The sequence below is a fragment of the Streptosporangium sp. NBC_01755 genome, assembly GCF_035917995.1.
Classification (GTDB): Bacteria; Actinomycetota; Actinomycetes; order Streptosporangiales; family Streptosporangiaceae; genus Streptosporangium.
In genome coordinates this window covers 3199360-3254866 of record NZ_CP109131.1, presented here as the reverse complement: position 1 = coordinate 3254866, position 55507 = coordinate 3199360, and the positions used below count along the sequence as shown (strand labels likewise).

General features: G+C 68.9%; 57 protein-coding genes and 2 pseudogenes (1 of these 59 cut by a window edge). 35 read left to right on the top strand and 24 right to left on the bottom strand.

The features are described 5' to 3' along the window. The first annotated feature begins 250 nt into the window (after positions 1-250). Complete coding sequence (locus OG884_RS14945; protein ID WP_326645951.1) at positions 251-904, top strand: amino-acid N-acetyltransferase; 654 nt, start codon at positions 251-253, stop codon at positions 902-904. A gap of 249 nt (positions 905-1153) precedes the next feature. Here the strand turns inward: OG884_RS14945 and OG884_RS14940 are convergent, their stop codons facing one another. Next, positions 1154-1654, bottom strand: a complete 501-nt coding sequence (locus OG884_RS14940) for a hypothetical protein (protein ID WP_326647136.1) — start codon at positions 1652-1654, stop codon at positions 1154-1156. A 63-nt stretch (positions 1655-1717) separates the two neighbouring features. On the opposite strand from OG884_RS14940, the pseudogene OG884_RS14935 reads away from it, so the two are divergent. From OG884_RS14935 to OG884_RS14920, 4 genes and pseudogenes are all read left to right on the top strand, one after another. Further along, positions 1718-2200, top strand: a pseudogene (locus OG884_RS14935) (RDD family protein); the annotation flags it as partial. 1296 nt (positions 2201-3496) lie between these two features. Next, positions 3497-3829 carry a histone-like nucleoid-structuring protein Lsr2 gene (locus OG884_RS14930; protein ID WP_326645950.1) on the top strand — a complete coding sequence of 111 codons (333 nt, stop codon included), beginning with the start codon at positions 3497-3499 and terminating at the stop codon, positions 3827-3829. Between the two features lie 279 nt (positions 3830-4108). Then, a complete protein-coding gene (locus tag OG884_RS14925) occupies positions 4109-6616 on the top strand; it encodes an ATP-dependent Clp protease ATP-binding subunit (RefSeq protein WP_326645949.1) in 2508 nt (835 codons plus the stop codon). A 504-nt stretch (positions 6617-7120) separates the two neighbouring features. Continuing rightward, positions 7121-8071: a TIM barrel protein gene (locus tag OG884_RS14920; protein WP_326645948.1), complete on the top strand. Its 951-nt coding sequence runs from the start codon at positions 7121-7123 to the stop codon at positions 8069-8071. A 196-nt stretch (positions 8072-8267) separates the two neighbouring features. On the opposite strand, the gene OG884_RS14915 is transcribed toward OG884_RS14920, so the two are convergent. After that, on the bottom strand, positions 8268-9356 hold the full coding sequence (locus OG884_RS14915; protein WP_326645947.1) for an alanine racemase: 1089 nt from the start codon (positions 9354-9356) through the stop codon (positions 8268-8270). Between the two features lie 32 nt (positions 9357-9388). Continuing rightward, a complete protein-coding gene (locus OG884_RS14910; protein WP_326645946.1) occupies positions 9389-10135 on the bottom strand; it encodes a GntR family transcriptional regulator in 747 nt (248 codons plus the stop codon). A 279-nt stretch (positions 10136-10414) separates the two neighbouring features. Between OG884_RS14910 and OG884_RS14905 the strand changes: the two genes are divergently transcribed. Further along, positions 10415-11470, top strand: a complete 1056-nt coding sequence (locus OG884_RS14905) for a hypothetical protein (protein WP_326645945.1) — start codon at positions 10415-10417, stop codon at positions 11468-11470. Positions 11471-11817: 347 nt separating this feature from the next. Continuing rightward, positions 11818-12147: a hypothetical protein gene (locus tag OG884_RS14900; RefSeq protein ID WP_326645944.1), complete on the top strand. Its 330-nt coding sequence runs from the start codon at positions 11818-11820 to the stop codon at positions 12145-12147. An 87-nt stretch (positions 12148-12234) separates the two neighbouring features. On the opposite strand, the gene OG884_RS14895 is transcribed toward OG884_RS14900, so the two are convergent. Then, the gene (locus OG884_RS14895) at positions 12235-13332 is read right to left on the bottom strand and encodes an IS630 family transposase (protein WP_326645943.1); all 1098 of its coding nucleotides are present in this window, start codon (positions 13330-13332) and stop codon (positions 12235-12237) included. 134 nt (positions 13333-13466) lie between these two features. Here OG884_RS14895 and OG884_RS14890 point away from each other — a divergent pair, with 134 nt between their 5' ends. After that, positions 13467-13697 (top strand): hypothetical protein, encoded by a 231-nt coding sequence (locus OG884_RS14890; protein ID WP_326645942.1) that lies wholly within the window; start codon positions 13467-13469, stop codon positions 13695-13697. A gap of 229 nt (positions 13698-13926) precedes the next feature. Here OG884_RS14890 and OG884_RS14885 read toward each other — a convergent pair whose 3' ends face one another. Further along, entirely contained in the window at positions 13927-14802 is an 876-nt protein-coding gene (locus OG884_RS14885) for an A/G-specific adenine glycosylase (protein ID WP_326645941.1), read from the bottom strand. 154 nt (positions 14803-14956) lie between these two features. On the opposite strand from OG884_RS14885, the gene OG884_RS14880 reads away from it, so the two are divergent. Continuing rightward, on the top strand, positions 14957-15640 hold the full coding sequence (locus tag OG884_RS14880) for a hypothetical protein (protein ID WP_326645940.1): 684 nt from the start codon (positions 14957-14959) through the stop codon (positions 15638-15640). Between the two features lie 21 nt (positions 15641-15661). Here OG884_RS14880 and disA read toward each other — a convergent pair whose 3' ends face one another. The 5 genes from disA to OG884_RS14855 form a co-directional block, all read right to left on the bottom strand. Beyond that, complete coding sequence (disA, locus tag OG884_RS14875) at positions 15662-16738, bottom strand: DNA integrity scanning diadenylate cyclase DisA (RefSeq protein ID WP_326646927.1); 1077 nt, start codon at positions 16736-16738, stop codon at positions 15662-15664. Between the two features lie 134 nt (positions 16739-16872). After that, complete coding sequence (gene radA, locus OG884_RS14870) at positions 16873-18276, bottom strand: DNA repair protein RadA (RefSeq protein ID WP_326645939.1); 1404 nt, start codon at positions 18274-18276, stop codon at positions 16873-16875. Between the two features lie 91 nt (positions 18277-18367). After that, positions 18368-18682 (bottom strand): thioredoxin, encoded by a 315-nt coding sequence (gene trxA / locus OG884_RS14865; protein WP_326645938.1) that lies wholly within the window; start codon positions 18680-18682, stop codon positions 18368-18370. Then, complete coding sequence (locus OG884_RS14860) at positions 18679-19059, bottom strand: MerR family transcriptional regulator (protein WP_326645937.1); 381 nt, start codon at positions 19057-19059, stop codon at positions 18679-18681. Before OG884_RS14860 ends, trxA begins: the two co-directional genes overlap by 4 nt. Positions 19060-19172: 113 nt before the next feature. Next, positions 19173-19871, bottom strand: coding sequence for a class I SAM-dependent methyltransferase (locus tag OG884_RS14855; RefSeq protein ID WP_326645936.1), 699 nt, complete (start codon positions 19869-19871; stop codon positions 19173-19175). 351 nt (positions 19872-20222) lie between these two features. On the opposite strand from OG884_RS14855, the gene OG884_RS14850 reads away from it, so the two are divergent. The 6 genes from OG884_RS14850 to OG884_RS14825 all read left to right on the top strand — a co-directional run bounded on the left by OG884_RS14850 (position 20223) and on the right by OG884_RS14825 (position 26339). Next, on the top strand, positions 20223-21032 hold the full coding sequence (locus OG884_RS14850) for a sugar phosphate isomerase/epimerase family protein (protein ID WP_326645935.1): 810 nt from the start codon (positions 20223-20225) through the stop codon (positions 21030-21032). Between the two features lie 11 nt (positions 21033-21043). Continuing rightward, a complete protein-coding gene (locus tag OG884_RS14845) occupies positions 21044-21673 on the top strand; it encodes a TetR/AcrR family transcriptional regulator (protein ID WP_326645934.1) in 630 nt (209 codons plus the stop codon). 178 nt (positions 21674-21851) lie between these two features. After that, complete coding sequence (locus OG884_RS14840; protein WP_326645933.1) at positions 21852-24002, top strand: heterodisulfide reductase-related iron-sulfur binding cluster; 2151 nt, start codon at positions 21852-21854, stop codon at positions 24000-24002. 169 nt (positions 24003-24171) lie between these two features. Continuing rightward, a complete protein-coding gene (locus OG884_RS14835) occupies positions 24172-24966 on the top strand; it encodes a hypothetical protein (protein WP_326646926.1) in 795 nt (264 codons plus the stop codon). After that, complete coding sequence (locus OG884_RS14830) at positions 24963-26039, top strand: glycosyltransferase (protein ID WP_326645932.1); 1077 nt, start codon at positions 24963-24965, stop codon at positions 26037-26039. The genes OG884_RS14835 and OG884_RS14830 overlap by 4 nt, the downstream gene beginning before the upstream one ends. Before the next feature lie 18 nt (positions 26040-26057). Further along, complete coding sequence (locus tag OG884_RS14825; RefSeq protein WP_030905552.1) at positions 26058-26339, top strand: metal-sensitive transcriptional regulator; 282 nt, start codon at positions 26058-26060, stop codon at positions 26337-26339. 86 nt (positions 26340-26425) lie between these two features. Here the strand turns inward: OG884_RS14825 and OG884_RS14820 are convergent, their stop codons facing one another. The 3 genes from OG884_RS14820 to OG884_RS14810 all read right to left on the bottom strand — a co-directional run bounded on the left by OG884_RS14820 (position 26426) and on the right by OG884_RS14810 (position 28855). Further along, the gene (locus tag OG884_RS14820) at positions 26426-26644 is read right to left on the bottom strand and encodes a hypothetical protein (RefSeq protein ID WP_326645931.1); all 219 of its coding nucleotides are present in this window, start codon (positions 26642-26644) and stop codon (positions 26426-26428) included. A gap of 178 nt (positions 26645-26822) precedes the next feature. Next, a complete protein-coding gene (locus tag OG884_RS14815; RefSeq protein ID WP_326645930.1) occupies positions 26823-28166 on the bottom strand; it encodes a hypothetical protein in 1344 nt (447 codons plus the stop codon). Positions 28167-28312: 146 nt separating this feature from the next. Next, positions 28313-28855, bottom strand: coding sequence for a gamma carbonic anhydrase family protein (locus OG884_RS14810; RefSeq protein WP_326645929.1), 543 nt, complete (start codon positions 28853-28855; stop codon positions 28313-28315). 139 nt (positions 28856-28994) lie between these two features. On the opposite strand from OG884_RS14810, the gene OG884_RS14805 reads away from it, so the two are divergent. After that, entirely contained in the window at positions 28995-30242 is a 1248-nt protein-coding gene (locus OG884_RS14805) for a hypothetical protein (protein WP_326645928.1), read from the top strand. Between the two features lie 251 nt (positions 30243-30493). Here OG884_RS14805 and OG884_RS14800 read toward each other — a convergent pair whose 3' ends face one another. The 4 genes from OG884_RS14800 to OG884_RS14785 form a co-directional block, all read right to left on the bottom strand. Next, on the bottom strand, positions 30494-30724 hold the full coding sequence (locus tag OG884_RS14800; RefSeq protein WP_326645927.1) for a hypothetical protein: 231 nt from the start codon (positions 30722-30724) through the stop codon (positions 30494-30496). Between the two features lie 126 nt (positions 30725-30850). After that, positions 30851-31603, bottom strand: coding sequence for a GntR family transcriptional regulator (locus OG884_RS14795; protein ID WP_326645926.1), 753 nt, complete (start codon positions 31601-31603; stop codon positions 30851-30853). A 151-nt stretch (positions 31604-31754) separates the two neighbouring features. Beyond that, positions 31755-32297, bottom strand: coding sequence for a VanZ family protein (locus tag OG884_RS14790; protein ID WP_326645925.1), 543 nt, complete (start codon positions 32295-32297; stop codon positions 31755-31757). A 249-nt stretch (positions 32298-32546) separates the two neighbouring features. Beyond that, a complete protein-coding gene (locus OG884_RS14785) occupies positions 32547-33305 on the bottom strand; it encodes an IclR family transcriptional regulator (RefSeq protein ID WP_326645924.1) in 759 nt (252 codons plus the stop codon). A gap of 74 nt (positions 33306-33379) precedes the next feature. Between OG884_RS14785 and OG884_RS14780 the strand changes: the two genes are divergently transcribed. Genes OG884_RS14780 through OG884_RS14745 form a run of 8 tightly spaced genes read left to right on the top strand, consistent with a single transcriptional unit; the run spans position 33380 to position 40347 of the window. Further along, a complete protein-coding gene (locus OG884_RS14780) occupies positions 33380-34834 on the top strand; it encodes a 2-hydroxymuconic semialdehyde dehydrogenase (protein WP_326645923.1) in 1455 nt (484 codons plus the stop codon). After that, positions 34827-35624, top strand: a complete 798-nt coding sequence (locus tag OG884_RS14775; protein WP_326645922.1) for a 2-keto-4-pentenoate hydratase — start codon at positions 34827-34829, stop codon at positions 35622-35624. Before OG884_RS14780 ends, OG884_RS14775 begins: the two co-directional genes overlap by 8 nt. Continuing rightward, on the top strand, positions 35621-36565 hold the full coding sequence (locus tag OG884_RS14770) for an acetaldehyde dehydrogenase (acetylating) (RefSeq protein ID WP_326645921.1): 945 nt from the start codon (positions 35621-35623) through the stop codon (positions 36563-36565). Before OG884_RS14775 ends, OG884_RS14770 begins: the two co-directional genes overlap by 4 nt. Beyond that, positions 36562-37575, top strand: coding sequence for a 4-hydroxy-2-oxovalerate aldolase (gene dmpG / locus OG884_RS14765; protein WP_326645920.1), 1014 nt, complete (start codon positions 36562-36564; stop codon positions 37573-37575). The genes OG884_RS14770 and dmpG overlap by 4 nt, the downstream gene beginning before the upstream one ends. Positions 37576-37618: 43 nt before the next feature. After that, entirely contained in the window at positions 37619-38392 is a 774-nt protein-coding gene (locus OG884_RS14760) for a 2-keto-4-pentenoate hydratase (protein ID WP_326645919.1), read from the top strand. 45 nt (positions 38393-38437) lie between these two features. Further along, a complete protein-coding gene (locus OG884_RS14755) occupies positions 38438-38860 on the top strand; it encodes a RidA family protein (RefSeq protein WP_326645918.1) in 423 nt (140 codons plus the stop codon). Beyond that, a complete protein-coding gene (locus OG884_RS14750) occupies positions 38857-39372 on the top strand; it encodes a 3-hydroxyanthranilate 3,4-dioxygenase (protein WP_326645917.1) in 516 nt (171 codons plus the stop codon). Before OG884_RS14755 ends, OG884_RS14750 begins: the two co-directional genes overlap by 4 nt. 3 nt (positions 39373-39375) lie before the next feature. Continuing rightward, complete coding sequence (locus OG884_RS14745; protein WP_326645916.1) at positions 39376-40347, top strand: amidohydrolase family protein; 972 nt, start codon at positions 39376-39378, stop codon at positions 40345-40347. Positions 40348-40486: 139 nt separating this feature from the next. Here the strand turns inward: OG884_RS14745 and OG884_RS14740 are convergent, their stop codons facing one another. Then, complete coding sequence (locus OG884_RS14740; RefSeq protein ID WP_326645915.1) at positions 40487-40675, bottom strand: hypothetical protein; 189 nt, start codon at positions 40673-40675, stop codon at positions 40487-40489. Between OG884_RS14740 and OG884_RS14735 the strand changes: the two genes are divergently transcribed. Further along, positions 40674-41357 (top strand): hypothetical protein, encoded by a 684-nt coding sequence (locus tag OG884_RS14735; protein ID WP_326645914.1) that lies wholly within the window; start codon positions 40674-40676, stop codon positions 41355-41357. The genes OG884_RS14740 and OG884_RS14735 overlap by 2 nt on opposite strands. A gap of 270 nt (positions 41358-41627) precedes the next feature. Here OG884_RS14735 and OG884_RS14730 read toward each other — a convergent pair whose 3' ends face one another. Genes OG884_RS14730 through OG884_RS14720 form a run of 3 tightly spaced genes read right to left on the bottom strand, consistent with a single transcriptional unit; the run spans position 41628 to position 43523 of the window. Further along, positions 41628-41801: a hypothetical protein gene (locus OG884_RS14730; RefSeq protein ID WP_326645913.1), complete on the bottom strand. Its 174-nt coding sequence runs from the start codon at positions 41799-41801 to the stop codon at positions 41628-41630. A gap of 4 nt (positions 41802-41805) precedes the next feature. Beyond that, positions 41806-42255: a DUF3237 domain-containing protein gene (locus tag OG884_RS14725; protein WP_326645912.1), complete on the bottom strand. Its 450-nt coding sequence runs from the start codon at positions 42253-42255 to the stop codon at positions 41806-41808. After that, positions 42252-43523 carry a flavin-dependent oxidoreductase gene (locus OG884_RS14720; RefSeq protein ID WP_326645911.1) on the bottom strand — a complete coding sequence of 424 codons (1272 nt, stop codon included), beginning with the start codon at positions 43521-43523 and terminating at the stop codon, positions 42252-42254. Before OG884_RS14720 ends, OG884_RS14725 begins: the two co-directional genes overlap by 4 nt. Before the next feature lie 72 nt (positions 43524-43595). On the opposite strand from OG884_RS14720, the gene OG884_RS14715 reads away from it, so the two are divergent. Next, positions 43596-44099 (top strand): MarR family winged helix-turn-helix transcriptional regulator, encoded by a 504-nt coding sequence (locus OG884_RS14715; protein ID WP_326645910.1) that lies wholly within the window; start codon positions 43596-43598, stop codon positions 44097-44099. Between the two features lie 355 nt (positions 44100-44454). Here the strand turns inward: OG884_RS14715 and OG884_RS37500 are convergent. Beyond that, positions 44455-44628, bottom strand: a pseudogene (locus OG884_RS37500) (thiamine pyrophosphate-binding protein); the annotation flags it as partial. Positions 44629-44898: 270 nt separating this feature from the next. Here OG884_RS37500 and OG884_RS14705 point away from each other — a divergent pair. The 8 genes from OG884_RS14705 to OG884_RS14670 all read left to right on the top strand — a co-directional run bounded on the left by OG884_RS14705 (position 44899) and on the right by OG884_RS14670 (position 53228). Next, positions 44899-45711: a class I SAM-dependent methyltransferase gene (locus OG884_RS14705; protein WP_326645908.1), complete on the top strand. Its 813-nt coding sequence runs from the start codon at positions 44899-44901 to the stop codon at positions 45709-45711. 363 nt (positions 45712-46074) lie between these two features. Continuing rightward, positions 46075-48429: a sensor histidine kinase gene (locus tag OG884_RS14700; RefSeq protein ID WP_326645907.1), complete on the top strand. Its 2355-nt coding sequence runs from the start codon at positions 46075-46077 to the stop codon at positions 48427-48429. Further along, positions 48422-48847, top strand: a complete 426-nt coding sequence (locus OG884_RS14695) for a roadblock/LC7 domain-containing protein (protein WP_326645906.1) — start codon at positions 48422-48424, stop codon at positions 48845-48847. The genes OG884_RS14700 and OG884_RS14695 overlap by 8 nt, the downstream gene beginning before the upstream one ends. After that, positions 48844-49194, top strand: coding sequence for a DUF742 domain-containing protein (locus OG884_RS14690; RefSeq protein WP_326645905.1), 351 nt, complete (start codon positions 48844-48846; stop codon positions 49192-49194). The genes OG884_RS14695 and OG884_RS14690 overlap by 4 nt, the downstream gene beginning before the upstream one ends. Then, positions 49175-49783 (top strand): GTP-binding protein, encoded by a 609-nt coding sequence (locus OG884_RS14685; RefSeq protein WP_326645904.1) that lies wholly within the window; start codon positions 49175-49177, stop codon positions 49781-49783. The genes OG884_RS14690 and OG884_RS14685 overlap by 20 nt, the downstream gene beginning before the upstream one ends. A gap of 44 nt (positions 49784-49827) precedes the next feature. Then, positions 49828-50430, top strand: a complete 603-nt coding sequence (locus OG884_RS14680) for an acyl-CoA dehydrogenase family protein (protein ID WP_326645903.1) — start codon at positions 49828-49830, stop codon at positions 50428-50430. 86 nt (positions 50431-50516) lie between these two features. Further along, positions 50517-51401 carry an SDR family oxidoreductase gene (locus OG884_RS14675; protein ID WP_326645902.1) on the top strand — a complete coding sequence of 295 codons (885 nt, stop codon included), beginning with the start codon at positions 50517-50519 and terminating at the stop codon, positions 51399-51401. Positions 51402-52640: 1239 nt separating this feature from the next. After that, positions 52641-53228, top strand: a complete 588-nt coding sequence (locus OG884_RS14670) for a DsbA family protein (RefSeq protein WP_326645901.1) — start codon at positions 52641-52643, stop codon at positions 53226-53228. A gap of 233 nt (positions 53229-53461) precedes the next feature. On the opposite strand, the gene OG884_RS14665 is transcribed toward OG884_RS14670, so the two are convergent. Further along, a complete protein-coding gene (locus OG884_RS14665) occupies positions 53462-53698 on the bottom strand; it encodes a ferredoxin (RefSeq protein ID WP_442811686.1) in 237 nt (78 codons plus the stop codon). Further along, positions 53692-54891 (bottom strand): cytochrome P450, encoded by a 1200-nt coding sequence (locus tag OG884_RS14660; RefSeq protein WP_326645900.1) that lies wholly within the window; start codon positions 54889-54891, stop codon positions 53692-53694. The genes OG884_RS14665 and OG884_RS14660 overlap by 7 nt, the downstream gene beginning before the upstream one ends. A 105-nt stretch (positions 54892-54996) precedes the next feature. Between OG884_RS14660 and OG884_RS14655 the strand changes: the two genes are divergently transcribed. After that, a protein-coding gene (locus OG884_RS14655) for a TetR/AcrR family transcriptional regulator (RefSeq protein ID WP_326645899.1) crosses the window boundary here: on the top strand, positions 54997-55507 show its 5' portion. Its footprint extends 113 nt past the window's final position; only the first 511 of its 624 coding nucleotides appear in the window; it begins with the start codon at positions 54997-54999; its stop codon lies off the right edge, out of view.

Here is a 55507-nt window from a genome sequence, read left to right as displayed (position 1 = left end):
CTTAAATGTCACGGAAAGATCACATGCCAATATGATCAACATGGCCATTACGCTGCCTTTGCCTTCCTTGAGGCGGGTGTGTCGCAGGTCTTCCCAGGTCCGGGACCGTGCCAAAGATGAGCTGGGACACATTAGAGGTGTCGCACGCTCAGCGTGGTAAACCGACTACCAAGGGTCATGTGATGACCTCGGGGCGAGTGTTAAGGATGAGCCGTAATTGAAGACTGAAGAGGACGTACGCTGATCGGTCATGGAGCAGCTTGCGGAGCATTCTCCCGGACCGTTCGCGAGTCCCCAGAAGGAAGGGGGGCGACGAGCCGGATCCGAGGGAGAGGAGCGGGGGTCGCCCGCCCCCGGCGCCACCTTGGTGGTCACGGTCCGCCGTGCCCGCACCCCGGACGTCCGCGCCATCAGGCGGCTCGTCGACACCTACGGTGGAGCCGGCCCGCGCCTGCTGGAGAAGGCCACCGTCACCCTGTACGAGGATGTCCAGGAGTTCTGGGTCGCAACCGACGCTGAAGGGTTGATCCTCGGTTGCGGGGCTCTTCACGTTCTCTGGGAGGATCTGGCTGAAATTCGGACCGTTGCCGTCGATCCGACCCTCAGGGGGATGGGAATCGGCCACCGGATCGTCTCTGTGCTCATCCGCACGGCCGCCGAGTTGGGTCTGCGCAGGGTCTTCTGCCTGACCTTCGAGGTCGACTTCTTCGCTCGGCACGGATTCCAGGAGATCCAGGGCACGCCCGTCGCCCCTGAGGTCTACGCCGAACTTCTCGCCTCCTATGACGAGGGCGTCGCGGAGTTCCTCGACCTGGAGCACGTCAAGCCCAACACCTTGGGAAACACCCGAATGCTGCTGCACCTGACACGTGAGCCCGACTCTGATGACTTTAGAGCTGACTGACTGGAAAGATGACTGTTGATTCCTATGTCGATACCTTGTGCAGCAGCAAGCATGTGCGTCTGACATTTGCCACATGCGTAGTCTAAGTGAGGTGACGCGGTGAGCAACGGACAGCCGCCGTATCCGCAGGATGATCCCGAGCGCAGTCGCACACCTTCGGGACAGCCGGATTACGGACAGCACAACCCGGGACGGGCCCCTGGCGAACTCGACCCCGACGTGACGGTCATGGGCTATCGGTCTGAGGTATCACAGCCGAACACCGGTCCCGGGCAGACTCAGCCCGGCTATGGCCAGCAGGACTACGGGCAGCAGCCTGGTTACGGCCAGCAGGGGTACGGGCAGCAGCAGCCGTACGGCCAGCAGGGCGGGTATGGCGGTCAGCAGGGCGGGACGGGCGCGTACGGTCAGCAGCCCGGCTACGGTCAGCAGGCGTCCCAAGAGCAGCAGGGGTACGGGCAGCAGCAGCCCGCGTACGGTCAGCAGGGCGGGACGGGCGCGTACGGTCAGCAGCCCGGCTACGGTCAGCAGCCGGGTTATGGTCAGCAGCAGCCCGCGTACGGACAGCAGGCGTCTCAAGAGCAGCAGGGGTACGGGCAGCAGCAGCCCGCGTACGGTCAGCAGCCGGGCTACGGTCAGCAGCCCGACTACGGTCAGCAGCCGGGCTACGGTCAGCAGCCCGACTACGGTCAGCAGCCGGGATATGGCCAGCAGCAGCCCGCGTACGGACAGCAGCAGTACGGCCAGCAACCGGGTTACGGTCAGCCCTACGGCGGTCCCCCCGGTGCTCCCGCTCCGCTCGCCGAGTGGTGGCAGCGCCTGGTGGCGCGGATCATCGACGGGATCATTCTGGCGATCCCGGCGGTGATCATCAGCACGGTGCTGACCGCCATGCTCGTGACGTCTTCCGGTTTCAACCTCGAGACGGGTGTCATCACGGAGGGGAGCGGCGTCTTCCTCGCGACTCTGCTCATCTCCCTGGTCAGCGCGGCGCTCTACTTCGCCTACGAGTTCTTCATGATCAGTAGGGGTGGGCAGACCGTCGGCAAGATGGTCATGGGCATCAAGATCGTGCCCGTCGGCAGCACGCTGTCTCCGGGCGGCCTCAGCTCCAACGTCGCGATCAAGCGCACCGGTGTGTTCTTCGGCCCGCAGTTCCTGAGCTGGATCCCCTTCGTGGGTTTGATCGCCAACATCTTCAGCCTTGTGAACACGCTGTGGCTGCTGTGGGACAGGCCCCTGTGGCAGGCGCTGCACGACAAGGCGGCCGGGACGGTCGTCGTCAAGATCAAGTAGTTCCGGGTAAATCGGGGCCGGCGGTTGAACCGCCGGCCCCGATTTCGTGCCCGGACCAGAAAAACGAGGGTCGTTAGGGGTGGGTAACCGCCTCGGGCGCGGAAGCCATGGAAGCGCAAAAATCATTTGCCATGCCATGGGCGGTGCGGGGGGACTTATGACCAGGCTCCGGCGGGCTCGGCGGAATATTCGTGTTTGAGGCCGGACAAGGGGCTCAGGAGAGCCCGCAAGCCGCTATGAGACGGCAATGCCGGATCTGCCCCCGTCGAGGGTTCGCACACCAGTCATCGAATGGCCGGACCCGCCCGCCTCCCGCATCCCCGGTGACGGCCCGCGGGTTTCTCTCCTTACCCCTTCCGCCGCGCGTTCAGGACGGCCGCTGAAGGTCTTCTCACGGAGCCGGATCAAGGGGGTGTGATGTTGCCTGGGTTGTCCTGGGGAGCCATCGTCTTTGGTGGTTATACGGCCTACGACTATGTACTCCGTGCCAGAGTGGGTCGTACTCTTGGTAAGAAAGCGTTGAAGATCCGTCTTGTTCTACGGGCTTGCGTCGCATCGGCTGCCGCCTGGGTGATGAAGCGAGCCGCGCTCCATCGGGGTGTTCTGCCGACGGCGGACATTCTCGCGATGAACCCGCCCGCAGCGACCTCCGGTTCCGTGACAAGGCGCCGTTCATCCCGACGGGCAGGCTCCCCTACCAGGAGCTTCGACCCTCCAAGGCCGGTGGCGCGGTGACCGGAGACCGGACGGGCATTGGTATTTCGAAGACAACGATGATCACTTGATCGTCCTGTCGGTTTTTCCCTGCGGCTTTACGACTGCAACCGGTAAGGCGGCTGGAGAGAAGCATTAGGCTGGCGAGTGACGGGCCTGGTCGCCCCTGCTGACGTGTGTTGCCGCCCGGTGGCGCTATGGTCGTCTGTGGGCGGTTCCAGACTGATCGGGTGGGCAGCCGCGTGGCTCGGGAGTCGTCGCCCAATTTCCATGGTCTCCAGAAAGCCACCTACGGTACGGAGCGAGGACGAATGTACGACGTATTGTCCGCGTTGATACCTCCGGCGGTCGTCGGCGGAGCCTTCATCTACGGAGTCGTCAAGCTACTTCGGAGTGAAGCCGCCGGTCGTCGGCCAAAACAGTCCGACCCGGTCGAGTCGCAGAACAGCTGATCCACCGGAGCGCCGACTGAGCTTCTCGGTTGCCTGTGAGAATCGCCGGGCTCCTGGAATTGCCGCTCTTCGATCGCGGGTATATGTTTAGCTTGCGAATGAAACAATACTCCGCGAAAGGATTGTGTAGATGGCCAAGCAGATCCAGGAGATTCTCATCGACGACCTCGATGGGGGCGAGGCCAATGAGACTGTCGCCTTCGCGATTGACGGCACCAGCTATGAGATTGACCTGAGTGACGTTAACGCGAAGAAGCTCCGCGACTCCCTGTCGCCTTTCGTGCAGAGCGCCCGTCGTTCCAGCGCGCTGGCACCCCGCCGCCGTCGTGCGGGCGGAGCGCGGGCGCTCACGCGAGAGAAGAGCGCCGACATCCGGGCATGGGCGAAGTCCCACGGCCTCAATGTCAGTGAGCGCGGTCGAATCGCTTCCTCGGTCGTCGAGCAGTACGAGGCGGCTCACTAGATCGGTCCAGCCGATCAGGTGAATCATGCGGTTATGGCGGTCACGGTGGGGTCCGGTGGCGGCCATGACCGCATGATGCGTTTGACTGGTCGACAAACGTCGTTCGCTTGCGGCGTAGCGGGAACATCCTGCCCCCCGTAAGTAGTTGGATGGAGGGTGAACGCCCTGCTCTCGGGGAACGTCTTCTGCATAGAGCGGTCGCCGGGTCGGGGCTACCATGCGGGATGACAGGGCCCGGATATCCCGGACCTGCCTGACCGCTCTGTGAGGAGCGACGAGATGTTCGAGAGGTTCACCGACCGCGCACGGCGGGTTGTCGTCCTGGCCCAAGAAGAGGCCCGGATGCTCAACCACAACTACATCGGTACGGAGCACATTCTTCTTGGCTTGATCCATGAGGGTGAAGGCGTTGCCGCCAAGGCTCTGGAGAGCCTCGGCATCAGTCTTGAAGGTGTGCGTCAGCAGGTCGAGGAGATCATCGGCCAGGGGCAGTCCGCGCCGTCGGGGCACATTCCGTTCACCCCGCGTGCCAAGAAAGTCCTTGAGCTGTCCCTGCGCGAGGCGCTGCAGCTGGGTCACAACTACATCGGTACCGAGCACATCCTGCTCGGTCTCATCCGTGAGGGTGAGGGGGTGGCCGCTCAGGTGCTGGTGAAGCTGGGCGCCGATCTCAACCGGGTCCGCCAGCAGGTCATCCAGCTGCTCCACGGCTACCAGGGCAAGGAGCCGACCGCCGCCGGCGGTCCGGCCGAGGCCGCTCCGTCGACCTCTCTGGTGCTGGACCAGTTCGGCCGTAACCTGACCCAGGCCGCCCGCGAGGGCAAGCTCGATCCGGTCATCGGCCGGGAGAAGGAGATCGAGCGGGTCATGCAGGTCCTGTCCCGCAGGACCAAGAACAATCCGGTCCTGGTGGGTGAGCCCGGCGTCGGCAAGACCGCCGTCGTGGAGGGCCTGTCGCAGAAGATCGTCAAGGGCGAGGTGCCCGAGACGCTCAAGGACAAGCAGCTCTACACCCTGGACCTGGGGGCCCTGGTGGCGGGTTCGCGCTACCGCGGTGACTTCGAGGAGCGCCTGAAGAAGGTCCTCAAGGAGATCCGCACCCGCGGCGACATCATCCTGTTCATCGACGAGCTGCACACGCTCGTCGGCGCGGGCGCCGCCGAAGGCGCGATCGACGCCGCCAGCATCCTGAAGCCGATGCTGGCCCGAGGCGAGCTGCAGACCATCGGCGCCACCACCCTGGACGAGTACCGCAAGCATCTGGAGAAGGACGCGGCGCTTGAGCGGCGTTTCCAGCCGATCCAGGTGGCCGAGCCCAGCCTCAGCCACACGATCGAGATCCTCAAGGGGCTGCGGGACCGTTACGAGGCACACCACCGCGTCTCCATCACCGATGGCGCCCTGGTGGCCGCCGCGCAGCTGGCCGACCGCTACATCAGCGACCGGTTCCTGCCGGACAAGGCGATCGACCTCATCGACGAGGCAGGCTCGCGCATGCGCATCCGCCGCATGACCGCGCCGCCGGATCTGCGTGAGTACGACGAGAAGATCGCCAACGTGCGGCGCGACAAGGAGTCCGCGATCGACGCGCAGGACTTCGAGAAGGCCGCCGCCCTCCGTGACCAGGAGAAGCAGCTCCAGCTCAAGCGCGAGCGCCGCGAGAAGGAGTGGAAGGCCGGCGACATGGACGTCGTCGCCGAGGTCACCGAGGAGCTCATCGCCGAGGTCCTGGCGACCGCCACCGGTATCCCGGTCTTCAAGCTCACCGAGGAGGAGTCCCAGCGACTGCTCCGGATGGAGGACGAGCTGCACAAGCGGATCATCGGCCAGGACGACGCCATCAAGGGTCTGTCCCGCTCGATCCGCCGCACGCGCGCCGGTCTGAAGGACCCGCGCCGCCCCGGTGGCTCGTTCATCTTCGCCGGTCCGTCCGGTGTCGGTAAGACCGAGCTGTCCAAGGCGCTGGCCGAGTTCCTGTTCGGGGACGAGGACGCGCTGATCATGCTGGACATGTCGGAGTTCATGGAGAAGCACACCGTCTCCAGGCTGTTCGGCTCGCCTCCCGGCTACGTCGGGTACGAGGAGGGCGGTCAGCTGACGGAGAAGGTGCGGCGCAAGCCGTTCTCCGTCGTCCTCTTCGACGAGATCGAGAAGGCCCACCCCGACATCTTCAACTCGCTGCTGCAGATCCTGGAGGACGGTCGTCTGACCGACGCCCAGGGCCGGGTGGTGGACTTCAAGAACACCGTCATCATCATGACGACGAACCTGGGTACCCGGGACATCTCCAAGGGTCAGGGGGTCGGTTTCGCGAAGAACAACGATGCCGAGTCCAACTACGACCGGATGAAGTCCAAGGTGCAGGAGGAGCTCAAGCAGCACTTCCGGCCGGAGTTCCTCAACCGTGTCGATGACATCGTGGTCTTCCACCAGCTCACGCCGAAGGAGATCATCCGCATCGTCGACCTGATGCTGGCCCTGGTGGGCCTGCGCCTGAAGGACCGCGACATGGGGATGGAGCTCACGCAGGAGGCCAAGCAGCTGCTGGCCGACCGTGGCTACGACCCGGTGATGGGCGCCCGACCGCTCCGCCGCACGATCCAGCGCGAGCTGGAGGACACCCTGTCCGAGAAGATCCTGTACGGCGAGCTCCGCCCCGGCCAGATCGTGAAGATCGGGATCGAGGGCGAGGGTGAGAACGCGAAGTTCACCTTCGTCGGTGAGGACGCGCCGGTCGACCGGGTTCCCGACTCGGCCGCCGCCATCGCGGAGCCGATCCAGAACTAGACCCCGTCCCGTGGATCGGTCGGACGGCACCTTGCGAGATGGAGGGAACCGCAGTGTGTCGCGGTGACCGACGACAACACCGCGAGGTGCCGTCCGACCGGCCGCGGTAGGCGGAAGATCCAAGGGCAGGCCACAGGGCCATGGCCTGATCAGACAGAAAGGGCAGACCCCGCCGTGAGGATGTTCACGGCGGGGTCTGCCTATTTGTTACCAAAGAAGGTGTATCGCCACGACAGGTAGTACTACACTTCGTAGAGCGAGTTCGATGAGTCTCACCACAGTGACCCGCGGGTCGTGCTGATCGCGGTGAGATCGGCGTCGAGGTCAGCCTGGCGGCGTACCGAGAAATCAACTTCGTGAGTGACGCGAAGATCGGTGTCCGCGCGGGATGCTTCGGACGGCCGGGTCGAGCTCCCGGCAGGAAGAGCCTCCGGCTCACGACGCTGGAACACCGGCGCGGGGCGATCGGAGAGGCTTACACGAAAGTATGTTTGGGAGGCACGCATGCGTTTACGGCATGAGGACGGGACGCTCGTTCACCTGGCCTACAACGCGGGCGTGCACCCCGCCGAGGACCTTGAGAACCTCATCGCGCACCTGACGAGATACGCGGTGCCGGTGCGCAAGCGCCTCGGAGTGGAGCGCATGGGCGTCGGCCTCTGGCTCTCCCCGAGCGTCGCCGACCATCTCACCGCCGACAGGATAGAGCTGGTGCGCCTGCGCCGCTCTCTTGAGGAGCGCGGCCTGGAGGTCGTCAGCCTCAACGGAACCGGCGGCAGGAACCAGGAATCCCCCGGTCCCGACTGGGCCAAGCCCGAGCGTTACCGCTACACGATGGCACTCGCCAAGATCCTGGCCTTCCTGCTCCCATCGGACGTCCGTTTCGGGAGCATCTCCACCATCCCCATCGGCTGGCGCCGTGACTGGCCGGCCGATCTGCACGCGATAGCCTCGCGCCGTCTGGAGCGCCTCGCCCGCGAGCTGCGCGGGCTGCACAGCGTCACCGGCAAGACGATCAGGGTCGGCTTCGAGCCGTGGCCCGGCTGCGTCCTGGAGACCACCAAACAGGCACTCGACAGGGTCGCCGGCATCGACTCCGAGCACCTGGGTGTCTGCCTGGATGCCTGTTACCTCTCCGGCGGCGCTGAGGAGCCCGGAGTCGCCCTGCGCGGCCTGGCGGACGCCGGAGCCCCCGTCGTCAAGCTCGGCCACGTGCACAACCATGTGGCCGCTGCCCGCCAGGAGTTGCCCAGCACCCGCTCGGTCCTGGAGGACACCCTCACCGCGATGCTCTCCGGCGCGGTGAACGGCACCGCCCACATCGAGGTGGAGACTCACGACCTGGCCGTGCCGCTTCGGGCCAAGGGGCCCGGCGCGCTGGTCAACGTGATCGCCGAGGAACTCGACTGGGCTCGCACCAGCCTCACCGCTCTCGGCCTGCGCCTCGCCGCCTGACTGACCGCCTCCGCCCCGTCGTGTCAATGGTCGAGTGTGTGCCGCCGCTGAGGCTGGATTTACGGAGCTCGGCGCCAGACAGATCTGAGAGGGGCGCCACGATCTCTCTGCGTCACAGCGCTCATCGCCGAGAAATCATCGAAGCCCTCGGCTCCAGCAAGAGCCAAGGGCTTCTGTGCCACCGAGATGGCACACCTCAGATGTACGAGAACTCCGGATGCGGGTGCATCAGGAAGTCGTGGTGGGAGATGTTCCAGGCGTAGGCGCCGGCCATGAGGAACTGCACGATGTCGCCAGTCGCCAAGGCCGCCGGGACTCGGCGGGTGAGGGTGTCCTTGGGAGTGCAGAGCTGGCCAACGATCGTAACCGGCTCGCCCTTCTCGGCAATGACCATCGGCTGGTCGTGGCCCTTGGTCGCGGGCGTGCGGATGTGGTGGGTCCCGCCTGCCACGATGGCGAACAGCTCGCCGTGGACCCGCTTGACGTCCAGCACACGGGTCACGTACCGCCCGCAGTAGACCGACACCGACCGGCCGGGCTCGATCCGCAGCGTCTCGCCGGGACGGCGCAGCCCCGCCAGGCCCTTGCCGTAGCTCTCCCAGTCGAAGACGGCGCCGGGGTCGGCGTAGTCGACGGCCATGCCGCCGCCAAGGTTGATCTCGGTCAGGCCGAGGCCGCGGGTGTAGTCGAGCACGCCCTCGGCGACCTCCAGCATGCGCGGGGCGTCCAGGCCGCTGGCCAAGTGGGCGTGAACGCCGCGCAGGCGTACCGCGTCCTGGCGCTCCAGAAGCGCGAGACATTCGTCGACACCGGCCGGGTCCATGCCGAAGGGGGTCGCGCCGCCGCCCATCGCCAGGGCCACGTCCCCCAGCGAGAGGGCGAGGTTGGCGCGGAGCAGCACGTCGGCCTCCCGCCCGGTGGCGATCAGGCGGCACAGCTCGTTCGGGCTCTCCACGTGCAGCCGTTCGACGCCGCGATCGAGGGCGAGCCGGAGTTCGCCGTCGGTTTTGCCGGGGCCGCCGAACGCGATCCTGGCCGAGGGGAGCACGCCCAGCACGTGCTCCAGCTCGCCGCCGGAGGCGACCTCGACCCCGTCCACGTGCCGGGCCAGCACCCGCAGCAGCTCCGGGTCCGGGTTGGCCTTGGCCGCGTAGTACAGCTCGATCCCCGGCAGCGCGGCCCGCACCGCCGCCGCGTGCGCGTCCAGGGCGGCCAGGTCGTACACGTAAGCGGGCAGCCTTCCATCCGCCGCCAGCTCACGGGCTCTTACGGTGAGAGCGTCCACAAAAATCTCCGATCGATGTGGGATGCCGAGGATCAGGTGAGCGGGAACGTGGATTCGATGATCAGGTAGCTGGTGGGCGTGACGGTCGTGGTCACTTCCACGGTCCGGCCGTCAGCCGTGCGCCCCGTGTGAAGAATGTCGAAGACCGGCCTTTCAGCACTGATCTCCAGCTCCTCCGCCTCTTCGTCGGTGGGCAGACGAACCAAGATCCGCTCGTCTGCCTCTACCTGAGGATGACCGAGGCCGGCGTACAGGGACTTGATACCCCCGACGATCATCGGCTCAGGTTCTTCGAGCGCGGTGCCGACCGCGATGTCAGCAGGCATGTAGGAAATGACGAGGCTGACGGGTATACCGGAGGCAAGCAGGCGACGTGACCGGCGCACCACGGTGATCTCCGAGAGGCCAAAGAGGGCGGAGATGTCGTTCGGAGTGGTCATCCGCGTAACCGAGATCTCATGCTGCGGTTCCAGGCCGATGGCACGGATCTCAGCGTCGAATGCTCCTTTCGCTCCTTCGTGCTCACGCGTGTCGCGCCGATAGCGGGCGCCGGACCGAGACAGGGGCGGAAGCCAAGTCACTCGGGTCCCGTCTCCCTGCCGGGGACGTACCAGGCCTTCAGCGGCCAGGAGCTGCAACGCCTTGTTCACCAGACTACGAGAGACGCCGTAGTTCGAGGCGAGGGCTGTCTCGGACGGCAGAGTCGTACCGGGAGCGTAGGTTCCACTCCGGATCAACTTACGTAGGTCTTCGGCTATGTCCCTGTACGTGAACTTCATGATCCAGCCTTCCTCTCTCGCAGCTACCTCAGCATAAGGGTCAAACGTTTGTCATCTCTTGACGTGGGGTCTCAGTCGCGCCAAGCTAGAGACATTAAACGTTTGTCTTTTAGAGTACCGCCTTGAGCTGTCAGAGAAAAGATCGGGCCTGCTAGGTGCTGAGAACACCGAACAGGCCCTTGATCAGGAAGGCGCTCCTGACCCGTGAACAACCCTAATACCCCGGTTCTCGACCGGACTGCGGCAATCGGCTGTGGCTGCTTCGTCGAGGCTTCGCCGATGCCAATGGGCTGTGCCCTCTGCGGGCACGCCCCCTATGCGCACGGCTGCCCCGGCCAGGGCGCCGACCACGACTACGCCCAGCCGTCCCGGGAGCTGATGGCCATCCGCTTGGAGGCCCGCCGCCTCGGCGTCCTGCTGCCCGCCTCCGAGGCGTTCGCCGACGCCGAGATCATCCCCCTCGTGCCCGCGCAGTGCCGTCCTGAGCAGCCCGCCCCGGCCACGCCGACGCCGCTGCCCAGGGGCACACCCCGGCCCTTCCCTCGCCCAGACATCCGCCCCGCCGTCGTCGCACCGCCGGGGCGCGACGACGGCCGACGCCCCGCCCCATCGAGACCCGGCAGGACCGCGCGGCCCGCCTGGCACTCGCCCGCGACCCGTGCGCCCGCCGCCGAGCCTGCGTCGCGGCCCGCGCTCGCAAGCACGCCTCCGCACCACACCACCGTACTCCAGCAGCTCGCGCACCTCCCCGACGCGAGTGAGCGGCGTCAGCCGCACCAGGTCCTCCGGCCGGGGCGGCCAGCGCCTTCGGCCGGGGCCACCCACCGACCTCCCTGCCTTCTCCCCTGCTCGCCCCGTATCGTCAGGAGGTCGCGGCATGAACGAGACTCCGGAACGGGGCGACGCCCCACCAGTTGGTGCGGCGGCAGTCCCGCAGCTCGGACGATCGCCGCCGCGTTGTCGACCGCCGCCGAGCGGCTGTCCCCCGCCGCGCGGCCGTCCCCCGTGCGGCACGCCGAGGACCTGGCCGCTCTCCTGGCCGACGTCCACGGCATCGTGGCCGACGTCCACGAGTTCACCTCCGGCAACGCCATCGTGTCCGTCCATTACGGGCTGCTGGCCTACACCGACGGCGAAAGCTTCTGGTGGACCAGCCCCGAACTCAACCACGCCGGAGCACCGATCCTCAGCTCCGCGCTCGCCCTGGCCGAAGCCGCCACCCAGCTCGCCGAACACCACGCCATCCTGAGCGCGCGGGAGGCTACCGACGTGGTGCGCGGCGGGCTGCCGCTGCTGGCCGACGTGATCGGTGCCGAGCATGTTGACCCTTGCTGACCTCGACGCGGCCCGAGCCGCCCAGCAGGTCCAACAGCACGCACCCGACTGGTTCGTCATCTGGAGCTTGCGCCACCGCCGCTTCGAGGCATGGAACTGTACCGACCCTCAGGAGTGCCGCATCCTCTACGCGCAAAGCGCCATCGCCCTGTGGAACCTCATGCAACAGACCGAAGTCGACCTGTGGCGGACCTCACCATACGGCGCCACGCCGCCCCCCGGCGCGGCCAGCACGGAGCCGCCACTCCCGGTGACCCCGGGGCTCGTTCCCCACCCCCGCGCCCTGCCCCAGCGCACACCGAGCAAGCCCCGAGGCCACGCCCCTCGTCGTGGAAAAGGAGGCGCCCGTGATCCCGCACCCCGGCACCCTGGCAGGCGACCGGCTGAGCGCGGCCACCTGGCGCCCCGGTACCATCAGCGCCCTCAAGCACCTGCGCACCGAACTGCACACCCACCGCATCTACCCAGAGATCGCCTACGACCAGGGCCGGCCCCGCCTCGTGATCAGTGCCGAGCTGACCGTATGGGCCGACCAGGCGGGCACGGTCTTCTGCTGGGGAGCCTGCTTCCTCGAAGAGCCCGCCGACCAGGCACCGACCGACAACATGCCGCAGGTCGCGCGCCGCATCGCCGGACGACTCGGCAAGCACTACGCCGAACCGATAGATCCGCCCTAAGCCGCGTGACGGTACGGCGAGACCTGATCTCCAGTGCCGTCGCGCCCCCAACTCCCTGCGGCGGTGGTGTGCATCACTAGTGGCCTGTCACGCAACCTTGGACGGGTAACTGGTCCAGCTACGGATGGGTGAGCTGGCGGCGAAGCTGGTCTTGGGTTGAGCGCGAGCGTTGCGCCAGCGGACGTAAGCGCCGATCGCCGCGTTCTGCTCGTCGTGGGTGCGGTGGTCGGTGCCGTTGAGGGCGTAGTAGCGCAAGGCGGCGAATTCGGACTCGATCCAGTTCAACCACGACCCGTAGGTAGGCAGGAACACCAGCTCGACGTCGTGCTCGGCGGCCCAGGCGCGGACCTCGGAATGCTTGTGCGGCGAATAGTTGTCCATGATCACATACAGCTTTTCGCCCGGCCAGCGGGCGCGAAGGGTCTTGAGGAAGGACAGAAACTCCCGCCACCGCTTGCGTCTGCGGATGCGGTAGTAGAGCTGGCCGGTGGCCAGATCCAGCGCGGCGATCATGTGCATGACGCCGAAGTAACGGTTGTAGGTCGCCCGCAGCCGCGCCGGGCCGCCGGCCGGCCGCCAGCGTTTGCCCTTACGGGGCATCAGGTTCAGCGGGCCGAACTCATCGGCGCGGATCACCCGCCCAGCAGTGGGCCGCTGGTCGTATAACGCCAGTACACGCTGCATCTTGGCGATGAACTGTGGGTCGTTGGAGGACTTCCATGTGGTGGTGGTCTGCCAGGTCACCTTGCCCGCGCGCAGGATCCGCGACAGGTGCTGGCGGCTGATCGAGGTGACCACGCCCCGGCCGATGAGGTGCTCGGCCAGTGTGCGCAGGCTCCAGGTGGAGTGGCCGGTGATGCCCCACTCGGCGGGGACTGTCCGGGCGATCAGGCAGATGTGCTCGCGCGCCTGCTCACTGATCGCCGGTGGACGGCCCCCGCTCCATTTTGGGTTCAGCGCATCGAACCCCCGCTCGTTGAAGGCATGGATGACATCGCGTACGTAGTCCTCGCTGACCTGCATCAACGAGGTGATGTCCGGCGCGCTCTGGCCCTGGCCGGACATCATCACCACGATTGCCCGGCGCAGCTTGACCGGGTCCTTGGCGGTCCGGGTGATGCGCTGGAGTTTGCGGCCCTCCTCCATCGACAAGGGCCGGACGAACACATCCGGTCGACGAGCCACGACCACCTCCCAAGAGTTGCAGAGGAGTCAGCCTGCCGGGTTCACCGCCCGAGATCAATTACCGGGTTAACGTTCAGAGACGGGCCACTAGCCGGGGAGCCGCCTGGCAGGACATCGCTGACCTCGTCCCTCATATGATCATGGCGGGCCACTCTCCAGCGTCGGCGGAGAAAACGCTGATCGGCGTCCCGGCCTGGGATCTCGCCCTACCAGAAGTGATCACCAGCTATGCGGCATCGTTCGCCGGGTACTGGACCCGGATGAGTCGGCAGCCCGCGCCGACGGGCGTCCCGAACCTTCGCGGCTACCAACGCCGAGCGGCTGCCGCTGCCATCGCATGGACGATGTACCGCACCGGCTGGTGACCCGGCGACACAGCGTAGGTCCTCCTGCGAGGTTCAGGCCGCAAGCCGAGGCTTGGCGGCGGAACACCCTGATCCTGACCATCACCCTGGACGTAGGCGGGTTGAACTCCCGGCGCAGCTCGGCGCAGAGCGCGTGGTAGGCGTCGAGCTGCACGGCCGGCCACGGCGTATGGCTGTCGTTCCCGGCTCGATTTCGATGCTCGCGCTGTTGCGGGAGAGCGTGGCGCGTTCAGCCTGGGAGGCGGTAGGTGCCGTCGTCGAGGACCTCGGCCAGGCCGTCGGAGATCAGGCCGTCAAGGGCGCGCTCTCGTTGCGGGGCGTCGTCCCAGACCACGTCGAGGGCGTCCTTGGGCACCGGGCCGTGGGCCTGGCGCAGCACCGCGAGGAGGCGGCCGCGGCACTGGCGGTCCGTGCCCGCGTATGTCTGGCCCCTGCGCGCGGGACCGTCGTAGGCGGGCTTGCCCGCCAGGCGCCAGGCGCACAGGTCACTGATCGGGCAGTCGGCGCAGCGGGCGGCACGGGCGGTGCAGACCAGTGCGCCAAGCTCCATGACGGCGACCGCCCAGACGGGGGCGCGGTCGGCGTCGGGGAGCAGCGAGGCGGCGAGCCTGCGCTCGGGGGGCGTGGTGGCCTTCGGCGGATACTCCTCGCCGCTGACGGCCCGCGCCAGGACCCGCCGTACATTGGTGTCGAGAACCGCGTGGCGGCCTCCGAAGGCGAAGCTGGCGACCGCGGCCGCGGTGTACTCGCCGACGCCGGGAAGCGCCAGCAGGGCATCGTGCCCCGAGGGGACCTCGCCATCGTGCCGGTCGGTGATCGTGCGGGCGCAGGCGTGCAGGTTCAGTGCCCGGCGGGGGTAGCCGAGGCGGCCCCAGTGGCGTACGGCCTCACCGGGGGGCTCGGCGGCGAGGGAGGCGGGCGTGGGCCAGCGCTCCATCCACTCGGTCCAGACGCCCAGCACTCTGGCCACCGGTGTCTGCTGCAGCATGATCTCGCTGACCAGGATCGACCAGGGGGAGGCGCCGGGCGCCCGCCAGGGAAGGTTGCGGGCATGGCCGGCATACCAGTCGAGGACGGGTTCGAGTAAGCGGTTCGACTCGGGCACCTTTTGACGATAGTGCGGGATCAGGCCCCCTCGACCCGCCTTCACCCGCCTTCACCCGCCTTCATCCGTCTTCTGCCGATGATCGATGGCCGAAACGTGGACGGGAGCGGCGGGTCTCCCCCTGCGGCTCGCAAGCACTAACCATACTGTCTGTATGGATCCCGACACGTTCCGTAGCGATATCGGAGCTGACATCTACTGGCGGCGCCGGATGGCCGCGCTCGTCGGTGTGCTCGTGGTGGTCGCCGTCGTGGCGTGGGCCTGCTCGTCGACGAGCAGGCCGCAGGACGCCCGGGAGGCCAGGGAGGAAGGCACCTCGGCCGCGCGGAAGGACGCGCCGGACCCGCTGCTGGCCATCCTGCCGACCATGACGGTCATCCCCTCGCCGCCCGCGAGCCCGACCCCGGAGCCGCGGGAGAGCAAGGCGGCCCCCAGGCCCCGGAGACCTGGTGAGCCCTGCGCCTCCCCGCAGCTCGTGCTGAGCATGGAGGGGCAGGGGACGGTCTACCCGCCGGGCATCCGGCCCCGGTTCATCCTCACCCTCGTCAATGTCGGCAAGGTGATGTGCACCACGGACGTGGGGCCGCGCACCATGGAGGTGCGCATCACCTCCGGTGACGACCGTGTGTGGTCGTCCTCCGACTGCGTCAGCGGCGAGACCGAGAACGTCCGCAAGCTCGACCGGGGCATCCCCTACGTCCGGGAACTGGTGTGGGACCGCCGCAGGTCCGGGAACGACTGCTCCGTCGACCGCACCGCCGCGCGTCCCGGCACCTACGTCGCGGTGGTCCACGCCCCCGGCCTGAGGAGCCGCAAGGCCGTCTTCCACCTCCGGTAGGAGGATCGGGGTGGGGGTTTCCTACACGTAGCGTTCGAGGATGGACGACTCGGCCAGCCGGGACAGGCCCTCGCGGATGTGGCGGGCCCTGGCCTCGCCCACCCCGCCCACCTCCTGGAGGTCGCCGATGCTGGCGGCCAGGAGCTTCTGCAGGCTGGCGAACTGGTCGACGAGGCGCTCGACCACGGTGCCCGGCAGGCGCGGGACCTTGGCCAGCAGGCGGTAGCCCCTGGGGCTCACGGGTGTCTCCAGGGCGTCGTTGCCCGAGTGGCCGAGGATCTGGGCGACGACCGAGAGGTCGAGCAGGTCGGTGGAGGAGAGCTGGTCGAGCTCGTGCAGTGCCTCGGCGAACTTGCGCGGGCGGCGGCCCGTCGCGGGCAGGTAGTCGCGCACGATCAGCTCGAGGTCGCTCTCCGTGCCGGCCACCAGCTCGTCCAGCTGCAGCGAGAGCAACCGGCCGTCGGTACCGAGCTCGACCACGTAGCCCGCGATCTCCTCGGAGATGCGCCTGACCATCTCCAGCCGCTGGGCGACCACCGCGATGTCGCGGACCGTCACCAGATCCTCGATCTCCAGCGCCGAGAGCGTGCCGGAGACCTCGTCCAGGCGGAGCTTGTAGCGCTCCAGCGTGGCGAGGGCCTGGTTGGACTTGGACAGGATGACCGCCGACTCCTCCAGCACGTAGCGGATGCCGTCGAGATAGAGGGCGATGATCCGCATGGACTTGCTGAGGGAGATGACCGGAAAGGAGGTTTGAAGGGCCACACGCTGGGCGGTGCGGTGCCGGGTTCCCGACTCGTCGGTGGGCAGGGACGGATCGGGCATCAGGTGCACGGCCGCGCGCACGATCCGCAGGTCGCCGGAGTTGAGGACGATGGCGCCGTCCATCTTGGCCAGCTCGCGCAGCCGTGTCGCGGAGAACTCGACGTCCAGCTCGAACCCGCCGCTGCAGATCTCCTCGACGGTGCTGTCGTATCCCAGCACGATCAGACCGCCCGTGTGCCCTCGCAGGATGCGCTCCAGGCCGTCGCGCAGGGCGGTGCCCGGTGCGACCGCGGCCAGGATGCCCCTGCGGCGTTCATCGAGCCCTTTGTACATTGCTGCCACATGACCCCCGTGGTCTGCGTATAACGCTCAGCCTACCGGCGAAGACCTCGCGCGGCCCGGAATCATCTGATGACCATGGGGCGCCCGAGGGCCGTGGGACGTCGCGCCGCCAGGAGCGTGACGCCTCAGGTGACGTGGGTGAGGGCATCCCAGACGTTCTCCGCCTCGACGACGTCGAAGCCGGGTGCGAAGGGTGCGCCGCGCCCGGCCACCGGAACCAGGGAGTGGTCACCGTTGCGTTTCTTGCCCACCTCGAGGGAGCCCGCGGGGACCAGTGCCCGGGTGAAGCCCAGCCGCGCGGCCTCCGACAGCCGGCGCCGCACGTCGCGCACCGGGCGCAGCTCCCCTGCCAGGCCCACCTCGCCGAGCACCACCAGGCCGGCGGGGAGTGCCTTGTCGCCGGCCGCGCTGGCGACCGCCAGCATCACCGACAGGTCGACCGCGGGATCGCTGAGCTTGATCCCGCCGACGGTCGCGGTGAAGACGTCGCACCCGCCCAGCTTGGCGTTGAGCCGCCGCTCCAGCACGGCCAGCACCATCGTCACCCGGTAGGTGTCGAGCCCCGAGGAGGAGCGGCGCGGCTGCTGGGCCTCGGTCCTGGCGACCAGTGCCTGGACCTCGGCAGGCAGTGGCCGGGTGCCCTCCAGGGTGACCGTGACGCACGTGCCGGGCACCGGGTCGGTGCGGTGCGAGACGAACAGGCCGCTGGCGTCGGCGATACCCTCGATGCCGCTCTCGTGCAGGTCGAAGCAGCCGACCTCGTCGACGGGGCCGTACCGGTTTTTGATCGCGCGGACCAGGCGGAGCCGGGAGTGCCGGTCGCCCTCGAAGTGGAGCACGACGTCGACGAGGTGCTCCAGCGTGCGGGGGCCGGCGATCGAGCCCTCCTTGGTGACGTGGCCGACCAGCACGGTGGCCATGCCTCGCTCCTTGGCCAGCCGCACCAGATTTCCCGCGACCTCCCTGACCTGGGTCACCCCGCCGGGCACGCCGGTCGCCTGGGCCGAGCCGATCGTCTGCACGGAGTCGACGATGAGCAGGTCGGGCCGGACCTTCTCGACGTGCGAGACCAGCGCGCCTAACTCGGTCTCCGCGGCCAGGTAGAGGAGGTCCTGGATGGCGCCGATCCGGTCGGCCCTGATCCGCACCTGGGCGGCCGACTCCTCGCCCGTGATGTAGAGGACGGTCTGCTGCCGGGCGATCTTGGCCGCCGCCTCCAGCAGGAGGGTGGACTTGCCGATGCCGGGCTCACCGGCCAGCAGCACGACGGCTCCGGGCACCAGGCCGCCGCCGAGGACCCGGTCGAGCTCGGGCACCCCGGTGCCACGCGCGTGCGCCACCTCGGCCTTGACCTGGCCGATCGGCACCGCCGGCGCCGACACCGCCCCGGCGGAGGCCACCCGCGCGCCCGCGGGCGCCGTCTCCTCCTCGACCGTTCCCCAGGCCTGGCACTCGCCGCAGCGCCCCACCCACTTGGCCGTCTGCCACCCGCACTCGGCACAGCGGTAGCCACCAGCCTTCTTCGCCATGGCCGCACGTTACCCGGAGGAGCCGACAACTTTCACCCGGTACGGCGGCCGCACCGGGTGAAGGTCGCCGGAAGAGGCGCCAGGCGGCACGTCAGATGTGGCCTTCGAGGTCGGCCAGGAGCAGGCGCTTGGGCTTGGCACCCTTGATCTGCCGCACCACCTCGCCGTTCTTGTAGAGGTTGAGCGTCGGCAGGCCGAGGACGCCGTACCTCGCGGCGATCTCGGGGTGGTCGTCGGCGTTGAGCTTGGCGATCGTGAGGCGGTCGCCGTACTCGGCCTCGATCTCCGCCAGGACCGGCGCGATCATCTTGCACGGTCCGCACCACTCGGCCCAGAAGTCGACCAGGACAGGCTTGTCGCTCCGCAGCACCTGCTCGTCGAAGTTCTCGCCGGTCAGTGTGATCATGGTTTTCCCACTTTCCTCAGTACGCATCCTGGGCAGGCGGTGGTCAGCTGCGCCGCCACCTCCGCCCTCCGGGTGAGCAGCGTGCGGATCTCGTCGTCGATCTCCGCCAGCTTGCGCTGGTAGACGGCCACGGACTCCGGGCACGACCCCCCGGAATCGTGGCCGGCCCGCAGGCAGGCCACGAACGGGCGGGCGTCCTCCAGGGTGAAGCCGACGGCGAGCAGTGACCGGATCTCGGAGACGAGCCGCAGATCGGTCTCCCCGTACTCCCGGTAGCCGTTGGCCGAGCGCCGGGCCGTGATCAGCCCCTGCTGCTCGTAGTAGCGCAGTGCCCGGGTGCTGACACCCGCCCGCCGCGCCAGCTCGCCGATCCGCATCCGGACCTCCTCATGGCCCGACGATAAACCTTGACATCAACGTCAAGGTCAAGCCGGTGTCCCGTTGTTCCCCGCTCGCCCGCGCGGGGCCGGCCGGCATCCGCGGGCGAGGCTCAGAACCGCCTCCAGCGCAGCAGGTTGGGGTAGGCGATCTCCAGGCCTGGGGTCTCGGCGATGGCGAGGTCGGCGACCGCGGGGGTGAACTCGATGCGGAGCACCGCCTCCAGATCGGCGCGGCGCTCGAAGGACATGCGCAGGTCGAGTTTCTCCACCTGCCAGCCCTGGCGGTTCCAGAAGTTCTCGACGGCCCTGGCCGAGTACGCGGGGATGGACTGGCTGAACCAGCGGCCGAAGGCGCCGCGGGTGGTGTCGATGTCGATCACGAAGGCCGCGCCGCCGCGCCGCATCACCCGGGAGAGCTCGGCCAGGCCGGGCTCGCAGCCGGGGCCGAAGAAGTAGGCCCAGCGGGCGACGGCCACGTCCACGGAGGCGTCGGGCACCGGGAGGGCCTGGGCGGTGGCGGCGTGGACCTCGACGTTCCGCAGGGCGTGGCAGCGGCGCCCGGCCAGCCGTACGAGGTCCTCGTGGGGTTCGACGCCGATCACGCGGGCGGCGGTGGCGGCCATGGCCGGCAGGTGATAGCCGGTACCGCAGCCGATGTCGAGGACCGTCGCCCCTGTCCACGACCTGACGGCCGCCATCGCGGCCTCGGCGCGTCCCTCGGGATCCACCGCCCGGTTCTCCAGCTCGTAGGTCTGGGGCGTGTTCCAGATGTTGGGGCTGGGGATGACGCCCCTGGCGAACCTCGGCATGTCCTTACCGTAATGACTCCTCCGCTCCCCGAGGAGAGCGGCTTCCCGTCTCCTCCGGCCGAGGTGGGCGTCGGTCAGGCCCCGGCCGGTTCGAACTCGGCCGGCTTCCGGGGTGGCCCCGGAGGTCCCGTCGGCTTCCGGGGCGGCCCCGGAGGTCCCGTCGGCTTCCGGGGCGGCCCCGGAGGTCCCGTCGCCGAACATGAGGTGTGATCTCGGTCGTGTCGGTGGTGGCGGACAGCACTGCTCGCCGGACCCGCTTAGGCTGGCAAAGGTGAGCGACATGAGCGAGCGGGCCGGTATGCCCAACGGTGTTCGCCAGGGTGTGCTCCGAGCCGGAGACGAGGAAGCGGTATGAGCGTCCGTGTATCCAGCGCGAAGATCGCGCTGTCCACCGCGTCGGTTTATCCCGAACGCACCCCTGACGCCTTCGAGTTGGCCGCACGTCTGGGATACGACGGTGTGGAGATCATGGTGGGCGCAGACCCCGTGAGCCAGGACATCGACGTCCTGGAGCGCCTGTCGGACCATTACCAACTGCCGATCCTGGCCATCCACGCGCCGTGTCTGCTGGTGACGCAGCGGGTGTGGGGCAAGGACCCGTGGGCGAAGCTCCAGCGGGCGCAGCGCGCCGCCGAGCGGGTCGGTGCCAGGACCGTCGTGGTGCACCCACCGTTCCGCTGGCAGCGCGACTACGCGCGCGACTTCGAGCTCGGCCTTGCCAGGATGCGCGAGGAGACCGACGTGGTCTTCGCGGTGGAGAACATGTTCCCGCTGAAGGCCAGGGGCAATGAGGTGGTCCCCTACTCACCCGACTGGAATCCGGTCGACTACGACTTCCCGCAGGTCACGCTGGATCTTTCGCACACGGCCGTGTCCGGGTCCGACGCCATGGAGATGTTCACCAAGCTCGGCGACAGGCTTGCCCACCTGCACCTGGCCGACGGTGTGGGGATGGCGAACAAGGACGAGCACCTGGTTCCCGGGCGGGGTGGTCAGCCGTGCGCGCCGATCCTGGAGCGGATGGCGGGCAACGGCTACTCAGGGCTGGTCGTACTGGAGATCAACACGCGCAAGGCCGTCAGCCGCACCGAGCGGATCGACGATCTCGCCGAGGCGCTGGCCTTCGCCCGGCTGCACCTCGCCGCGTCCACCAACGTATGAGTGAGCCCGTCGTGAGCACGCCGCCCGCGAACCGGTCCTCCCGGGATGAGTCCGGAGCGGTCAGAAGGCGCCCGGGGCGCAGGCCGGGATCGGCCGACACCCGAGGGCAGATTCTCGCGGCGGCGCGCGAGACCTTCGCGGAGAAGGGGTTCGACAGGGCGACCATCCGGGGCATCGCCCGGCAGGCGGGGGTGGATCCGGCGCTGGTCCACCATTACTTCGCCGGCAAGGAGGGGATGTTCGTCGAGGCCATGGAGCTGCCGATCACCCCCGAGAGCGTCGTCTCGGCGGTCCTGGCGGGGCCGCGAGAGGAGGTCGGCGAGCGGCTGGCCCGGTTCATCCTGACCGTCACCTCGGATGCCGGGGCCCGCCAGCCGCTGCTGGCGCTGGTCCGCACCGCGATGACCAACGACCAGATGGTCGTCATGATCCGCGAGTTCATGACGCAGGCGCTGCTGGCCCGGGTCGCGGAGGTGCTGGGAGTCCCGCCGATCCGGATGGAGGCGGCCTTCGCGCAGCTGTTCGGCGTGGTCCTGGTGCGCTACGTGCTCAAGTTGGAGCCGCTGGCCTCGGTGGACGTCGAGGAGCTGGTCGAGCTGCTCGCACCCACGATCCAGCGCTATCTCGACGCGCCCGCCTAACCTCGGCGGTATGTAGAGCATTGTTCTGGGAGCGGTGCCGGCCGTAGGGTGGCCGCGGTCGCCGTGAGCCTTCGGTTTGAAGTTAAGTTACCGCTAAGTAGGATTTATGGAGACCCGTCGTCAGCGTGGATGACCGACAGTCGTACGCTGTCAGCCAACGTCGTCTGTGGGAGGACCCGTGCTCTGGGTAGCGATAATCGGGCTGGTCATGACAGCCGTGGCGCTCGCGCTTGCCGCGCGCCGCGTGTTGTTCTTGTACAAGCTCGCCACCATCGGGCCGGGCGCGCCCGAGCGCGTCGAGTACGCGAAGAACAACCTCGGCGAGGAGATCAAGGCTCAGCTGGTCGAGGTCTTCGGGCAGCGGAAGCTGCTGAAGTGGACCGCGTCGGGCGTCGCGCACTTCTTTGTCATGTGGGCGTTCTTCATCCTGGCGACCGTCTATCTGGAGGCGTACGGCTCGCTGATCCAGGGGGCCGTCACCGGGACCCCCGACTTCCACATCCCCCTCATCGGGACGTGGCCGATCCTGGGTTTCCTGCAGGACTTCATCGCGGTCGCGGCCCTGCTGGGACTCATCGCCTTCGCGACCATCAGGGTCAAGAACGCTCCGAAGAAGCTGGGCCGCAAGTCCCGCTTCTCCGGGTCGCACCTCGGCGGCGCCTGGCTCGTCCTCTTCATGATCTTCAATGTGATCTGGACGATGTTCCTCTTCCGTGGCGCGGCGGCCAACACCGGCAACCTGCCCTACGCCTCGGGGGCGTTCGCCTCCGACGCGACGGCCGCGCTGCTGCGGCCGCTGGGAGAGGCGGCCAACGAGGCGCTGGAGCACGTCGGCCTGCTCCTGCACATCGGCGTCATGCTGGTGTTCCTGGTGATCGTGGTGAACTCCAAGCACCTGCACATCTTCACCGCGCCGATGAACGTGGCCTTCTCCCGACGCCCGGACGGCAACGGCGCGGCCCAGCCGATGCGGATCGACGGCAAGATCGTCGACTTCGAGGACGAGGACCTCGACGGTGACAGGCTCGGCCGGGGCAAGATCGAGGACACCACCTGGAAGGGCTTCCTCGACTTCTACACCTGCACCGAGTGCGGCCGCTGCCAGTCGCAGTGCCCGGCGTGGAACACCGACAAGCCGCTGTCGCCGAAGATGCTGATCCTGGACCAGCGCGACCACGCCTTCAAGATCGCGCCGTACCTGATGGCCACCGAGGAGCAGCGCGCCGACCTGCACGAGGACGTGCTGGCCCTGCTGGAGAAGCCGCTGGTCGGCGAGGACGGTGTCATCCACCCCGACGTGCTGTGGTCCTGCACCAACTGTGGCGCCTGCGTCGAGCAGTGCCCGGTGGACATCGAGCACATCGACCACATCCTCGACATGCGCCGCTACCAGGTGATGGTGGAGTCCAACTTCCCCTCCGAGGCCGGCGTCATGGTCAAGAACCTGGAGAACAAGGGCAACCCGTGGGGGATGTCCGAGATGAAGCGGGCCGACTGGATCGAGGAGCTCGCGAGCCGCGAGGTCGACCCGATCGAGGTCCAGCTCATCGACGAGAAGATGCCCGAGGACACCGAGTACCTGTTCTGGGTCGGCTGCGCCGGCGCGCTGGAGGACCGGGCCAAGAAGACCACCAAGGCGGTCGCGGAGCTGCTGCACGTCGCGGGTGTCAAGTTCGCGGTGCTCGGCCCGATGGAGGCGTGCACCGGTGACCCGGCCCGCCGCCTGGGCATGGAGTTCCTCTTCGACATGCTGGCCAAGCAGAACATCGAGACGCTGAACGAGGCCGGGGTCAAGAAGATCGTCGCGACCTGCCCGCACTGTTTCAACACCCTCGCCAACGAATACCCGCAGCTGGGTGGCACCTACGAGGTGGTGCACCACACCCAGCTGCTGGCCAAGCTCGTGGACGAGGGCAAGCTGGTCCCGGTCACGCCGATCGAGGAGAAGATCACCTACCACGACCCGTGCTTCCTCGGCCGCCACAACAAGGTCTACTCCCAGCCCCGCGACATCATGGCGAAGGTGCCCGGCGTGCGGACCCAGGAGATGCACCGTCACAAGGACCGCGGCTTCTGCTGCGGCGCGGGGGGCGCGCGGATGTGGATGGAGGAGCGGCTCGGAAAGCGGATCAACACCGAGCGCGTGGACGAGGCGCTGACGACGGACCCGGACACCATCTCCACGGCCTGCCCGTTCTGCCTGGTCATGCTCGGTGACTCGATCAACGAGAAGAAGAACACGGGCGAGGCCAGGGAGACGCTGGAGGTCGTCGACGTCTCCCAGCTGCTGATCAAGTCGATCAAGGGCCAGCCCGTCGAGGCTTCCTGACACCCGATGTCTGAACGTCAGGTGCGGCATTTTTTCGCATGCCGTACCTGACGTGCGGTCAAGTTATCGGGAAAAGGAAGTTAGGTCCGAAAACCTTCCTTTCACATAACGGTCAAATCACGGTAACCTCAACGTCGCGTAGCTCATTCAACGGGGAGGGGGCTTGACGATGCCTGTCGTCGTCAGCGATGCCGAGGTTACCCTGGCCGATGTTCTCTCACTTCGGCTGACCGTCGACGAGCCGCTGGCCGACGGCACCGAACTGGTCCTGCGCAACCGGGCCACCGCGGTCGAGAGCCGGGTGCCGCTGGGAGCGCCGGGCGTTCAGATACGCGAGGCGGCACTGGCGGTCTCGCTCGCCCCGCTGGCGCTGGGGCCCGGCCGCTGGGACACCTACCTGCAACAGGGTGCGGCGCGCACGCGGCTGCGCAGCGTCGACCCCGGGTTCTCCCTCGACCACCTGGACGCGTACGCGCTGAGCCGCCGCACGCTGGCCTACCGCGCCTACCGGACCCGTAACGGCTTCCTGGCCTTGAAGATCGACGACGCCCGGCCGACGGCGGAGGTCCGTTCCGTATGGTTTCGGGAGGGCCGCTTCGAGGTCACCGGGCTGCTGGCCTTCACCGGCCTCGACGACGACGAGGCCCGGCACGAGGCGCGGCTCGCCCTGCGCCGCAGCCGGCCCGACGCCGAGCTGACCTCCATTGCAACGGTCCAGGGCGTGCGCTTCCACGCCGCGCTCTCGCTCTGCGACGTGCTCGCCGCGGCTCCCGACCAGACCGGTACCTGGGAACCCTCACTGCGGGTGCGCGGCGTGGACACACCGCTCCGGCTGGGTTCCCGGCTGGATGACGTCGACGGCAAGCGCCGTCGTCTGCACTATCCCGCCGCGCAGATCGACGGGGTACCGATCCGACCCTGCTACACGGCGGACGACGAGCTCAGGATCGAGGTCGGCGGGTGAGGATCTGCCTGCTCGTCCCCTCCGTCTACGGCATGCGCGGTGACACTCGCTCGGTGGTCAACCTCGCGGGAGAGCTGGCAGCACGTCACGATGTCGAGATCCTCAGCGTCCGCCGCCAGCGGGAGAAGCCGTTCTTCCCGGTGGCGTCCGGGGTGAAGCTGTCCTGGGTGGTCGACGCCCAGCCGGGGGTGCGGCACCTGCTCCCGCGGGGCCAGATGCGCACCGAGGTCGCCCTCTGGCGGCGGCTGCGGGGCCTGAAGGCCGACGTGCTCATCAGCACCCGACCCGGCCTGAGCGTCCAGGTGGCCAGGCACGCGCCGCGTGGCGTCGTGCGGGTCGCCCGCGAGTGGGGCCGCCCGCCCGTGCCGGGGCCGATCAGGAAGCTCTATCCGCGCCTGGACGCGGTCGCCGCCGCCACCGAGACGAGCAGGCAGGAGTGGGACCGCCTGCTGGACGGGAACGTCGAGGTCGGCATGATCCCGGACGCGCTGCCCGCCGGGCCGTGGCCGCGCTCGCGGATGGACAACCGCATCGTCGCCGCAGGCGGGCGCCTGGTGCCGGCGAAGGCCCACGACCGGTTGATCCGCGCGTTCGCCGTCGTCGCGGGCAAGCGCCCCGACTGGCGGCTGCGCCTGTACGGCGGGGGTCCCGAGGAGAAGCGCCTGCGAGCCCTCGTCGGCGCCCTCGACCTGCACAACCACGTCTACTTCATGGGCACCACCTCCGACCTGACCGGTGAGTTCGCCAAGGCCTCGATCGTGGCGACCACCTCCAGGACGGAGATGCTCGGGATGACCGTGATCGAGGCGATGGCCAGCGGGGTGCCGGTGATCGCGTTCGACAGCCCGCGGGGAGCGGGCGAGTTCGTGGCCGACGGGCGGAGCGGGGTCCTGGTGGCCGAGGGGGAGGGCGAGATCGAGGCGTACGCGTCCGCGCTGCTCGCGCTCATCGACGACGAGCGGCGTCGGCGGGAGCTCGCGGCGGGGGCGCTGGAGGCCGCGGCGGCCCATGGGGCGGGTTCGGTGGCGGGCCGCTGGGAGAAACTGATCGCGGCTACATCCCGCTGCGCCTGACACGGGTACCGTTGGCACATGCATGGGTATAGCGGTGACAAACAGGCTTATCTGACCCGGTTACGGCGGATCGAGGGGCAGATCAGAGGTCTGCAGCGGATGGTCGAAGAGGACGCCTACTGCATTGACGTGCTGACCCAGGTGTCCGCCGCCACGCGGGCGCTCCAGGCGGTGGCACTCGGCCTGCTTGAGGATCACATCGGTCACTGCGTCGCCGACGCCATCAACATCGGGGGTCCGGAGGCGCAGGAGAAGGTCAAGGAGGCGTCGGCCGCGATCGCCCGTCTCGTCCGTTCGTGACTAGTCACTGACTATTTTTCCGACCACGTCCCGGACCCCGTTACGGGGTCCGGGACCGGGTCTTGAAAACGGTTCTTACCGTGGCTTCAGCAGACAGCCGAAGCACTCAACCCGAGCGCGTTGTCGAGCTCCACCAAGGTGAGGGGCCGTTCGCTGATGGCGACGGCGGACAGCACCTCGGCATAGAGCGCGATCTCGTCCAACGCGACACGGTCGTGGACTCTAGAGTCCAGGTCGTCGTGCCCCACCGCGTCGTCCTTCCTTCCGCAGCCCACACCCACTTCGAGGTTACGGCGGACGGTCATCGGTGCCCATGGCCCATCGGGACCATTCCTCGCCCCGCCCGGCACGCCCTCAAGGAGGATCATTTCCCGATTACGAGATCACAATTCAGCTAATTGTCTGATGCGTAGGGGCCTAGAAGGATATAGGGAGAGTAAGGATGAAATAACTCTATTTGTGGTTTAAGCATACTGGCGTGTGTCAGAAGTGGCGGGGGTAGGTTCCCGATACTCCGGGGACGGGGTCGTCCCGCTCGTGTGTCAGCCGGTGCACGACCGCCGAGGCCGTCGCGAAACCGCGCTCGGGTATCTCGGTCCCGGTGAGACGGCACCACGCGAGCCCGGTGGCGTAGGCGGCGCCGAGCAGGGCCGCGGCCGAGGCCCGGTCAGGCGGGTGGAGCGCGGGAGGCAGCTCTCCCGAACGCGGCCAGCAGCCCCGCAGCGGGTGTGCGGCGTCGGTGAGCACCACGTGGAGGATGTGCCGCAGCTCGGGATCCAGCCACGGGTAGAGGCCGTCGGCCATTCTCGGCGCGCAGGCCGCCAGGTCGGCGGCGAGCAGTGAGGCGGCCACCGCCCGTGGATCGGCACCCATCGGGGCGAGGAACCCCAATGCCTGGACCAGGTCGTAGACCACGTGCTGGAAGTGGTCGCCGGGTGAGGTGTCGGGCAGCGTCATGTGGGGCGGGCAGCGCGAGATCCACGCGTGGCGTACCGCCTCGTCGCCGTGGTGGGCGGTGGCGGGATCCTGGCAGGCCCGGCGGAGCAGCGGTTCGATCATGGCCAGCAGGGCGCCGGCACGCGGCCCGAACCTCGGGTCGCCGCGTACCACGGCGGCGGTGTCGGCCATCAGCGCGACCAGCCGCAGGCCCGCCTCCGGATGCCCCGCCCTGACTCGCTCGCCGTACAGCGCGGCCAGCTCGCCCAGTGAGGTGGGCGGCAGCCAGCGGACCCACTCGTCACCGGGCAGCGGGCGGGCGAGGAACTCCCCGAACATCGACAGCAGCACCTCGTTGCCGTCGAAGGCGGGGGCGTAGGCGCACCACATGAGCGTTCCCCAGATCGCGGCGACCGGGCTGGCCACCTCCCCGGCGAAGAGCCGGGTGAACGGCTCGGTGAGCGGGAAGTCCTCCCTGCGCCTGCCTCGCTGGGCGATGACCAGTTCCCGGATCCGTTCGGTGATCTCGTAGGGCACGTCGGGACCGACGAACCCCTGGACCGACCCACGGTCGACGGCGAAGTCGGGGCCGGTCGGGATCAGATGCGGCAGGACCATCGAGGTGACCTGGATCACCTGCGCCGCGGTGCGGAAACCCCGGTCGGCGGGGGGCGCGGTCAGGTACCAGCGGCCGTCGGCGGGATCCTGGCGGTACCACCGGGCGTGGGCACCGAACAGCCAGTGCCCGCCGTCAGGGGTGGCCAGCGTGCGCTGGGCGATGGCCTGGGCTCGCGCGAGCGGCGGGAGTCCCGTCCACCGATGATCGGCGACCATGGTCCGCACGTCGCGCTCGATGGCGTCGAACCCATCCCACTGCCACATGCCGGTCATCGGTATTCCGGGGCCGGGGCCCCTGGCCTTCGCCACGGGCGGGATGCCCCTGCCTCCCTTCGGTCAAGGTCGTGTCCGGCGCCGCGATCGCCAAGCGGGCCTCGCACGATCGTAAGGCTCTCCCGGCCCCTCCGGCAGGCAGGCGTTCAGGCCGGTGGGAGAGCGACCGCGGCCCGGTGGCGGGCGGCCCTGGCGACGTAGCCGGCCGACGTGCGGGCGAAGGAGTCGCGGTCGTCGTCCGTGAGTTCTCGGACGATCTTCCCGGGGACGCCCGCGACGAGCACACCCGCCGGGATCCGCTTTCCGGGGGCCACCAGGGCGCCGGCCGCGATCAGTGACCCCGCGCCGATCCTGGCGCCGCCCAGCACGATCGCGCCGATGCCGACGAGCGCGCCGGTCTCCACATGGGCCCCGTGCACCATGGCCTTGTGCCCGAGGCTCACCCGGGGCTCCAGCACGGCCGGCTCGCCCGGGTCGGAGTGCAGGCAGCACAGGTCCTGGATGTTGCACTCCTCCGCTACCTCGATGTCCTCGTCGTCACCGCGGAGGACCGAGCCGTACCAGACGTTCGCGGCGCGGCCCAGCCGGACCCTCCCGACGACCACCGCTCCGGGGGCGACGTAGGCGTCCGGATGAATCCGCGGGATCGCGTCGCCGTCGAGGGCGGCGATGTATGGCATGGCGTTCATGGAGACGATGTTAGAGGGGGCGTTCTGTCCGGTATTTCGGCAAGCAGGTGGCGTGTTCAGGTTGCGGAGTCGGGCAGTAAGCAGGACAGTCGTCTCCTGACGTCACCTTTCCCACCACACAACCTCCACGGGCAGTGCCATGACAAACCAGCACGAGAGCTTTCCCGACCTGATGCATGAGGACTCGTTCGAGGTCGTCATGCGCGGTTACAGCCGCCGTCAGGTTCACGACTACATGGACCGCCACCGCCACCAGATCCGCGATCTGGAGGAGCGGCTCGCGCGCGCGATCGACCAGGCCGAGCAGGGCCGGGTCGAGCTGTCCGAGGCACGCAGGAGGCTCTCGGACGCCCCGCAGGACTACGACGAGCTCGGCGAACGGCTCAGCCAGATACTGAAGCTGGGCGAGGAGGAGGCCACCGCCAAGAGGCAGGTCGCCGAGGCCGAGGCCCTCAAGCTCAGCAACGACTCCGCCGCCGAGTCCGAGCGGCTGATCACCTCCGCGCAGGATCGGGCCGAGGCCATCCTGAACGCCGCGCAGCAGGAGGCCGAGCGCAGGGTCGCCGAGGCCACCGCCACCGCCGAGCAGAGGCTCTCCCAAGCCGGCAAGGAGGCGGAGGAGACGGTCAACGCGGCCCGCGCCGAGTCCGAGGAGACCCTGCGCAGCGCCCGTGCCGAGGCCGACCGGATGGTCACCTCGGCGAGGAAGGAGGCGGAGCAGACCGTCGAGAACGCCCGTGCCGAGGCCGACTCCACGCTGAGCGCGGCCCACGCGGAGGCGCGGGCGACGGTCAACGCCGCCAACACCGAGGCGCACTCCACGCTGTCGGCGGCCCAGCAGCGTGCCAACATCCTGGACGAGACCACCGGCCGCCGGGTCGTCTACCTCACCGACACCCACCACGAGGTCATGCGCCGCCTGCACGAGATGGGCGCCGTCCTGGGCGACCTGCTCCACCGCGAGAGCAGTTCGGGACCCCTGATCGACGAGGACTCCGTGCTGCCCCCTGCCCGCGTCCAGCCCGCGCTGGCGGCTCCCGTCCCCGCCGAGGCCGTCGACGACGAGGCCGTCGACGGTGTCTCCAGCGCCCCCGAGGCGACGCGGGAGGCCGCGCCCGACAACGCCGAGGTGACGGCGGGGTACGCCGGATCGGAGGACGCGCGAGACGCCGACCTCGATGCCTCACTCGACCTCGACGCCTCACTCGACCTGGACTCCGTACGGGTGATCGTGGACGACGCCCCCGGTAAGGATGCCGGTGACCGTTCGGGCGAGGAGATCGAGGTGTACGACGACACCGATGTCGACCTCGCCCCGGCCGTGGGAAAGAACGAGGGGAAGTACGCCGCCCCCGACGGTGAGGCCTTGCCGCCCCGGAGAGTGTGAGCGGGGCCGTACGGCCTCGGAGATCGGCGCGTGTGACCGTGGAGTTCCGCGGCTCCGCGGAGATCGTGAGCAGGTCCGAGTGGTTCCGGAGGCCGGCGTGCGTGACCGCGAGATTCGCGGTGTGGTCGGAGCCCGGAGCCGCCCGGAGGTCAAGCGGAAGCCCCCGCCCCCGATAGGGTCGGGGGCTTCCGCGATTGGGGGCCCGGCGCCGGGACCGCATCGGATCCGCTCACCCCGGCACCGGGCGGTCTTCAAGTGTCCGTTCCAGGCTCCGCCTCGCCGGAACGTTCCCGCTGGGCGCGCAGTTGCTCACGCAGCCCCTCGGGGTCGTCCGCGTCGATGGTCATCGCGCAGCCGACATCACGCTGGGCGGAGGTCAGCGGGTGGTGGCGGGTTGCCCACCACCTACCCGCGTCGCTCCGCCAGATCGTCCAGTCGGGAAACTCCCGGGCGATTTCTGCGAGATGTCGGTCGAAAGACATCCGTGCACCTTCCCCGCGCCCAGGCCCGTCTTTGCGACGTTCCACCTCTGACGGTGCGGCACTTCTCTAGAGAAATCAATGATCGTGAAGGACAGGTCAACCTATCGGTTGACGGACGGCCTTGAACTATGAGTCGAAGTCGTACTGAAGTACGTAAGAGGCGGCGTCGAGGACCATCTCGTTGACCTCGACGGCGACGCCGTCGGTGGTGCGGGCGACCCGGGCGATCACGATGACCGGGGTTCCGGCGGGGAGGTCGAGCTGGACGGTCTCATGGGGATGGGGCATACGGGCGCGGATCTCCTCGGTGAAGTGTGCCGGGGCGTGGCCAAGCTCGCCGAGGCGCGCGTAGACGCCCCCCGGACCTGTGTCCTCTCTCGTGATCGGGGTCCCCTCCACCAGTTCGGCGGGGAAGTGGGAGACCGACAGTTGCACCGGCCGCCCGTTCACCGAGTAGCGCCGCCTGCGGACCCACACCTCGGTGCTGTCCAGCACCTGTGCCACGGCGTCCTCGGCCCTCTCCCGGTCGATCTCCACCTCGTCCACGGTGTAGGGGCGGCCCTCGGTATCGGAGTCCCAGATGGCCGCGCCGCGCCCCCACCTGTCACGGGAGAGCCGCCGGGAACCGTGTCGCCTGATCGGGCGGAACTGCCTGACATACACCCCCGAGCCGCGTTTGGGGACGGCCAGCCCTTCGTTGATTAGCACGGAAAGGGCCTGTCTGGCGGTGGCGCGGGCTATGCCGTGCCGTGCCATCAGGGCGTTCTCGCCCGGAAGCCGATCCCCGTCTCGGAGATCGCCGGACAGGATCGCTTCGCGAAGCCCGTCGGCGATGCGCCGATAGATCGGGGGCTCGGGAGGTACCGGGGACTGCTGCACGTTCGATCACCCTCTGTCACCAACCGGGTTTGGCGTCTCCAGAGAACTTGCCCCGTCTTGTCCACGATCGCACAGATATAGGGGTTGGTAACGTGTTTCTTTTGGGAGGTATCGTGCCCGTGTGGCGAGCTTAAGGAGTTTTCCCGGTCCGTTACCGTGGAACGATCCCAGCCGCTATTCGGCCGGCCCACCACCGGCGCGTGACGGCCGCGGCCAGCACGGCACCCGCCGTGTTGACGATCACGTCGTCGACGGAGCTCACCCGCCCCAGGCGCAGGGCGTACTGGAGGACCTCCACGGTGAGTGAGGCGCCCGCCGCCACTGCCGCGATCCGGGCGAGTGAGGTGAGGTGCGCCGAGCGTACGGGGAGCATGGCGCCGAGCGAGGCGAAGACCAGAAGATTCCCTCCGACCTGTACGAACGCCGCCTGTGCCGGCCCCCGGAGGGTCGCCCACAGGTCCACAAGGGGGAGGAGGCTGACGTCGGAGGCGCCCGCCCGAGGAGTGAGGATCATCCAGATCCAGGGAGCGGTCCCGGTCACCGCGACCACGTCGGCCAGGGCGGTGCGGACGGGAAAGGGATGACCCGTACGGGCACGACGGCGGGCCAGCACGCGGACGGCGACGACGGCCACCGGGACCGCGAGGAAAGTCGCTATAACGATATTTCCCCATAGCTGCCATGCCTGGTACATGAGGCAATGATGCCGGTGCTCGAAGCCCGGTCGGCGGCCCTGTGAGGTTACGAGAAGGTGACCTTCAGGCAAGGGGTTTTCGCGGGCGTCGGATCCGAGTGAATCGGCACGATGTGGAAGCCGAGCCGTGGCCCGGATTCGAGGCGGCCGGTCGGCGGGTCAGATGGTTCTGGCCAGGGCGCGGGAGATGCCCAGGTCGGCGGGTCAGATGGTTCTGGCCAGGGCGCGGGAGATGCCCAGGGCGGCGGGTCAGATGGTTCTGGCCAGGGCGCGGGAGATGCCCAGGGCGGCGGCCTTGACGGCGGGAGCCAGCCGGGTGGGCTGGAAGCGGGCCAGCGGGACCGAGATCGACAGTGCGGCCACGGCCACCCCGTCTCCGAACACCGGGGCCGCGATGCAGGCGCCGCCCAGCTGGGCCTCCTCCCGCTCGTAGGCCAGCCCCGCGGCCTGGATCTGGCCGAGTGCCTCCTCCAGGCGTCGGGGATCGATGATCGAGTGCGGGGTCAGCCGGCGGAGCGGGCGGCCGAGAACCTCGTCGATCAGGTCGGGCCCGGAGTAGGCCAGCAGCGCCTTGCCGATTCCGGTGCAGGTCAGCGGGAGGCGCCCGCCGACGCGCGAGGGCAGCGCGAAGGCCGTCTGGCCGCGGATCTTCTCGACGTAGATGACGTCGAGGCCGTCGCGCACGCCCAGGTGGACGGTCTCGTGGGTGGCCTCGTAGAGGTCGTGCATGAAGGGCAGCGCCGCGTGTCTCAGGTCGCGCTCTCCGGGCACGATGCTTCCCAGTTCGAAGAGGCGGCGGCCGAGATAGTAGCCGTCGGGGCGGCGGGTGACCGCGCCGATCGAGGTCAGCTCGGTGAGCAGCCGGAAGGCCGTCGTCTTGGGCAGATGGCAGCGCTCGGCGACGTCGGCCAGGCGCAACGGCCCGCCCGTGGGGCGGAACGCGTCAAGCACCAGCCAGGATTTCTCCAGCACGGACAGCCGGTCGGGGTTCCGTTTCACGGAACACATTCTTGCTTATGAACCACCTGGGGCTCTATACCCGTATGGAGTGACCCAGCGGAGTACATACCCGAGGAGAAGTCTTGTCTGACCAGGTGAACCACTTCATCGGTGGGGTGCCGGTCGCGGAGGGCGCGACGTTCGCCACGTACGACCCGGTGACCGGGCTTGCGGTGCGTGAGGTCCGCGAGGCGGACCGGGGCATCGTCGACAGGGCGGTGGCCGCCGCCCGTTCGGCCCTGCCCGCGTGGGCGGCGCTGCCGGTGGCCGAGCGGGCCGCCTGGATGCGCCGCCTCGCCGACGCGATCGAGGAGCGGTTCGAGGATCTGGTGGCCGCGGAGATCGCCGACACCGGCAAGTCGATCACCCAGACCCGGACCCTGGACATCCCGCGCGGCGCCGCCAACTTCAGGTCGTTCGCTGAGATCGCGGCCCAGCACCCGGAGAACGCGTTCCACCTGACGGGCGTGCTGAGCTACACGGTGCGCAAGCCCCTCGGGGTGGTCGCGGTGATCGTGCCGTGGAACCTGCCGTTCCTGCTGGCGACCTGGAAGCTCGGCCCGGCGCTCGTCGCGGGCAACACGGTGGTGGTCAAGCCCTCGGAGCACACGCCGGGCTCGGTCGCGGTGCTCGCGGAGATCGCCGCCTCGATCGGCCTTCCCCCCGGTGTCCTCAACGTCGTGCACGGCTTCGGCGGCGGCTCCACCGGCCAGTTCCTGGTGGAGCACCCGGGCGTGGACGCGGTCACCTTCACCGGTGAGAGCCGTACCGGTTCGACGATCATGAAGGCGGTGGCGGACCGGGTCAAGCCCGTCTCGTTCGAGCTGGGCGGCAAGAACGCCGGGCTGGTCTTCGCCGACGCGGACCTCGACGCGGCGGTCGAGGGGAGCGTGCGGTCGGTCTTCACCAACGGAGGCCAGGTCTGCCTGTGCACCGAGCGGCTGTACGTGGAACGGCCCGTCTTCGAGGAGTTCACCGCGCGGCTGGCCAGGCGCGCGGGGGAGTTGCGGTTCGGCCGCCCCGCCGACGAGGACACCACGATGATGCCGATGATCTCGGACGAGCACCGGGACAAGGTGCTCTCCTACTACGAGCTGGCCAAGAGCGAGGGCGCGGAGATCCGCGCCGGCGGCGGCGTGCCGCGTTTCGGCGACGACCGCGACGGCGGCTACTACGTCGAGCCGACGGTGCTGACCGGCCTGCCGCGCGACTCCCGGGTGAACCGGGAGGAGATCTTCGGCCCGGTCTGCCACGTCGCCCCGTTCGACACCGAGGCCGAGGCGGTCGGGCTGGCCAACGACAGCGAGTACGGCCTGGCGGCGACGGTCTGGACCTCCAACCTGAGCAGGGCCCACCGGGTCGCGCAGTCGCTGGAGGCCGGGCTGATCTGGGTCAACACCTGGTACCTGCGCGACCTGCGCACCCCCTTCGGAGGAGTGAAGCTGTCCGGCATCGGACGCGAGGGCGGCACGCGCTCGCTGGACTTCTACTCCGAACCCACCACGATCACCATCAAGCTGGAGCCCGGACATGACTGAGTGGAGCGAGGCGGTCGACGCGCACGTGGAGGCGGCCGACCGGTTGCTGGAGGCGGCACGGAGCGGCAAGCCGTGCCGCCCGGTGCGTGAGACGTTGCCCGGTCTGAGCGCCGAGATCGGCTACGCCGTACAGGAGATCAACACCAGGCGGGCGCTGGAGGAGGGGCGGCGGCTGGTCGGCAGGAAGATCGGGCTGACCTCCCCGGCGGTCCAGCGCCAGCTCGGCGTGGACCGGCCGGACTTCGGGATGCTCTTCGCCGACATGGCCTACCTCGACGGCCTGCCCGTCCCGACCGGCCGCTTCCTGCAGCCCAAGGCGGAGGCGGAGGTGGCGCTGGTCCTCGGGAGTGACCTGGAGGGCGGCCCGTTCACCGTCGCCGACGTCATCAGGGCCGTCGACTTCGTGCTGCCCGCGATCGAGATCGTCGACAGCCGCATCGCGGAGTGGGACATCACGCTCGTCGACACGGTCGCCGACAACGCCTCCAGCGGCGCGTTCGTCCTCGGCAACACCCCGATCGGGCTGCGCGGCCTGGACCTGCGCCTGGCCGGGATGACCATGAACAAGAACGGCCTGGAGGTCTCCACGGGCGCGGGTGCGGCCTGCCTCGGGCACCCGCTGAACGCCGCGGTCTGGCTGGCCGACGCGCTCGGCCGCACGGACTTCCCGCTGCGCGCCGGAGATGTCGTGCTCACCGGCGCGCTCGGCCCGATGGTCGGCGTCGAGTCCGGTGACGTGTTCGAAGCACATATCGAGGGCCTCGGCTCGGTCAGGGCGGTGTTCTCATGAAAATAGCGATCATCGGTTCAGGGAACATCGGCACCGACCTGATGTTCAAGGCACTGCTGTCGAAGAAGGTCGAGGTCTTCGCGATGGCGGGCATCGACCCCGACTCCGACGGCCTGGCCCGCGCCCGCCGTCGCGGGGTCGCCACCACCCACGAGGGCGTCGAGGGTCTGGTCGCGCTGCCCGGGTTCGCCGACGTGGACATCGTCCTCGACGCGACCTCGGCCGGCGCGCACCGGCACAACGACAAGGTGCTGCGGGCGCACGGCAAGCGGGTCATCGACCTGACCCCCGCCGCCCTCGGCCCCTACGTGGTGCCCCCGGTCAACCTGGAGGCACACCTCGCCGAGCCGAACCTCAACATGGTCACCTGCGGCGGGCAGGCCACGATCCCGATCGTCGCGGCGGTCGCCTCGCAGGTGCCCGTCCGGTACGCGGAGATCGTCGCCTCGATCGCCTCCAAGTCGGCGGGGCCCGGCACCCGGGCCAACATCGACGAGTTCACCGAGACGACCTCCCGGGCGATCGAGGAGGTCGGCGGGGCGGCCAAGGGCAAGGCGATCATCGTCCTCAACCCGGCCGAGCCGCCGCTGATCATGCGTGACACGGTCTACTGCCTGGTGGACGAGTGTGACGAGGCGGCGGTGGTGGAGGCCGTGCTGGCCATGGTGGAGCGGGTCCGTGACTACGTGCCCGGCTACCGGCTCAAGCAGGACGTGCAGTTCGAGACGGTCCCCGCCGGGGAGCCGCTCCCCGACGGCACCCGCGACGGCGGCGTCAAGGTGACCGTCTTCCTGGAGGTGGAGGGCGCCGCCCACTACCTGCCCGCCTACGCGGGCAACCTCGACATCATGACCTCGGCCGCGCTGCGCACGGCCGAGCGCCTGGCCGAGACCGAGGACCGTACCGACAACGAAGGCGTGCGCGCGGAGGTGAAGGCGTGAAACTGTACGTTCAGGACGTGACGCTGCGGGACGGCATGCATGCCATCCGGCATCGCTACACCGTCGCCCAGGCCGCCGAGATCGCCGCGGCACTCGATGCCGCCGGGGTGGCTGCGATCGAGATCGCGCACGGCGACGGCCTCTCCGGGGGCAGCTTCAACTACGGCATGGGCGCGCACACCGACGACGAGTGGATCGAGGCGGTCGCCGGGGCCGTGAGCCGGGCGAGGTTGACCACCCTGCTGCTGCCCGGCATCGGCACCATCGGCGACCTCAAGCGCGCCCACGCGCTCGGTGTCACCTCGGTCAGGGTCGCCACCCACTGCACCGAGGCCGACATCTCCGCCCAGCACATCGCCACCGCGCGCGAGCTCGGCATGGACGTGTCCGGATTTTTGATGATGTCGCACATGGCGGAGACCGATGAGCTGGCCAGGCAGGCCAAGCTCATGGAGTCGTACGGCGCGCAGTGCGTCTACGTGACCGACTCCGGGGGCCGGTTGACCATGGACGGGGTCAGGGACCGGGTCCGGGCCTACCGCTCGGTGCTCGACGAGGGCACCGAGATCGGCATCCACGCCCACCACAACCTGGGGCTGGGCGTGGCCAACTCGGTGGTCGCGGTGGAGAACGGTACCTACCGGGTGGACGCCTCCCTCGCCGGGATGGGCGCGGGCGCGGGCAATTGCCCGATCGAGGTGTTCGTCGCGGTGGCCGACCTGATGGGCTGGGAACACGGCTGTGATCTGAACGCCCTGATGGACGCGGCGGACAACCTGGTCAGGCCGCTGCAGGACCGGCCGGTCCGGGTGGACAGGGAGACGCTGACGCTCGGCTACGCCGGTGTCTACTCCAGCTTCCTGCGGCATGCCGAGGCGGCCTCGGCACGGTACGGGATCGACACCCGGACCATCCTGACCGAGGTGGGCCGCCGCCGGATGGTGGGCGGCCAGGAGGACATGATCGTGGACATCGCGCTGGACCTGGTGCGCTCGGGGGAGCAGTCATGACAACAAGCACCATATGGGTGCCTGTGAGAAGGATGGTGCCCTAGTGACCGACATCCACAAGCTCGCCGCGGTCCTGGACGAGGCTGCCCGCACCGGTCGTGCGGTGCCCAGGCCCGAGCAGGACTACGATGTGGCCGACGCCTACCGGGTGCAGGAGGAGCTGATCCGGCTCCGTCTTGAGCGGGGGGACCGGCTGGCCGGGGTGAAGCTGGGCTTCACCAGCGAGGGCAAGCGCCGCCAGATGGGCGTGCACGACATCATCTTCGGCCGGGTGCCCGAGTCGTCGGCCATCTCCGACGGTTCGTATGCGGACGTGTCCGGCTATATCCATCCGAGGGTGGAGCCGGAGGTCGTCTACCTCATCGGGCGGCGCATCGCGTCGCCGTCCGACGCGCTCGCGCCGGACGCCATCGCGGCCGTCGCCACCGGCGTCGAGGTCATCGACTCGCGCTACGAGGACTTCCGGTTCTCGCTGCCCGACGTGATCGCCGACAACACCTCGGCCGCCGGATACGCCGTCGGCCGGTGGCAGCCCTACGACCCGTCCCAGTGGAACCTGGGCGTCCTGCTGGAGATCGACGGGCGCGTGGTCCAAGCCGGATCCACCGGTGCCATCCTGGGCGATCCGCGCCGGGCACTCGCCGAAGCCGCCCGCCTGGCAGGGCAGGCAGGGGTGGTCCTGGAGCCGGGGTGGATCCTTCTCGCAGGTGCCGCCACACCCGCGGAACCGCTCGCGCCCGGCGCGCGAGTGCGGGCCGAGATCCAGCATCTGGGGTCGGTGTCGTTCACCGCGGCCGCGTCCGAAGAGAAGTCCTGAAGGGGGGCCGGGGATGTCGTCGGCGCCCATGGGAGAGGAGAGAGCATGAGCGACGGGCTCGTCGTCACCGGGAAGGCCACCCCCAGGGGAAGGTTTCCGCACGTCAAGCGGGCGGGTGACTTCCTGTACGTGTCCGGGACCTCCTCGCGCAGGCCGGACAACACGATCGTCGGCGCCGAGGCCGACGAGTTCGGCACGACCCGGCTCGACATCGTCGAGCAGACCAGGGCCGTGATAGAGAACATCGGCGACATCCTCCGGGCGGCCGGGGCCGACCTGAGCGATCTCGTCCAGATCACCACCTACCTGGTGAACATCAATGACTTCGCCGGATACAACGCGGTCTACGCGGAGTACTTCGACGAGACCGGCCCGACCCGCACCACGGTGGCCGTCCACCAACTGCCCCACCCGCACCTGCTCATCGAGATTCAGGCTGTTGCCCACCGACCGGAGGAGTTTTCGTGATCCCACCCATCGACTTCACCAAGTGGATCGACGAGCACGCCCACCTGCTCAAGCCGCCGGTGGGCAACAAGGTCATCTTTGAGGGCGCCAACGACCTCATCGTGATGGTCGTCGGTGGCCCGAACGCGCGGACCGACTTCCACATCGACCCGTACGAGGAACTCTTCTACCAGGTCCGCGGCAACATGCACGTCAACGTCATGACCCCGGAGGGGCCCGACACCGTGCACATCCGGGAGGGGCAGATGTGGCTGCTCCCGCCAAACCTGCCGCACTCGCCCCAGCGCCCGGAGGAGGGTTCGGTCGGCTTCCTGGTGGAGCGGATCCGGCCGGAGGGCGTGCCGGAGAAGTTCCGCTGGTACTGCCAGGAGTGCAGTGCCGTGGTCCACGAGGTGGAGCTTCAGGTCCGCGACATCGTGACCGACCTGCCGCCGATTTTCCAGGCGTTCTACGACGACGAGAAGGCGCGCACCTGCGGGAACTGCGGCGCCGTCCACCCCGGCAAGGGATAGCCGTTGATCATCGATGTGCACACCCACCATGTCCCCAAGGGCTGGCCGGATCTCGGCTGGCCGGGGGCGCCACGGCTCCGGGTCGACTCCGAGCGGGAGGCCGTGATCCTGCTCGGGGACCGGGAGTTCCGCCGGATCGCCGACGACTGCTGGAACCCCTCGGTCCGCCTGGAGCGGATGGACGCCGACGGGGTGGACGTCCAGGTCGTCTCGCCGACGCCGGTCTTCTTCTCCTACGAGCGCCCGGCGGCGGAGGCCGTACGGGTCGCGAAGATCTTCAACGACCTGGCGCTGGACATCTGCGCCTCCGAGCGGCTGGTGCCGTTCTGCCAGGTGCCGCTCCAGGACCCCGACCTGGCCTGCGCCGAGCTTGACCGGTGCATGGCCTCCGGGCACGCGGGCGTCGAGATCGGCAACCACGTCGGCGACCGTGACCTCGACGACGAGGGGGTCGTCCAGTTCCTCCAGCACTGCGCCGCCGTGGGCGCGCCCGTCTTCGTGCACCCCTGGGACATGGCGGGCGGCCCCCGGCTGGAGCGCTGGATGGCGCAGTGGCTGGTCGGCATGCCCGCCGAGACGCACCTGTCGGTGCTCGCCCTGATCCTGGGCGGTGTCCTCGACCGGGTGCCGGACACGCTGCGCCTGTGCTTCGCGCACGGCGGCGGCTCGTTCGCCTTCTGGCTCGGCCGGTTCGAGAACGCCTGGCACCGCCGGGGTGACCTCGTCGGGGTCTCCGAGTTCCCGCCGTCGCACTACCTCGACCGGTTCAGCGTGGACTCGGTCGTGTTCGACGAGCGGGCGCTGCGGCTGCTGGTCGACACGATGGGAGAGGACCGGGTCATGCTCGGCTCCGACTTCCCCTACCCGCTGGGCGAGTCGCCGGTGGGCTCGCTGATCCGAGGGGCGGGGTTCCTCTCCGAGGACGCCCGCGCCAAGCTGCTCGGCGGCAACGCCACCCGCTTCCTGGGCCGCTGACTCCGGGAACGACACCACCGGTTCCCGGTTCGCTTGAGCATCCGCCTCACCTGGCAGGGACGTCCCATCTGGCAGGGACGTCCCATCTGGGCATCCGTCCCATCTGGTGGAGACGTCTCATCTGGTGGGGTGAGAGGGCTCAGCGGTTGCTCAGCCTGCGTCCCCTGAACATCGGGTGCCTGGTCTCCCAGTATCTCCAGCCCTCCACCCGCGCGGGGATGTTGGCTACGCCGGCTGTGACCTTGCGTACGCGGCAGTTGTAGACCTGGCGCCACGCCGTGAAACTCACCCGGTAGCCGAAGACGCGGTACCACAGGTTTCCGTACATGCCGTCGCTGATTTCCCGCGTGTATTCGTGTCCGGTCTCGACGATGTGCTCGTTTGCGAGCAGCGGGCTCACAAAGTTTCGCAGCTGGCGGATCAGTTTGCCCGTTTCGATTTCGCTGATCTTTTCTCTTTCTATTTCCATCTCGGCGTATACGCGGTATTGCCGGGTGACCGCCGCCGCCATCGTGCCGCCGGGACCGTCGATGAATCGGGTACGGGGAATGAAGAAATTCCTTGGCCTGAAGGAACGGAACCTGAAGAAGGACCTCGGCCTGCACTTCCTGCGTGCCTGTTCCGCGAGCGAAGGGCGGGAGCCGCCGGAATCGGTGGCGGAGGGGGGATCGGTGCTGACCGAGGCGATGGGGGAGGTCGGGTTGGGTGGCGGCTCGTCGAGCGTGGACGAGGTGGTGATCGAAGAGGGCTCGGTGCTGGGCGAGGCGGTGGGCGAGGCAGTGGGCGAGGCGGTGGGCGAGGCAGTGGGCGAGGCGGTGATCGAGGCGGTGATCGAGACGGCGGGCGAGGCCGGGGCGGGTGGCGGGACGTTGGGTACGGACGCGGCGGCGGGCGTGGAAACGGTGATGGTGAGGGCCACGGAGAGGGATCCGGCCAAGGACAATATGGCCATCCCTTTTATTGGCCGATGTCCTTTGTGTCGATCGGGTGGGGCCGTCGGCTTTATTTGAGGCCTGGGGGTGGACATGGAGACCTCACTCCTTTCCACGCGCGATCCACGACCGGTCCGCTGGTTGGAATGTGGCCTCTGTCGTTATATGGAACAACCCAGCGTGACAGTGACGATGCTTACAGCCGGGATTCGCCGCCACGTGGTGCCACGCCGACCCCCACCCCACCGAACAGGGAAAGAGCAAGTGAAAAGACGTCCATGCCGACTGTCCGCCCGCGTGCCGCCCGCTTGTTCGGCGCTCGGTCTGTTCGGTGCTCCGTGCGAGGTCTCAGCGGGGAACGATCGGCATGATGATGAAGGAGTCGGGGAAGACGGCCTGTGTGAGGTCGCCGAGGATGGGCAACAGCGCACCGAACCCGGCCCCCACGTCCTCGCCCGCTGCCATCTGGTGCATCAGCCCGAGCATCGACTGCATTGACTGCATTGACTGCATCGACTGCATCGACTCAGGTCAGGATGTAGGCGTCGTAGCGCACGGCGTCCGAGGTACGGGCCGCCGAGGCCACCGCCAGGGTGCGGTTGAGCCACAGGTAGCGTTCGTCGCCGGTCTCGAAGCGGCAGAACAGCCGGAAGTAGTACTCGCCCGGGTCGACGGGCTCGCCCCGAGACAGACGTTCCAGAACGGAGGGCTGGCCGTGCCGCACCCCGTTGGTGGAGATGAACAGGTGCGCGCCGTCGTGGGTGCGCAGGGTGTAGCGGGTGTCGATGCTGGCCATGCCGTCGGCGTGCAGGACCTGCCAGTCGGCGCCGCCGGGCAGCACGGTCCCGGAAAGGCGCGGCCCCTCGAACGACCCACCGACAACGTTGATCACTCGGCGTCGGCCCCACTGGGAGTCGCCGAGATCGAGGACCGGGTCGAGTTCCACATGAAATGTGGCGAGCGGTTCGAGGTTCACCGGGTCACGTTCCAGGAGGGACGCTCGTTGAGCGACACCGGGTCGAAGCCGGCCGTGCGCTTGTACGACGCGGCGATCTCGGTCCGCTCCGTGAGGGGGAGGACCCGCTCGATGTCGTCGAAGCCGTCCGGGGCACGCTCATGGGCGAGCTTCATCACCACCTCGGGACCCATCTGCCGGTTGGACAGTTGCAGCGCGGTCGTGACCGGGCGGCGGGCCGCCTCGTAGGCGGCGAGGTCGCCGTGCGCGAGGGAGTGGGCGAGCACCCGGGCGTCGATGATCGCCTGGGAGGCGCCGTTGGAACCGATCGGGTACATGGCGTGTGCGGCGTCGCCCAGCAGGATCACGTTGCCCGACGTCCAGTACGGCAGCGGGTCGCGGTCGACCATCGGGTACTCGTACGCGGCCTCGGCACCGGAGATGATCCTGGGCACGTCCAGCCAGTCGAACCGCCAGTCCGCGAAGTGCTCGACGATCCTCTGAGGATCCGCCGGGCGGTTCCAGTCGCCCCGGGCCGGGGCCTCGCCGTCCAGCGGGCGTTCGGCGATCCAGTTGATCAGCGTCCGCTCGCCCGTCTCGATCGGGTAGGCCACGAACTTCCGCGTGCCGTCCCCGGCCATGATCATGGATCGTCCGGTCAGGAACGGCTCGCCGTACGTCGTGCCGCGCCACAGGAGCAGCCCGTTCCAGGGCGGTGGTCCCTCGTCGGGGAACAGGTGCGCCCGGACCGCCGAGTGGATGCCGTCCGCTCCGACCAGCAGGTCGTCCGCCTCGATCCGCAGGTCGTCCGCCTCGATCCGCAGGTCGTCCGCCTCGATCCGCAGGTCGTCCGTCCCGATCCGCAGGCCGTCCGCGCCGGATCCCGGCCGCGGGCCGGTGGAGACGACGCGGCGGCCGGTCTTTACGGCGTGCGCGCCGAGGCGCTCGATCACGGTCTCCAGCAGGAGCATCTGCAGGCGTCCGCGGTGGATCGAGTACTGCGGCCAGTCGTATCCCGCGCCCAGGCCCCTGGGTTCCGACCAGATCGGCGTGCCGTACCGGTTGAAGTAGGCCAGCTCCCCGGTGGCCACCCCGATCTCGGCCAGCCGCTCCGCGAGGCCGAGCTCGGTGAGCTCGCGCACGGCGTGCGGCAGCAGGTTGATGCCCACGCCCAGCGGGCGGATCTCCCCGGCAGCCTCGCACACGACCACGTCCTCGAAGCCGGCGGCGTGCAGGCTGAGCGCCGTCGCCAGCCCGCCGATGCCGCCTCCGGCGATGACCACCCGCACAGGTGCCTCCCATAGATTGTTATGGCCATAACAATATTCACGACGGACCTCTCGTTGCGCAAGACTTGGCCGATGGACAGAGCAGACCTTCGATACGCCGCCTACGCGCGTGAGCGTCTGGCGGCCATGCCGCCCCCGGCGGACGCCGAGGCCTTCGCGCTGGCCTACAACCTGCTCCAGTTGGCCTACCTGCTCGTCACCGACCTGGAGACACGCATCCACCGCCCACGCGGCTGGACCCTGCCCGGCTTCCGCCTGATGTTCAAACTCTGGCTGTTAGGCCCCACCCAGCCCGCCAGGCTCGCGGAGATCTCCGCCACGTCCCGCTCCGCGGTGACCAACGCCGTCAACACCCTTGAGCGGGACGGCCTGGTCGAGCGCCGCCCGCTCCCCGAGGACAGGCGTGCCGTGGTGGTCGGCCTCACCCCGGCGGGCGAGGCGGCGGTCCGCGAGATCTTCGCCGAGCAGACCAGCAGGGAACAGGAGTGGTTCTCCTCGCTGGGGGCCGACGAGCGCAGGGACCTTACGGACCTCCTCGGCCGGGTCCTCGCCGCCCGGCCGGAGGACGCCCCTTGATCAGAGTCGGCGCGCGCGAGTTCGGGGGCCTGCTCCACCGGACTCGGGCACGGGGGCCGGTTCGGATGCCCGAGTCCGCTCGGCCCGCACGGCGGGGGCGCCGGGCTCAGGGACGCGGGATGCTCCGCAGGTTCGCCTTCGCCATGTCGACCATGCGCCCGACCCCGCCGGTGAGCACGATCTTGCTCGCGGCCAGGGCGAATCCCTTCACCTGCTCCGTGGTGATGCGCGGCGGCATGGCCAGTACGTCGGGGTCGGTGACCACGTCCAGCAGGAAGGGGCCGGGGGTCGCGAAGGCGCTTGCCAGGGCATCCCGTACGTCCGAGGGGTCCTCCACCCGTAACGACCCGATACCGGCCGCGGCGGCGAACGCCCCCGCCTCCTCGTTGCGTACGTGGACCCACTCGATGTGGCCGGTCCTCCTGACCGCGTCGACCACCGGGTTCAGGCTGTCGCCCACCACCCCGTAGATCCGTTCCACCCCGGCCTGGCGGAGAACCTCGATGAACTGCTCGGCGACGGTCGCCATGCTGCCCCCTCGTGTATGGCGTCACCGGTGTACCTCACCGCATTTCGCCGCATCATTCCCCGAGGAGGCGGTTGACCGGCCTCCTCGGCGGAGAGAGCACCCTTCAAAGCGGGTGTTCGCTTGTCAAACATAAGTTCTTTTTCCGGACATAGTGTGGCGCGGGGGATACGTTCTTCAAGGGGAAGGGTCCTGTGCGACCGAAAGCCTGTCACTTTCCGTGTCCTGCCGCTTACCATGCGACGGAGGTCACCCACTTTCGGAAGGTTCCACATGACCGGGCAGAACTCCGCGACCGCGTCTGACTACGTGTTCGACAACGACGGGGATCACTCGTCCGACCAGCACCGCTACCTCGCCCGGCTCCTCGACCCGCTGACGTTCGAGCGCCTCGCGCTGACCGGTGTCGGCGCCGGCTGGAACTGCCTGGAGGTCGGGGCCGGCGGAGGCAGTGTGGCGCTCTGGCTGGCCGAGCGGGTGGCGCCCGGCGGGCGCGTGCTGGCGACCGATATCAAACCCGGCCTGATCCCGTCCAGGCCGGGGCTGACCGTGGCTCGCCACGACGTCGTCACCGACCCGCTGCCGGTGGACGCGTTCGACCTGATCCACGCCCGGCTCGTGCTCAGCCACCTGCCCGGGCGCCGCCAGGTCCTGCGGCGCCTGCGCGCCGCGCTGCGGCCCGGCGGCTGGCTGCAGATCGACGAGATCGACATCACCCGCTGGGTGGCGCCGCCCACCCCCGGCGGGCGGGAGGGGGAGCTGTACGGGGCCTACATCGCGGCCATGACCCGGGTCCTGAGCGCCGCGGGCAGCGATCCGACCTGGGGCGGTTCCGCCGCGCGGGAGATGGCGGGGGCGGGCCTGGTCGATGTCGACCCGGTGCGCTGGACCGAGGTGTGGGAGCGCGGCTCCGCCGGGCTCGGCCTCCTGATCAGCAACAGCCATCATCTGGAGGAGCGCCTGGTGGAGGCGGGGATGACCCCACGGCAACTCCGGGAGGTCCGCGCGGTCATGTCGGCTCCGGGGTTCAGCGCGCCCTCCTTCGAGATCTACTCGATCCTCGCCCGCAGGGCCTGCGACGGCTGAGGGCGAGACCCGGCCCGGGAGGCGGTCCCCGATCGGGCATCGGTTGCTCGGCCGTCGGGCTGCTCGGCATCGGCGGGTGGTAACGGAATGCTTTCGATCCGTGGTGGCGAAGGCGGCGGTGCCGGACGGCCGTACCCGCTTTGAGCTGCGTGATCGTCTAAAGCCCCGGCCCGTGTGGATGAGAGGTCTCGTGGTCTGTCGCGAACATTGAGATTCAATCTTCGCTCTGCGGCTTGAAGCTACATATGTCCATGGGCATAGTGTTTCAAATCACACACGCACCAGTCGCGGTGTGCGACAGCGGGACTTTCTGAGCCCGGCGGCTGCAGGCCACGCGCAGGAATCGCGGATTGGACAAGAAGAATGAGTTCCCCCCCTCCGATCCGCTCGAAGATCCTCAAGATTCTTGTCGTTCCTGTGCTCTCGCTGATCGCCCTCTGGGTGTTCATCGCCTACTCGTCCGTCTCGCAGATCGCCGGCATCTCCCAGACGCAGACCCGCTGGCAGGTGACCGGGGCGCCGATCCGGGAGATGATCGTCGAGATCCAGCGCGAGCGCCGGCTCTCCGCCGACGCGGCCGGGGCCACCGCACAGAACGAGCCGCTCTCCGAGCAGCGGCGAGCCACCAATCGCACGGTGGATCTGGTGCGCCAGGCGATCTCGTCCGCCGAGGGTTACGAGCCGGAGAACGCCCCGGCCGACATGCGGACCCTGAAGTCGGCCATGGACGGGCTCGTCCTGGTGCGCACCTCCGCCGACAACGGCTCGATGAGCGCGATCCAGGTGACCGACGCCTACAACGCCTTCATCAGCGCCGCCGACAAGCAGTTCGGCGACTCGACGGAGCTCGTCGACGTGTCGTCCTTCCGTATCGTCCGAGGCATGACCGCTTACAGCACCACCGCCGAGTATCTGGGCAGGGAGCAGGCCGTGCTCGCCCCCGTGCTGAAGCGCGGCAGGATGACGAACACCGAGCAGGCGGCCTTCGTCGCGGCGATGACCAGCCGACGTAACTCCCTTACCGCCGCGGAGCGGGACATGAGTCCCGAACTGCGGGCGCACTACCAGCAGGTCGCCGGGGACGCCGCCCACCAGCGGCTGCTGGCCGTCGAGAACAAGATCTTCGCGTGGGACCTCAAGGGGAAACCGCCGCTGGACGCCGCCGAGTGGAAGCGGGACTCCGAGACGGTGGTGAGCACGGTCAACCAGCGCACCCGGGAGGAACTGGCCCGCGCCACGATCAAGGGCAACGAGCTCAGGAGCTCGGTGTTCCTGCGCATCGGGCTGGTCCTGGGCCTGGGCCTGCTCGCGATCATCGTCTCGATCGTGTTCTCCTACCGGTTCGGCCGCTCCATGATCGATGAGTTGAAGCGACTCCAGGCCTCGGCCGTGGAGCTGGCGGAAGAGCGGCTGCCGCGGCTGGTCGAGCGGCTGCGCAGGGGCGACGACGTGGACCCGGCGACCGAGGCTCCCGAATTGGATCGCGCCAACACCGCCGAGGTCGACCGGGTCGTGCACGCGTTCTCCGCGGTGCAGCGCACCGCGGTGGAGGCCGCGGTCGGCCAGGCCGCGCTCCGCAAGGGCATCAGCCAGGTCTTCCTGAACCTCTCCTGGCGCAACCAGGCGCTGCTCCACCGCCAGCTCACGCTCCTCGACACGATGGAGCGCCGCGTCGAGGAGCCGGAGACCCTGGAGGATCTCTTCAAGCTCGACCACCTGACCACCCGCATGCGGCGGCACGCGGAGAATCTGATCATCCTGTCCGAGGCGTCCCCCGCCCGCAGGTGGCGCGACCCGGTGCCGATCTTCGACGTGGTGCGCAGCGCCGTGCTGGAGGTCGAGGACTACACCCGCGTCACGGTCCTCCCCATGCCGCAGGCGCCGCTGCTGGTGGGCGGGGCGGTCACCGACGTGATCCACCTGATCGCCGAACTGGTGGAGAACGCCGCGGTCTTCTCGCCGCCGAACACGGCGGTCCACGTACGGAGCATGGTGGCGGCCAACGGCTTCGCGCTGGAGGTCGAGGACCGGGGCCTGGGGCTGAACCGGGCCACCCTCGACGAGCTCAACGCCAAGCTCGCCGACCCGCCGGAGTTCGATCTGGCCGACAGCGACAGGCTCGGCCTGTTCGTCGTGGCCAGGCTCGCGGCCCGGCACGGGATCAAGGTCGTACTGCGGCCCTCGCCGTACGACGGCACCACCGCGATCGTGCTGCTGCCGCAGAGCCTCCTCGCCACCTGCGAGGCACTGACCGCCGAGGCCGTCCCCCACGTACGCCAGGTGGGCTCCTACCCGGGCGGGCCGGTGAAGGCGCTGAGCGCGACACCGGAGGTGCTGCCCAGGGCGCTCTACAGTGCGCGGGACCTGCCGGTGGCACGCACCGAGCCCTCGCCGGGATGGTTCCCCGCGCCGCAGCAGCGGCAGGAGACCTCCGCCCCCTCGATGCCCGTGCGGCGTGCGGTGTCCGTACCGGACGTCGACGAGGACCTGGACGGGTTGCCGGTGCGGGTGCGGCAGGCCAGCCTGGCCCCCCAGCTCCGCCGGACCCCCCAGCTCCGCCGGACGCCCTCACCGGAGCGGAACGACGTTCCCGCGCGTACTCCCGAGGAGCTCTCAAACCTCATGTCGTCCATGCAACGAGGCTGGCAGCAGGGTCGCAGCCAGACCGAGCAGGACCAGGACGTGTGGAAGCGAAAGGATGGCCACTCCGATGCCTGAATCCAGATCTGAACTGAGCTGGCTTCTCGACGACCTGACCCAGCGGGTCCCCGGTATCCGGCACGCCATCGTGCTGTCCGCCGACGGCCTGGCGATGGGCGGCTCCCGGGAGCTGACCCGGGAGGACACCGAGCACCTGTCCGCCATCTCCGCCGGGAGCCACAGCCTCGCGTCGGGCGCGGGGCGGCACTTCGGCCTCGGCGGCGTGCGGCAGACCATCATCGAGCTGGAGGGGGGCTTCCTGTTCGTCACCGCGGCGGGGCAGGGAGCCCGGTTGGCCGTGCTGGCCGCGGGCGACGCCGAACTCGGCATGGTGACCTACGAGATGGCGCTGCTGGTCAAGCGCGTCGGTGAACATCTGTCCTCACAGCCGAGGGGAGCTGCCCCGGCACCCGCCTGGAACGGTGCGAGATCGTGACAGGAGAGGATCCCGGGCCCCTGGTCAGGCTCTTCGGGGTGACCGGCGGCCGGGCGCGCCCGATCGGGGAGAGCATCGACCTGGTGGCCATCGTCACGACCGTCGACATACCCTTCGAGCCGGTCGGGTTGATGCCCGAGCATCTCGACGTGCTGTCGGCGTGCCGCCGGCCCACCCCCGTGGCGGACGTGGCGGCGCACCTCAAGCTGCCGCTCAACATCACCCGCGTACTCCTCAGCGAACTGCGCCGCGAGGGCCTGGTCACCATCGACAAGCCCCGGCCGATGGGGAAGACGATCGACGAACGCATCTACAGGGAAGTGCTGCATGGAATACGCGGCCTCTGAGCCGGGCATGAGCCTGGTCGACAGCCCGGCGATGGCCATCAAGATCCTTGTCGCCGGTGGTTTCGGGGTCGGCAAGACGACCATGGTCGGTACGATCAGCGAGATCAGGCCCCTGCACACCGAGGAACTGCTGAGCGAGCGCGGTGTCGGCGTGGACGACATCGCGGGCGTTGAGTCGAAGATCACCACAACCGTGGCGCTGGACTTCGGCCGGATCACCATCCGTGACGGGCTCTGGCTCTACCTGTTCGGCACTCCGGGCCAGGACAGGTTCTGGTTCATGTGGGACGAGCTGTCCGTCGGCGCGCTCGGCGCGGTCGTGCTCGCCGACACCCGTCGTCTGCAGGACTGCTTCCCCGCCGTGGACTACTTCGAGCAGCGCGAGCTCCCGTTCGTGGTGGCGGTCAACTGCTTCGACGGCGCGCGACGGCACGACCCGATCAAGATACGGAGGGCGCTGGGGCTGGACGGCGTGGCCCCGATCATCCTCTGTGACGTGCGCAGGCGCGAGTCGGTCAAGGAAGTGCTGACCACTCTGGTCACCTACTCGGTGGGAGGCGCCTTCCAGAAGGCTCACACGGGCGCCTGACGCCTGTTCCATCATCGGCCGAATCCAGGCTTCTCCGGCCAGACGTGCGTGACGGCTCACGTGGGCGCCCGGCGGTCACGTTCCACCGACGGCGGCTCGCTCGTCGCGTCTACCCACCCGGCGGCCCGGCCGCCGGGCTTCCGGCCGGTCCGCCCAACGCGTCATCTTCTCGCTGCGCGAGAAGGCTCCCGGCGCGGCTGGCGCACTGTATGCGCTGGATCTCCCAGGCCGATACCGCGCTCGACCGCGCGCTCAACCGCTACAGCCACGGATCGCTGCTGGCCGAGAAGCAGGGGATCCAGTGGCTGATCGCAGACTCGGCCATGGAGCTCTACCAGTGCAAGCTGATGGTCCTGCACGCCGCCTCGAAGATCGACAAGGGTGAGGACTTCCGGACCGAGGTCTCGATGTCCAAGCACTTCGTGGCCAACAGCCTCAACCGGATCGTCGACCGGGCGATCCAGGTGCACGGCGCGCTCGGCTACTCGACGGACACCCCGCTGGCCAAGATGCTCCAGCACGCCCGCTGGGCCCGCTTCGCGGACGGGGCCGACGAGATTCACCAGATGCGCATCGCCGAGCATACGATCGCGGCGTACCAGAGCACGGGCTCGACCAACGCCGCCACCGGAGGGCTGCCGCTTTGAGCACGAAAGCTTCGAGCACGGAAACTTCGAGCACGAAAGCTTCGAAAGCTTCGAGCACGGAACAGGCTGGGACGGTCCCTGACACCGTGCCTGGCACGGGGGCGGAGCCGGGGTCGGCGGCCGGTGTCGCGATGGGCACGGCCGGTGCCGGGTTCGCCGGCGGCGGAGGCGGGCTGCTCAGCGGGTTGGCGACCGAGAGCCCGGCCGAGGCGTTCAACGTGGTCCGCAGCGATCACCTGGAGGGCAAGGTCGCCCTCGTCACCGGCGGCGGCAACGGCATCGGCGCGGGAGTGGCCCGGCGGCTGGCCGAGGGCGGGGCTCGCCTCGTGCTCGCCGACGTCGACGACGCCGCGGGCGAGAAGTTCGCCGACGAGCTGGGCGCGACGTTCGTGCACTGCGACGTCTCCAGCCTGGAGGACAACGAGGCGGCGGTGGCGACCGCGGTCGAACGGTACGGCAGGCTCGACCTCGCCTTCCTCAACGCGGGTGTCTCCTCGGGGTGCGGGCTGGCTGAGGACTTCGACATCCGGCGCTACCGCCTGGCGATGGGGGTCAACCTCGACGGCGTCGTCTTCGGGGCGCACGCCGCGATCCCGGCGCTGCTGGCGGCGGGCGGCGGCACGATCGTGGCGACCGCGAGCATGGCCGGCATTGTCGGCATCCCCTCGGATCCCATCTACGCGGCCAACAAGCACGCCGTCGTCGGGCTGGTCCGCTCGCTCGGCCAGGATCTTCAGCCGCGGGGGATCAGGGTGCAGGGGCTCTGCCCCTCGTTCGCGGACACCGCGATCCTCGGCGAGGGCAGGGCGATGCTTCAGCAGCTCGGCTTCCCGATTCTGGACGTCTCGGCGGTCGTCGAGACGTTCGTCCAGCTGCTCGACAGCGACGGCACCGGCGAATGCTGGTTTGTGATCCCCGGCAGGGAAAGCCAACCCTTCTCCTTCCGCCGTGCCCCAGGCCCCCGAACCTGAGCCGACAGTCCCGTCTTCCGGGACTCCGAACACCTGCAGGTCGCGTCCACGGACGTGGTGTACGAGCATCCGAGTCCGGTGAGCCGGTCACGGTGGAAAAGCGTGGCGTCGTCCGTGGGGGAAAAGCGCGGCGAGGGTGGTGGAGTGGTTCAGGGCCGCTCGTTGGTGTCGCGTCGTGCGGGGTGGAAGGTCAAAAGCGCGGCGAGGGTGGTGGAGTGGTTCAGGGCCGCTCGTTGGTGTCGCGTCGTGCGGGGTGGAAGGTCAAAAGCGCGGCGAGGGTGGTGGAGTGGCCCCAGACCGCTCATCGGTACGGGTCCGCCGCGGTGTGGAAGGATTCGGGGCCGCTCCTCGCCGCTGCTCGCCGCCGCCTCGCGCGGGGCTCTCGCCGTGCGGGGTACGAAGGTCCGCGGGGCGTCCGGTCACGGGTCGCCCCCGGCCGGGTGCGGGGACGAACCGGGCCTTCCACCACGAAAAGCGGCCCACCCGAGGGGCGGGGAGTGGCGCCTTCCTTGATCTGGGTGAATCCGCACGCCCCCAGCGTGCCAACTCATCCAGATCATGGAAAATCCCCGATCGTCACCGCCACGGCCCCGCCTCCACGCCCGCCATGACCCGCTTTGCCCCCTCCCGGAGCTCCACCGGCCCGCCCCCGGTCACCCACACCCGGCCAACGCCCGCCACCCCCCCGTACGATGCGTTGCCGGTGAGCGGCCCTGAACCACTCCGCCGCCCTCGCTGCGCTTTTGATCTTCGGCCCTGTGCGATGCGTTGCCGGTGAGCGGCCCTGAACCACTCCGCCGCCCCTCGCCGCGCTTTTCCCCACGGACGACGCCGCGCTTTTCAACGGCGATCAGCCAGGCGCGACGCAGGTACCGATCTCAAACACTCGTACACCACCTGCGCGGACGCGACCCCTGCACCTTGAAGCACGACCCCTCGTGGGGGCGATGAGGACCCCAAGGTAAATGCGAACCTTTCGGGGCTGATCGCGGGGTCGGGGGCGATCGGGGAGTCATGGCCCCGACCGCGAAAGACCCCCTTCTCCCCCCGCCGAGCCCCGGGCCCACGTACCCGAGACGGTGTCATACGGGGTGTGATTTGTCTGAATTTTGGTGGTTCGTAGGCTCCGCTGCTCCGCCACGGGGTAGAGCACGAAAGGGTTGGACCCCGCGGGGGTCCGCGACGGGGGTGGACTCCGCGGGGGTCCGCGACCCTCTTCTGCATCGCGGGGAGGAAAAAATGACCGCTCGACCGCATCGGCCCACGCGGCCGACCCGGGTGCCCGCCGGCGCCTCCACGGCGGGAGACGGTATCGCCGTGGGCTCGGGCCCGGTCATCGTGGACGCCTACATCGACTTCCTCTGCCCGTTCTGCAGGATGTTCGAGGAGGCGGCGGGGCCGGCGCTAGGGCGGCTGGTGACGGACGGGGCGGTCAGTCTCGTCTACCATCCCATGGGCTTCCTGGACGAGCTGTCCACCAACCGCTACTCCTCCCGCGCGTCCGCCTCGTCGGGCTGCGCCTCGGACCGGGGGATGTTCGTCGAGTACGCCCAGGCGCTCTTCGCCAACCAGCCCGCCGAGGGGGGCCCGGGGCTCACCGACGACGAGCTGGTCGAGGTCGGCCGCGTCGTGGGGATCACCGATCCGGGGTTCGGTGGGTGCGTGCGCGAGGGTGTCTACCTCGACTGGGCCGACCATGTGACGGAGACGGCCATCGAGCGTAGGGTGGGTGCCACACCGACGGTCCTTGTCCAGAACATCCCGGTACCGGCCAACGCGCAGGCCATCCTCACCGCCGTGCTGGCCGTCGCCCGCTCGTTCCGGTGACCGGTCCGGGCCGGAGCCTCGGCCACCTCACCCCGCGCGTGCTCACCACGGACCGTTCGGATCTCGTACATCGGGGTCTGGGATCCCGAGTCCTCTGACATGCGGGAACACGGGATCCCCGGCTACGTACGGGAACACGGGATCCCCGGCTACGTACGGGAACACGGGATCCCCGGCTACGTACGGGAACACGGGATCCCCGGCTACGTCAGAACACGGGATCCCCGGCTGTGTCAGGAGGTGTCGGGATCCCGCTCGTCCGGGTCCCGTACCGAGATGGCGCCCGAGGGGCAGAGCCGCTCGGCCCGGCGGACGGCGGCGTGCAGCTCGGGTGGCGGTGTCTCGTCGAGGAGCACGACGGTGCCGTCCTCCTCGCTCTGGTCGAACACCTCCGGCACGGTGAGCACGCACATGCCCGCTCCGATGCACCGCGACGTGTCCGTGGTCACCTTCAACGTGTTCTCTACCATCTGACCGGCAGCTCCCGTACGCCGTAGATGGACATGGTGTCGCGCATGCGGACCTCCTGCGCCGGTATGGCGAGTCGTAGATCGGGGAACCGATCGAACAGCATGGGAAACGCGGTGCGCATCTCCACGCGGGCGAGTTGCTGTCCGAGGCACTGGTGCAGCCCGTGCCCGAACGTCAGATGCCCGCTCGCGGGGTGGGTGATGTCCAGATGGTCGGGGTCGGTGAAGCGCGAGGGGTCGCGGTTGGCGGCCTGGACCGAGAGGGTCACCACCTCGCCCGCCCTGATGAGCTCCCCGTCCACCTCGACGTCCTCCAGGGCGGCGCGGATCGGGCCGATGTGAATGATGCTGAGGTAGCGGAGCAACTCCTCGACCGCATTGTCGATCAGCGAGGGGTCCGCACGTAGCGCGGCGAGCTGGTCGGGGTGCTGGAGCAGGGCGAACGTGCCGAGCCCGAGCATGTTGGCGATCGTCTCATGCCCGGCGACGAGCAGCAGGAACCCGATGTTGCCCAGCTCCTCGTCGGTCAGCTCACCGCCGGTGACGAGCCCGCTGAGCAGATCGTCGGCCGGCTCGGTCCGCTTGAACGCGATGAGCCGGGCGAAGAACGCGGCGGCGCGGGCGATCGCGGCGTGGATGTCCCCGACGGCGGACTCCAGGTTCAGCAACACCGAGGTGGTCTGCTGGAACTCCTCGCGGTCGGAGTACGGGACGCCGAGCAGCTCGCAGATCACCAGGGAGGGGATGGGCAGCGCGAACTCCCTGACCAGGTCCTGAGGAGGCCCGGCCTTCTCCATCGCGTCCAGCCGCTCCTCGGTGATCTCGTGGATCCTGGGCTCCAGCTGGTTCATCCGCCGCACGGTGAACTGCGCGGTGAGCAGCTTCCGGTAGCGGGTGTGGTCGGGCGGGTCCATCCGGATGAACATGCCGGGGTCGGCCGGGCGGCGCATCTCCTGCATCAGCGGGAAGGGCACCGGGACGTTCAGCAGCTCGCGCCGGGAGCTGAACCGGGGGTCCGCCAGGATCGAACGGACGGCGGGGTAGGAGGTCACGAGCCAGCCCACCCGGCCGTCGGGGTAGGTCATCCGGGTGACGGGCCGCTCCTCGCGCAGCGAGGCCAGGCGCTCGGGCGGGGTGAAGGGGTCGGGGCGTCCGAAGGGGAAGGTGATCACCTCGGGGTAGGGCTCTGTCATCTTTTGCTCCCATGCAGAGATGCGCTCCGTCTCCGCCCAGAAAACTACATCAAATGCAAAATTACAATAGATGCAGAGTATGGTGCTGTGCATTAAGATGCCCGCATGAGTGAGGTTCTGGGACTGCGTGAGCGGAAGAAGCTGCGCACCCGGCACGCTCTCATCGCCGCGGCGCTTGAGCTCTTCGTCGAGAAGGGCTACGAGCAGACGACCGTTTCGGAGATCGCCACGGCGGCCGACGTCTCGACGCGCACCTTCTTCAGCTACTTCGCGAGCAAGGAGGATGTGGTCTTCCACAACTCCCGCGAAGGCACCGACCGCGCCCTGCGGGTGATCGCCGAGCGTGGCCCGGGGGACCGGGCGGTCGACCTGCTGAGCCGCGCCATCACCTCTGGCTTCGCCGCGCTCGCCGTCGACGACCGGCTCGCCCGCGAGATAGCCCCCGTCAACCACCTCATCATGACCGTCCCCTCGCTCAGGGCGCGCGGCCTGCTGCTCCTCTTCGACAGCCAGCAGGAGCTCGCCGAGGCCCTGCACCGGGCATGCTCCGACGAGCTGAACCTGACCGAGGCGTCGGCGGCCGTCGGCTCGGTGATCGGCGCCGCGAAACTCGCCG

Bases quoted from the DNA above. Each gene is read 5' to 3' on its own strand.
- OG884_RS14945 (WP_326645951.1), top strand. From the start codon at position 251: ATGGAGCAGCTTGCGGAGCATTCTCCCGGACCGTTCGCGAGTCCCCAG.
- OG884_RS14930 (WP_326645950.1), top strand. From the start codon at position 3,497: ATGGCCAAGCAGATCCAGGAGATTCTCATCGACGACCTCGATGGGGGC.
- OG884_RS14925 (WP_326645949.1), top strand. From the start codon at position 4,109: ATGTTCGAGAGGTTCACCGACCGCGCACGGCGGGTTGTCGTCCTGGCC.
- OG884_RS14920 (WP_326645948.1), top strand. From the start codon at position 7,121: ATGCGTTTACGGCATGAGGACGGGACGCTCGTTCACCTGGCCTACAAC.
- OG884_RS14910 (WP_326645946.1), bottom strand. From the start codon at position 10,135: ATGAAGTTCACGTACAGGGACATAGCCGAAGACCTACGTAAGTTGATC.
- OG884_RS14905 (WP_326645945.1), top strand. From the start codon at position 10,415: ATGCCAATGGGCTGTGCCCTCTGCGGGCACGCCCCCTATGCGCACGGC.
- OG884_RS14890 (WP_326645942.1), top strand. From the start codon at position 13,467: ATGATCATGGCGGGCCACTCTCCAGCGTCGGCGGAGAAAACGCTGATC.
- OG884_RS14880 (WP_326645940.1), top strand. From the start codon at position 14,957: ATGGATCCCGACACGTTCCGTAGCGATATCGGAGCTGACATCTACTGG.
- disA (WP_326646927.1), bottom strand. From the start codon at position 16,738: ATGTACAAAGGGCTCGATGAACGCCGCAGGGGCATCCTGGCCGCGGTC.
- radA (WP_326645939.1), bottom strand. From the start codon at position 18,276: ATGGCGAAGAAGGCTGGTGGCTACCGCTGTGCCGAGTGCGGGTGGCAG.
- trxA (WP_326645938.1), bottom strand. From the start codon at position 18,682: ATGATCACACTGACCGGCGAGAACTTCGACGAGCAGGTGCTGCGGAGC.
- OG884_RS14860 (WP_326645937.1), bottom strand. From the start codon at position 19,059: ATGCGGATCGGCGAGCTGGCGCGGCGGGCGGGTGTCAGCACCCGGGCA.
- OG884_RS14855 (WP_326645936.1), bottom strand. From the start codon at position 19,871: ATGCCGAGGTTCGCCAGGGGCGTCATCCCCAGCCCCAACATCTGGAAC.
- OG884_RS14850 (WP_326645935.1), top strand. From the start codon at position 20,223: ATGAGCGTCCGTGTATCCAGCGCGAAGATCGCGCTGTCCACCGCGTCG.
- OG884_RS14835 (WP_326646926.1), top strand. From the start codon at position 24,172: ATGCCTGTCGTCGTCAGCGATGCCGAGGTTACCCTGGCCGATGTTCTC.
- OG884_RS14825 (WP_030905552.1), top strand. From the start codon at position 26,058: ATGCATGGGTATAGCGGTGACAAACAGGCTTATCTGACCCGGTTACGG.
- OG884_RS14820 (WP_326645931.1), bottom strand. From the start codon at position 26,644: ATGACCGTCCGCCGTAACCTCGAAGTGGGTGTGGGCTGCGGAAGGAAG.
- OG884_RS14815 (WP_326645930.1), bottom strand. From the start codon at position 28,166: ATGACCGGCATGTGGCAGTGGGATGGGTTCGACGCCATCGAGCGCGAC.
- OG884_RS14810 (WP_326645929.1), bottom strand. From the start codon at position 28,855: ATGAACGCCATGCCATACATCGCCGCCCTCGACGGCGACGCGATCCCG.
- OG884_RS14805 (WP_326645928.1), top strand. From the start codon at position 28,995: ATGACAAACCAGCACGAGAGCTTTCCCGACCTGATGCATGAGGACTCG.
- OG884_RS14800 (WP_326645927.1), bottom strand. From the start codon at position 30,724: ATGTCTTTCGACCGACATCTCGCAGAAATCGCCCGGGAGTTTCCCGAC.
- OG884_RS14790 (WP_326645925.1), bottom strand. From the start codon at position 32,297: ATGTACCAGGCATGGCAGCTATGGGGAAATATCGTTATAGCGACTTTC.
- OG884_RS14785 (WP_326645924.1), bottom strand. From the start codon at position 33,305: ATGTGTTCCGTGAAACGGAACCCCGACCGGCTGTCCGTGCTGGAGAAA.
- OG884_RS14775 (WP_326645922.1), top strand. From the start codon at position 34,827: ATGACTGAGTGGAGCGAGGCGGTCGACGCGCACGTGGAGGCGGCCGAC.
- OG884_RS14770 (WP_326645921.1), top strand. From the start codon at position 35,621: ATGAAAATAGCGATCATCGGTTCAGGGAACATCGGCACCGACCTGATG.
- OG884_RS14755 (WP_326645918.1), top strand. From the start codon at position 38,438: ATGAGCGACGGGCTCGTCGTCACCGGGAAGGCCACCCCCAGGGGAAGG.
- OG884_RS14735 (WP_326645914.1), top strand. From the start codon at position 40,674: ATGCCGTCGCTGATTTCCCGCGTGTATTCGTGTCCGGTCTCGACGATG.
- OG884_RS14740 (WP_326645915.1), bottom strand. From the start codon at position 40,675: ATGTACGGAAACCTGTGGTACCGCGTCTTCGGCTACCGGGTGAGTTTC.
- OG884_RS14730 (WP_326645913.1), bottom strand. From the start codon at position 41,801: ATGCAGTCGATGCAGTCAATGCAGTCAATGCAGTCGATGCTCGGGCTG.
- OG884_RS14715 (WP_326645910.1), top strand. From the start codon at position 43,596: ATGGACAGAGCAGACCTTCGATACGCCGCCTACGCGCGTGAGCGTCTG.
- OG884_RS14705 (WP_326645908.1), top strand. From the start codon at position 44,899: ATGACCGGGCAGAACTCCGCGACCGCGTCTGACTACGTGTTCGACAAC.
- OG884_RS14700 (WP_326645907.1), top strand. From the start codon at position 46,075: ATGAGTTCCCCCCCTCCGATCCGCTCGAAGATCCTCAAGATTCTTGTC.
- OG884_RS14695 (WP_326645906.1), top strand. From the start codon at position 48,422: ATGCCTGAATCCAGATCTGAACTGAGCTGGCTTCTCGACGACCTGACC.
- OG884_RS14685 (WP_326645904.1), top strand. From the start codon at position 49,175: ATGGAATACGCGGCCTCTGAGCCGGGCATGAGCCTGGTCGACAGCCCG.
- OG884_RS14670 (WP_326645901.1), top strand. From the start codon at position 52,641: ATGACCGCTCGACCGCATCGGCCCACGCGGCCGACCCGGGTGCCCGCC.
- OG884_RS14665 (WP_442811686.1), bottom strand. From the start codon at position 53,698: ATGGTAGAGAACACGTTGAAGGTGACCACGGACACGTCGCGGTGCATC.
- OG884_RS14660 (WP_326645900.1), bottom strand. From the start codon at position 54,891: ATGACAGAGCCCTACCCCGAGGTGATCACCTTCCCCTTCGGACGCCCC.